This window comes from Pseudoalteromonas sp. Of11M-6 (assembly GCF_022347905.1).
Taxonomy (GTDB): domain Bacteria; phylum Pseudomonadota; class Gammaproteobacteria; order Enterobacterales; family Alteromonadaceae; genus Pseudoalteromonas.
Genome location: NZ_JAKRFW010000037.1, coordinates 1 through 55,542 on the forward strand (window position 1 = coordinate 1; position 55,542 = coordinate 55,542).

Genomic DNA, 55,542 nt, shown 5'->3' on the forward strand with positions numbered 1-55,542 from the left:
CTCAACTTTTGCCTAGATTACTAGGCGGCAAGTCGAGCGTCGCGACCAAAACACACTCAGGAGAACAAAAATCAAACAGCAAAGATCAACAGGCCCTAGTCGATAAAGTATTGAAGAGACTTAGCAGTTTATCTTAGGGCCTAGTTATTTCTTAACAAACTTCGTTAAAATAACGATGTTTTGACCTTCTACACGACCTTCAATATGCTCTGGGTTTGAAGGCGAGAGGCGAATGTTACGTACCGCAGTGCCGCGTTTTGCAACTAGGCTACTACCTTTAACATCCAAGTCTTTAATCAAAGTCACTGTGTCACCAGCGTTCAGTTTCACCCCGTTACTGTCTAGGTGAACAAGGTCGTCATCCTCTGCAAGTGCTTGATCTGCCCATGCTCGAGTCTCATCTTCTAGATACAGCATGTCTAATGCATCTTGAGCCCAACCATTATCTGGCGCGAGGCGTTTAAGCATACGGTAGGCAACAACCTGAACGGCAGGAACTTGGCTCCACATACTATCGTTTAAACAGTGCCAATGGTTGGCTTCTAAATCCTGTTGATCTTCAACCTGTGGTTTGCACTGGCTACAAAGATAAACACATTTGTCAGAATGCGCCTCGGCGACTGGTGGTACTTCGTATACTTCGAGACCATCCGTTGAGGTACATAGCTCACATTGATTGTTACTGCGCTCAGCAAGCGCGGCAGCGATAGTCATAATGATTTCCCAAGCTGTAAAAGCGCCATTATACCAAATGCGTCAATTGATGCTCAATTTATGGGAAGAATTTATGCGTATAACTTGATCTATATCCAGAGCAGTGGTTATCTGCCACCTTTTGCGTGTATAGGCAGTTGTGAAATATACTGCTGTTCTATTTTTTCAATTTCACCAGAGTGTTTAAGTTGTGTGATAGCTTGATTTATCCGCTTAAGTAATCCTTGATGCTTAGCTAACAGGCGTAGCTGCAACATCCCTTCTGAATGTAGCTGGTTGAAGCTAAAAGTAATACCAAGTTGTTCTGACCAATATAATGCGGGTAAATCACCAATGATAATATACTCAATCCGCCGTAAGTTTAAGGCCTGAAGTAGTTCCTTTTCGGATGCGAAATCAACTCGCTCGAATAATTGGTCATCATGGTAGTAGTAGCCTCTCACTGTGCCAACTTCGATACCCGCTAGGGTTAGTACTGGAGGTTGAGACTGACGGGTAACAACGTACTCTTTAATAGGTAGAATGGGGTCTGAATAGATAAATCTATCATCTTGCTTTTGCTGTTCGTTCAACCAATCTGGGCTGATAATATCAAAATCAATTTGCTGCTTTTCTAAATAAAAGTTAGTACGTTTAGCTGGGAGAAGTAAGTTATCGCCTTTGATATTTGCCTTTACCAAAATGGCTTCCACCATTTCGGGTAGGATCCCGGGCGCATCTTCACTGTGAGTAAAATAAGGGTAAAAGCTTCCCGAGCCACTTAAACTGTATTTTAAGTAGGGGACTTGTTCTGCCTTAGTCAAACCGGCAAAGGCGAATAACCAGACGATCAAAACTTGCTTCATGCACTCATCTTAGCTTAACTTTTCTTAGACAGGCAAGCCGCTGGCGTTCTGTGAATTAAAAGCCTACTCTTTATAAGGACTTAGTTTAATAAGTTGGTAACTTTTGGTTATAAGTGTTGTAAAATAGCGAAACTTTTTTATTGCTCGGGGCGTTACCATATTATACGCTCCATGATACGTGGTTTCCTTTTACCTAATAAAGGATACGAATGTTAATGAGTGGTCCGGTGACTGAAGTACGTAAATCAGCAGTGCAGTATATTGCACGACAGGCCATTTTGCGGCCAGATCAAGAAGTCTTTGCCTATGAGTTGCTTTACAGAGACTCAGATAACAATGCTTTCCCTGTAGGGGTGAGCGATGGGCAAGCGACTGGGCGAATGTTTTTTAACTCCTTAATGTTTATCGGCGTAGACCGTTTGGCCGCGGGACAGCTTGCCTTTATAAACCTATCCGACGAATCCTTGCTGCAGGAATTACCTAGCTTATTAGCGCCACAGAAAATTGTGGTGGAAATCGTTGAGCGCTCTAAAAATATTCCTTCACTGGTGAATACGGTGACTAAGTTAACAGAGAAAGGCTACCGCTTTGCGCTAGATGACTACGATGGCACGTCAAAGTGGGATCCGTTGTTACCACTCATGGAATTCGTCAAAATAGAGGTTGAGCAGCCAATTATAAAAACCAATATGACGGTAAAAAAGCTCAAGCGTCAGTATCCAGATATTAAGGTGATTGTTGAGCGTATCGAATCAAAAGAAGAGTTCGAGATCATCAAATCATCTGGAGCAGACTTTTTCCAAGGTTTCTTTTTCGCCAAGCCTGAAATGCTCAACCATGGCAACGTGGAACCGTCGAAAATGGTGGTGTTTCAGCTGCTACAAGCAACAGCAAGAAAGTCTTTATGCTTCAAAGAAATACAAACTAGAGTAAGTAAAGATCTGAGTTTAACCGCACGACTGCTAAAACTGGCGAACGCGAAAGCCGGTGAAGACAGGTTAGAAATTAAGTCTATCTCTCAGGCCGTAGTGTATTTAGGTGAAGACGCAATTAGGCAGTTTGTTAAAGTACTCGCGTTGAGCGAATTGGGTTCAGATAAACCCAGTGAGCTGACAAGAATGGGGTTAACTCGTGCCAAGTTTGTGGAAACATTTTTGATGCCAGGGGGCGAAGAAATGGCTGAAACCGGCTATTTGCTTGGTCTTATGTCCATCCTTGACGTGATACTTGATGTTGATCTTGCTGTGATAGCAGCAGAATTTTCACTCGATGATTCGCTTTCCAGCGCGTTACTGAGTTATCAAGGGTTGCTTGGTGGAGCGCTACGTTTAGCATTCGAAATTGAGCGCAATGACTGGCGAGAAGCTGAGCTTATTTTACAAGCCATTCGACCTGCTACACCGACCAATTATCTCTATGATATGGCGCTTTCTAGTCGAGCTTATGCAGATGAAATCCTCTCTATTGTGGCAGGTGATGAACAGTAGCTCTCACCTGTCAATGTGAGAAGGTAAGTAACTTGAGCTGTGGATAATTAGCGCCTTTCTAGCAACCTGTTTCAGTTCTAACGACGTCGAATTCCCTTCCAATAGCCAGCATACTTATCCAAAGCTCAGGTTAAATTGAATACCTATTGTTTTTAAGTAGTTTTGTTCTTGCTCTAAATCTGCTTGAAACAGTGAATGTGATTCGAGCCACTCAGTTGCTATGTGAAGTATCAAGGCGTTATCAACAGCCGTGATGCTGAGCTCTGGAAGTTGGTCTTGTTGGCGTTTTTGGTTCACTAAAACGCTGAGACGAAACACAGCCAAAATACGGTTGAAGTGGATTAGCTCTTCTTCGATTAACTCTGTTAACTCTGGCATTTTTATCTTTTTTCGATAAAAGCGTACAAGTGCACTTAGCCTTAATTGCTGGGCTTGAGTAAAGCCTGGAAGTTGACTGTGCCTGACAATATAAGCACCGTGTTTATGCATGCCAGAAGAGTTAATGGCAAGCCCAACTTCGTGGAGTTTTGCTGCCCAACATAACATTTCGACATCATAAGAGGATAGTTGCCATTGCTCTTTTAGTTGAGTGGTAAAAAGTTTGATGGTTTCACAAATATTTTCGGCGTGTTGTTTATCAATATTATAGTGATCGCTGAACGTGTTAATTGTGCGAGTTCGAATATCAAACTCGTCGGTTTGATGCATTTCAAACAATAAACCTTCTCGCAATGCATATTCACTAAGGCGCATGCGCTCGAGTCCTAACTGTCTAAACAGTGCTATCAATACAGCAAGGCCGCCAGCAATACTGGTTTTTCGCTCCTCTGGTAGTGCTTTTAAGGAGACGTTGTCTATGTGTCCTGCATCAATAAATAACTGCTTAATTTGCTCCAAAATAGGCAGGGTAATTTCATCGGCTTGAATGAGTTCGTGAACCATGGCCGCAATCGCTTTAATGGTACCAGAAGTACCGATAACGGTATTCCAGCCGAGTCTTAAGTAGCTCGCGGTAATACTTTCAATTTGTTGTTCTGCTTTTATTTCTGCCTTTTTGAATCGTTTTGCAGATAATTTACCGTCAGCAAAGTAGGCTTTTTGCATGGTTACGCAGCCCACATTGCGACTACTTAACAGTTTGTGTGTAAGGTGCTGACCAATGACCAACTCTGTGCTGCCTCCACCGATGTCGATAACCAAACGGTTATGACTATCATGTTCATGGTTGGCGACCCCTTGGTAAATAAGACGAGCTTCTTCTTGGCCTGAAATCACATTGATTGGATATGGAAAAACTTGTTTTGCCTTCGCGAGAAAATAATTAAGGTTTTTGCAGTTTCGCAGCGTATAGGTTGCTACTACTTGCACGGACTCTCTCGGAAAATCATGTAGTGTCGTCGCAAATTGCGAGAGGGTATCTAATGCTCGGGCGATCGCGTCGTCACTTAAATTAAAATCATCATCAAGGCCCGCGGCCAAGTACACACGCTGCTTTTCTTTATGGAGGAGTTGAAGGCGACCATCTACTTCTCTTGCTACAACAAGGTGAAAACTATTCGAACCTAAGTCCACTGCGGCAATAGAAGGGTAGTCGCGCATATATTCTTCCTCAACGGTTATTCTTTCGCTTCATTTAATTGGTGTAACTCCCATTTTTTTAAATGGTCATAAATCGCGATCTGAGAGCGAATTTTTTTACGGTTACCTCGGCGAACGTACAGATTCTTCTGTTCGGCGTCAATAATTCTGGCTTTGGTGCGATCTTTAAACTGCAGTTCAATAATATCGATAATTAGTTTCTTCAAATGCTCGGCATAAATAGGCGTGCCTACTTCAACTCGGTGGTCGAGGTTACGGGTCATCCAGTCTGCTGACGAAATATACACCTTGGGGTCGCCGTTATTATCGAAAATCATCACTCGCGGGTGTTCTAAGAAACGATCGACGATACTAATGATCTTTATATTATCGCTAAACTGTGCAAGGCCTGGTACAAGGGCACACATACCTCGCACAATGAGGCGGATCTTGACGCCTTTACGTGATGCTTCGTAAAGTTTATCAACGAGCTGCTTGTCAACTAAATTATTGATTTTAATTGTTACTTTTCCTGTTCTCCCTTGCTCTGCATGAGTTATCTCTTCATCGATCAACTCTACAATTCTACTGCGTGCATTGATGGGGGAAATCATCAGGTGTTCGAATTTAAACGGTAGATAACTACTCTCAATAAAGCGAAACACGCTATCGCATTCTTCCGTAATATCGGAGTGTTTGGTAAACAGACTGAAATCAGTATAAATCCGAGCCGTTTTTTCGTGGAAGTTACCCGTTCCTATGTGTGCATATTTGACGATTTTGCCTTTTTCTCTGCGGTGAACCACACAAAGCTTACTATGGACCTTAAGCGCTGGTATGCCAATCATGACCTTAATACCGTATTCACTCATGAGTTTTGCCCACTCAATATTATTTTGCTCATCGAAGCGGGCTTTCAATTCAACCATCACGGTGACTTTTTTGCCATTTTTTGCTGCATTGATCAATGAAGCGATCAATCGAGATTGCTTTGCCACACGATAAATGTTGACCTTGATTTGCGTCACTCTGGGGTCAAACGCCGCTTGGCGGATATATTCCAGCATGTGATTGAAGGTATGGTAGGGGTAGTACAGTAAGATATCTTGAACTGAAATTGCGCGAAAGACACTGCTATATTTTGAAAAGGCTGCACTTTTAAGCGGCGGCAGGGGCTTGTTTTCTAGATAGCCGCGACCAACATTTGGAAAAGAAATAAAATCCCGAAAATTGCGATATCTACCGCCTGGGATCATGGCATCTTGACCTGTCACTCCTAAGCGCTTTTTCATCAGCTTGATCATTTCTTCCGGCATAGATTCTTCATATACCAAGCGCACTGGTTCGGCATATAAGCGCTGTTTGAGACCTTTAGACATGGTATCTAACACGCCTTCTTCAAGCTCATCATCTAAGTTGTATTCGGCGTCACGAGTGAGTTTCATCGAATAGGCGTCAATGCGTTCAAATTTGAAGAAGCTCTTAAACACATCGGCTATAAAAAATCGAATAACGTCATCGAGCAACACAATCGTTTTATGCCGACGAGTTTTTTCTGGCGGCAGTTGGACAAAACGATTCAGGCGATCAGTAGGGACTTCCAAAAAAGCGTGATGCTGCTTTTCACCATTTAGCTCCACAAAAAGGTGGGTCATGGTGTCATTGATATTGTCTGAATAGTCCTTACTTTCGTTAATCATCATTGGCAATAGGTGAGGTAGTACTTGGTCTTTAAAATAGTTGGCTAGCCAATTCTTATGGAAATCCGATAGCGCATCCGGTTGCTTAATATGAATGTGATGCTCATTTAAGTCGATGAGGATCTGGTCATAAATAGCATTAAACTTTTTACCTAGTTCCAACACTTTCTTCTGAATGTCGGCGAGCAGTGCTTCGTCTTCGTCGAAATTCGTTTCAGGAAGGTTATTTAATAAGATACGGCGTTTTACATCTGCAACTCGTACTTGGAAAAACTCGTCTAAGTTGTTGGAAAATATACCAAGAAACCGGATCCGTTCAATGATCGGGTTGGTTGGGTCCTTGGCTTCTTGTAAAACACGTTCGTTAAAAGAGAGCCAGCTTAATTCTTTGGCAAAGTACGTGATAGTTTTATGCTCTGGAGATACGGCCTGCATGGTTCTTTCCATAGGTACAGCTTATTTTTACAGCTTAAGCAGGGTGTGTGACATAATTATGACAAACACAACGCGCCTGTCGTGTTTGTCATGTAACTATCATGAGTATAGTGAAGGTTTTAGCTTTCTTCTATGTCCACGATCAAATCACTGGTGATTGACTCGAGTGCTTCAATTACGTTTTCCTTGACCGTGCCTGCAGGTAAAGTCACGGTTGCGAAAGCGCTGAAAATAGGCAGTCCCCAGTTTGGAGCACTACGTTGTTTTGAGGTTAGGTGCGTGATGTTTGCGCCTTTGTGACGAATAACCGTAGCAAGCTCTTGCACAATTCCCGGTCTATCGTTGCCTGTAATGATTAAATTTAATGTGTCTGGCTCATCCTGCACTTGCAAGCTTTCGCCTGATTCAACGCTAACGTCTAAACCAGGCAATTTATGCAATGCATCTTGTATTTCTTGCAAATGTTCTTCTGCAACTTCAACCTGTACGATGCCCGCGAATTGTCCGGCAAGATGGCTTAAGTTACTGGTTAACCAGTTGCCATGGTTAGAAAGAATAGTGGAAGAGATTTCCTCAACGAGACCCGGTCGGTCCTTACCTATAAGTGTTAATATTAACTGCTTCATATCATGTCTCTTTTTTTGTGGCGCCCGTGGGCGAAAAAACGAATTCGGCGCATGATTTAGACTAGTCTAAAAACTTACTTTGTCCAGTGTCTAAAAACACTTAATGTAAAGAAATGCAACGGAATTTTTGTATTTACTCTAGGCTAACAATCAGAGCACTTTTTGAGCCGATTAGTTCCATTATTTTTATAATGAATTTGAAGGCCAAGACCGATTGAAGAAAGTGCAATTGTGTCTCGGGTGTAACACAACTGTCATCTTGATGAAATATAATGCCCCCAATTTTTAAACCAAAGGGTATATTGATGACTTCAAATCCGCAAAAGCCATCCTTTAAAACGGATAGAAGCCGTCTCTTTAAAGACAGGTTTGCACAATTTGGCATTACTTCTGGTGGAGTAATGGTATTAGTCGCACTTTTACTTATCTTCTTCTACTTACTATATGTTGTTCAACCAATCTTTGAATCGGCAAAGGTTGAGAAGCGTATGGATATTCAGCTTACACAAGACAAAACATATTTAGGTGTAGGGGTAGAAGAACAAACGGAAATTGCGTACTTACTCGGCAGCAGAGGTTCGGTAGATTATTACCAGATCAAAGGTGAAAGCGCCGGTAAATTACTAGATACATTGGATGTTGAACTTGACGGTAATATTACAGCATTTGCAGAAAGTGCGCCTTTCTTAGGGCAATATGCATTTGGTCTGGATAACGGTCAGGTACAACTGGTGAAGCCGATGTTCACGGTAAGCTTTCCGGGAAATCAACGTGTCTTAACCCCTCGCTTAAGTTATCCACTTAATGCGAAGCAACTGATTGTTGATGAACAAGGGCAAGCAATTCGTAAATTCGCCTTTAGTCACTTCGAAGACAAAACCGCTGTTGTTGCACAGACTGCGGATAAACGTGTGATTTTTGCCTCCTTTGTTGCAGAAGAAAACATGTTTACTGGAGAGGTTGAATGGGCGGTTGAGCGTACCGAGCTAGATATTGATGGTCGCGTTGATGAGTTACTTATTTCTCCAGACACATCGCGCACATTTGTTCGCTCAGCAAATCAAGTTTACGTCTTTGATTCTCGCTATGCTTCTGAAGTTGAGTTATTCCAGTTGCTTGCTGCAAATGAAGAAAATGCCAACTTGGTTGATATGAACCTACTAGCGGGCGCCAACTCATTAATGCTTGCTAACGACAACGGTGAGGTTTCACAGTGGTTTGAAGTCAATACCGATGATGGACGCCAGTTTGCTAAAATCCGCTCTTTTGAGACGCCAAAGAGCAAACAGGTCAAACTATTTAGTGAATATTATCGTCGTACTTTCTTCACGACTAATGAAAATGGTCAATTAGGTCTATATTACACCACCAGTGAAGCGCACTTATGGCAAGGTAAAATCACAGATAAAGCTGTACAAAAGTTTGCGGTAGCACCACGTGCTAATGCGGCTTTGTTACTCGCCGATGATACGTTAACGGTGGTAGAACTACACAATGAACACCCGGAAGTAACTTGGTCTGCTTTGTGGCAAGAAGTGTGGTACGAAGGGTATCCTGAGCCTGCTTACACTTGGCAATCAACCTCTGCGAGTGATGACTTTGAGTCGAAATTCTCATTAGTGCCTATTTCATTTGGTACCATTAAAGCGGCGCTTTATGCCATGTTGTTTGCTGTTCCTATTGCATTAGCGTCAGCAATCTACACCGCCTATTTCATGTCGAGTGAATTACGCCGTGTGGTGAAACCAACAGTCGAGATAATGGAAGCACTACCAACGGTTATCTTGGGCTTCTTGGCGGGCCTTTGGCTTGCTCCTTTAATTGAAACGCATCTACCTGCCGTGGTTGCTTTATTGGTGCTATTGCCAATCGCGATGATAGCAACGGCATTTGGTTGGACTAAGCTACCTGCAAAAGTGAGACACGTTGTGCCTGAAGGTTGGCATTCAATCTTGCTGATCCCTGTTGTGCTTATCGTAGGCTGGATTTCATTTGCCATGAGCGCTGGTATTGAGTCTTGGTTGTTTGGCGGTAATGTGCGTCAGTATCTAACCAATGAGTTAGGTCTAACATTTGACCAGCGTAACTCGCTAGTCGTGGGTATCGCGATGGGTTTTGCGGTTATTCCTACAATCTTTTCTATTGCAGAAGACGCGGTATTTAGCGTACCTAAGCACCTTTCTAATGGCTCATTAGCACTCGGTGCCACGCAGTGGCAGACTTTGGTTCGTGTTGTATTACTAACAGCAAGTCCAGGTATCTTCTCTGCGGTAATGATGGGTCTTGGCCGCGCCGTAGGGGAAACGATGATTGTATTGATGGCAACCGGTAACACGCCAATTATGGACTGGAGTATCTTCCAAGGTATGCGTACGCTTGCTGCAAACATTGCGGTGGAAATGCCGGAGTCTGAAGTTGGCAGCTCTCACTATCGCATCCTGTTCCTAGCTGCCTTTGTATTGTTTATTTTTACTTTCGTATTTAACACCGTTGCTGAGTTTGTTCGCCAGCAGCTGCGTGAAAAGTACAGCTCAATGTAATTGGAGTGACATGACATGGTAAAACAGTGGTTTAAGTCAGGTTCTCCGTGGATCTGGATGACAGGTGGCGCGGTCAGTATTAGTTTGATTTCAGTAATTGGACTACTTGCGATGATAGCGTGGAAAGGACTGAGCTTCTTTTGGCCATCAGAAGTTGTAGAAATGCATCTCGACGGTTCAGTTGCTAAGCAGACTGTTATTGGTGAAATATACGATCGCGAGATGGTACCAAAGTCTCGCCTTGAAGCGGCTGGATTCGACCTTTCAGGCTACAACAGCGAGCAAATCGAGCGTTTACTCATAAAAACGGGTAACCGTGAATACGTAGAACTTGATTTCCGTTGGGTGTTATCAACAGACATCAAAAGCCAGTCTACGCCAGCGGAATTAGCGGTATTTGAGCGTAGTAAAAATGGTAATTTCTATGGTTATGTTGCTCGCGTTTTAGAAGACGGTAAAGTAATAACTGACCAGCCGATAGAAAGGTTACATGAGCTTGTTGAGCGTGCCGTTGACCTTAATGACGAGGCGCTTGATCTACAAAATAGCGAAATCGGGCACATTAACTATGAGCTTGAACGTCTACGTTTAAAAGAAAAGTCGTATCAACTCGATAATGACCTGACAGAGGAAAAGTTAGCAGAGTTAAATGCACGCCGTGCTGAGCTACGTGAAGATTACAAAGTCTTCGAAAAACGTTTATTTGAGCTAAGGAAGCAAGCAAAGCGTGACCAAGTTGTAGTGCGTGATATGCGTGGTGAAGAAGTGACTTTGCCGCTGTACCAAGTGTTGGACGTTTGGTTTCCAAATGACATGGGCTTTTTTGCCAAAGTGGGTCACTACTTAGTGCAAATCAGCAAGTTTGTGAGCGATGATCCGCGTGAAGCAAATACCGAAGGTGGGGTATTCCCTGCAATCTTTGGTACGGTATTTATGGTTATGCTGATGGCGGTGATCGTGACCCCATTCGGTGTTATTGCCGCAATTTATCTTCATGAATATGCAGCAAAGAACGCTGTGACTAAGATGATCCGCATCGCGGTGATCAACCTTGCAGGTGTTCCATCCATTGTATATGGGGTGTTTGGCTTAGGATTCTTCGTTTATATGCTAGGTGGGTCAATTGACGAACTTTTCTACCCTGAGGCTGCGCCAAGTCCTGTATTTGGTACACCGGGTGTGATTTGGTCTGCACTTACACTTGCTATCCTTACTTTGCCAGTGGTTATTGTATCCACGGAAGAAGGTCTGTCTCGGATCCCAAGCTCAGTGCGTCATGGTTCACTTGCGCTTGGTGCGACTCAAGCTGAAACCCTATGGCGGATCATTGTACCAATGGCAAGTCCGGCAATTATGACTGGTCTTATTCTTGCTGTTGCGCGTGCAGCGGGTGAGGTAGCTCCTCTGATGTTGGTTGGTGTAGTAAAGATGGCACCTACACTACCACTAGACGGAAACTTCCCCTATATTCACTTGGATCGTAAGTTTATGCACTTAGGGTTCCATATTTATGATGTTGGCTTCCAAAGCCCGAATGTTGAAGCTGCTAGACCTTTGGTTTATGCAACCGCGTTCCTACTGGTTACGGTGATTATTGCACTGAATATCACAGCGATTGGTATTCGTAACCACTTACGCGAAAAATTCAGATCGTTAGAGCATTAATAGTAAAGATTTTTAATAGGTAAAAACATGATTACAGTAGCGCCAGAAGTCAATCAAGCAAACGGCAATAACAAGCTTGATTTAGCAAACTTAAGTCCAGAACTCACCGCACTAGAGATCAAAAACCTAGATCTTTACTATGGTGATAAACAAGCCCTTAGCAACGTTAATATGTTGATCCCAAAAGGGCAGGTAACCGCGTTTATCGGTCCATCAGGTTGTGGTAAGTCAACGTTACTGCGTTGTATTAACCGTATGAACGACCTTGTTGATAGCTGTCGTATTGAAGGAGAAATCAACCTTCAAGGACAGAACATTTATGACAAGAGCGTAGATGTTGCGGCACTGCGCCGTAACGTAGGTATGGTATTCCAAAGACCAAACCCTTTTCCTAAGTCTATTTATGAGAATGTGGTTTATGGTCTGCGTCTGCAAGGTATCAAAGATAAGCGCAAGTTAGACGAAGTGGTTGAAAAGTCACTCCGTGGCGCCGCACTTTGGGATGAAGTAAAAGACCGACTTCACGACAGCGCATTTGGTTTATCTGGTGGTCAGCAGCAGCGTTTGGTGATAGCTCGCTCTATCGCGATTGAACCAGAAGTATTGTTACTTGATGAACCAACATCAGCACTCGATCCGATTTCAACATTGGTTATCGAAGAACTCATTAACGACCTAAAAAACAAGTATACTGTAGTTATCGTTACACATAACATGCAACAAGCTGCGCGTGTATCTGATCAAACTGCGTTTATGTACATGGGTGAGTTAATTGAGTATGCAGATACCAATACCTTATTCACCACGCCGTCTAAGAAGAAAACAGAAGACTATATTACAGGTCGTTACGGTTAAGGCGAGCTTGCGAGGAGAATATAATGGAACACAATATTAATAAGCACATTTCTGGCCGCTTTAATGAAGAGCTAGAAAACGTGAGAAACCACGTACTCAGTATGGGTGGATTGGTAGAGCAGCAATTAAACACTGCGCTTGATGCGGTTAATCACAATGATGCTGAAAAAGCGAAAAAAGTCAGTCAGAACGACTACAAAGTCAATGCGATGGAAGTGAATATTGACGAAGAATGTACACGTATCATCGCGAAAAGGCAGCCTGCAGCCAGTGACTTGCGTTTGGTTGTTGCCATCGCAAAAACGATTGCAGATCTTGAACGTATCGGAGACGAAGCGGAGCGTATTGCTAAAGTTGCATTGGATTCGTTTACCAAAGATCAGCAAGATCTATTGGTGAATATTGACAATATGGGTCGCCAAGTGTCACAAATGCTGCATGATGTGCTCGATGCGTTTGCCCGGATGGACGCGCAAAAGGCATTTGAAGTGCATAAAGCTGATGCCAAAGTGGACCGTGAATACGAAGCAGTAACACGCCAAATTATGACCTACATGATGGAAGACCCACGCTCGATTCCAAAAATTATGGATTTAATTTGGTCTGTGCGCTCATTAGAGCGTATCGGCGATCGTTGTCAAAATATTGCGGAATATGTGATTTATTTCGTAAATGGCAAAGATATTCGTCATACATCTCAAGAAGATATCGCAAAAACCTTGTGATGCTTATCAATTAGTTGCGCGCTTTCGGCGCGCAATTTCATAGTAAGTTCATCTAAACTTGCAATAAAACCGTTCACAACAGCGCTCAATGCTGTAAAATTACACTTTGCACATGCATACAAATATGATTTAAGGGTCAGTTATGCCTAGTAACGCGTTTTTAGGAGTATTTGCTAAATCTCCTATTAAGCCAATTGAAGAGCATATAAAAATAGTCCATCAAGCCAGTGCGGCTTTGATCCCATTTTTTAACCATGTCTTCAAAGGGGAGTGGACAGAAGCGGATGCAATTCGCATTGAAATCCGCAACCTAGAGCGTGAAGCAGATGAACTAAAACGTGAAGTACGTTTACATTTGCCTCGTGGTTTATTCATGCCAGTAGAACGGACTGACTTACTGGAACTTATCACCCACCAAGATAAGATAGCCAATAAAGCGAAAGATATCGCAGGTCGCGTTATCGGTCGTGAAATGGTCATCCCTGAATCCATTCAAAAAGACTTTCTTGCTTACGTCACTCGTTGTGTGGACGCAACTAAACAAGCATCAGAAGCGATTAATGAGTTTGATGAACTGCTTGAGACAGGCTTTAGAGGCCGTGAAGTCACTTTAGTTGAAAAAATGCTAGTTGAGCTCGATGCCATCGAGCAAGATACCGACGATATGCAAATTAAAATTCGTCGAGAGTTACGCGCTGTTGAAAGCGAGCTTAACCCAATTGATGCGATGTTTTTATACAAGATCATCGAATGGGTCGGTGGGCTTGCAGATATCGCAGAGCGCGTTGGTTCACGTCTTGAGCTGATGTTAGCTCGTTAATAAAAATCGATCTTTTAAAATAAAGTAAGGTTTCTTATGGATATCATTGCATCCTACGGCACAGTATTGGTTTTAATTGCCGCAGCAGTTGGTTTCTTTATGGCTTATGGTATTGGCGCAAACGATGTTGCGAATGCTATGGGTACTTCGGTAGGTTCAAAAGCACTTACCATCAAACAAGCAATTATCATTGCTATGATCTTTGAATTCGCTGGTGCTTATCTTGCAGGTGGTGAGGTAACATCAACGATCCGAAAAGGGATTATAGATTCAACCCCTTTCATTGATATTCCTGAACTGATGATATTAGGAATGATCTCCGCGCTTTTTGCTGCAGGCGCATGGTTATTAATGGCTTCAATGCTAGGTTGGCCGGTATCTACGACGCACTCAATCATAGGTGCAATCATTGGTTTTGCGCTAGTAGCTGTGGGCAGCGAAGCAATCCAATGGGGCAAAGTTGCTGGCATTGTTGGGAGCTGGATTGTCACCCCTGCCATCTCTGGTTTTATTGCTTATCTCATCTTTATGAGCGCCCAAAAGCTCATATTTGATACCAATAAGCCACTAGAAAATGCCAAACGCTTTGTGCCTATTTACATGGGTCTAGCGGGCTTTGTTATGTCTTTGGTTACGATCAAAAAAGGTCTTAAGCATATTGGTATCAAGCTTGGCACATTCGAAGGTTTTGCGCTTGCTATCGGTATCGCTATTATCATTGCTATTATCGGTAAGATTGCGATTTCTAAGCTGAAAATGGATCCTAATGCAGACAAGCAAATGCAGTTCAACAATGTTGAAAAAGTATTCGCTATCCTTATGGTACTAACAGCATGTTGTATGGCATTCGCGCATGGTTCGAATGACGTTGCTAACGCAATTGGTCCATTAGCTGCAGTGGTAAACATTGTTGAAAACGACGGTGAAATTGCTAAGAAAGCGGCACTCGCTTGGTGGATCTTACCGCTAGGTGGTTTAGGTATTGTTGCGGGTCTTGCGATTCTTGGTAAGAAAGTTATCAAGACCATCGGTGAAGGCATCACGCATCTTACTCCTAGCCGTGGCTTCGCAGCAGAGCTTGCAGCTGCTTCAACAGTCGTAATCGCATCAGGCACAGGCCTACCAATCTCTACAACTCAAACCTTAGTTGGTGCGGTATTGGGTGTGGGTATGGCACGTGGTATTGCGGCATTAAACATGGGTGTTATTCGTAACATCGTAGTTTCTTGGGTAATTACATTGCCAGTTGGTGCTGCCCTTGCTATTGTTATATTCTATATTTTGAGATTAGTGTTCGGCGTATAAAAATAAACCGCACTTTTCAAAAAGACAGACTTTTAGCTTGAAAAGATCTCAACACCTTTGGTGTTGGGGTCTTTTTATTTGTGCTGTTGAAAATTAAGAGTAAAGCTTGTGACGAATTTACCTAGTATCAAACAACTACAATACCTGCTTGCGGTGCATCAGCACCAACATTTTGGTCGTGCAGCGGAAGCATGCTTTATCGGCCAATCGACGCTAAGTAGCGCGATACAAAACCTTGAAGAGACATTGGGATGTCAGCTAATTGAACGCGAAAATCGCAGCCTAATGTTTACCGATATTGGTGAGGAAGTGGTTGAACGAGCGCGGAAAATTATCGACGACACCATGAGCGTTAAAGAGCTGACTAAAAGCTATAAAAATCCATTATCTGGCAAGTTGACGTTAGGGATCATTCCCACCATTGCGAGTTTTATTGCTGCGCCACTTTATCAGGCGTGTAAAAAGGAGTTTGCAGCACTTAATTTGGTACTGGTTGAAGATACCAGTGATAACTTACTGGACAAATTAGAGCATGGCCATATTGATATGGCCATGTTAGCGCTGCCATATAGAACCGATAAGTTTCATACTCAAGTGCTTGCAAAAGATCACTTTAGCTTGGTTCGCCATACCGAGTACAGCGTACCAGAGCCGATTGAGGACTTTAACCTGTTACCTGAGCAAAGTGTATTTTTACTTGAAAAAGAGCACTGTATGACGGGACATGCTCTTAGCGCTTGCCACTTAAACCGTAGCGCGTGCATTAATCCATTTGAGGCGGCAAACCTACATACTTTATTAAGTATGGTGGAATATAAAAATGGCGTAACGTTTTTACCTCAAATGGCGATCAATGCAGGGATTTTGGAAGGGAAACCTTTAGTGGCTATGCCACCACAAGATCATGCATATCGTGAGATTGGCTTAATTTGGCGTCGTACTACGGGGCGGATCAGAGATTTTAGACTGTTTAGCGACTTTGTTGGTGGCTACATCAGCGGCCAATGTCAGCCATAGTAATAGTAATGATAAGAAGCACCCCCTCGGTGCTTTTTTTTTTCAAAAAACTTTCCCGTCTGAACAACTTTTTTTGCAGCCGCTACGATTAATAGTTAGTGAGAAGATTGGATGAGTGAACTGCGTGTTTTTTAATAGCGAAAAACAATTAATAAAAAGAGCACTGCAAGGTAATCAAAGAGCATGGTCAAAGCTTTGCGCCCAGCATCATAGCCGTGTGTATAACCAATGCTTGAGGCTGGTTGGTAACCCGCAAGACGCGCTAGATATAGCTCAAGATGTATTTTTAAGTATGTATCGAAATCTGCATACCTTTAATGGTGATGCTAAGTTCTCGACTTGGGTATTTAAAATCACCCATGCAAGGATAGTGGATCACATGCGAAAATATAAGTTTGAATCGATTGAAGGTAAAGAACCTGAGGCGCCGCAACACGGACCTGACAGCAAAATAGCGCAACAACAAAGTAATGAAGAGATATATATCGCGCTGAAACAACTACCATTTGAGCAGCGCATTGTCGTGGAGCTAAAGTTTTTCCAGCATTACACCTTTGATGAAATTGCGCTGCAGCTTGAGTTATCAAGTAATACGGTGAAGGCTAGGCTATACAGTGCGTTAGGTAAGATGAAAGGGCAACTAGAGGTGCAAAATCATGGCTAAATTAGCACACTTATTTGAGCAGTGGTTAGATGGCAAAGTGCTGTCTGAGGCAGAGTTGGCCGAACTTCAGGCAGATAGTGAATATCGAGAAATGATGAGTGCTGCTATTACTTGGCAACAGCGAGCTGCTAGCTTCGAAGAGCAAGCGCCACCCCCACAGCTCACTTTGCAGCATCAAACTCGCGCTTGGCCAGTGGCTGCCGTCGCAGCTTGGCTGGTCGTTGGGCTTGGTGTGTCAGGACTTTGGCTACAGAACTTAGGCTTACATCAACAGTTGAGTGCTCAACAAACACAACTGGCACAGCAGCAAAGCGCTATGCAGGCCATGCTTGCAAAACTTGATGAGACTAAGCCAATAGATCAAGCTACGCTTGCCAAGTTAGCAACGCAAGTGGTTGAACAAAATCGTAAAGAGCGTAGTTTGGCAATGAATAATCTCGTTGATCTGATCCAAGCACAAAGAGCGCAAGATCAAGCCCTACTTAGACTGCAATTAAATGAATTGGCAGAGCAAGTAGAGCAAACACCGACACAAAATTTAGCACAGTATCGAGGTAAACCATGAAGTTAATTCCACTTTGTTTTGGCGCTGTCGCAGCCATTGCTACAAGCTTTGCTCAGGCCCAAGTTGTTGATGAAGCGCTAAAGCGTGAGGTTACTATTTTTGAGCGGGTATTAATGAGTGCACTACAGCATGATACACAAGATCAAGTTCGTAGTGCTTCTGGCTATTATTTAAAAGATCAGGGAGTTGTGTTTGAACTGGCATTAAAACGCCGGCACCGTTTAGAGTGGATCTCTCATATCGATAATCTCGATGATGTGGCTGCAATAGGGGAGTTTGAACTGCCGGAATTTGATATGGACATCGCGGAGATTGAGATTTCACAGCCGATAGCTGAAGCTTTTTCTCAAGCTTATTCGGATGCAGCTGAGAAAGTGAGAGCAGGAGCCGAGAAGGTCCGCGAAGCCGTAGAGCAAGAAAGAGAGAATAGAATTCAATTGAGGGAACTTGAACGCCAAAAAGCGGAGCTGGAGTTTGCGAAAAGGCACGAAAGTGATGATCAAGTAAAAGAATTTACGGAGTCATTGAGAGAAGTTGAGAAACGCATAGAAAAGCTTTCACTTAAGGATTCGGAATTAAAAGACCTTAAGGATAAGCTGAAAGCAAGTCTTGAAGCTGCTCGGGTCAAACGCGCGAAAGAGAAAGCAGAAAAGCAGCAGGCGCTTGAAAAAATGCTAGTTACCAGCTTAGCCCGAAGTTTATGTGACTATGGTGCAGGTTTAAGAAGTTTACCTAGAGATGAGCATATAAGCTTTATTTACAATGAACTCAGCAACCCAAACAATAAACAGGTGTTTGTTTATCCAAAATCCTTGGTGCAGCAATGTGTAAAAGGTGAGAAAACGGCTAAGCAGCTTGCCGAGATAGTAACTAGCTATCGCTTTTAGCTAGCCTAATTTTGGGATAAAAAGCGCCTTCTTCGAACTTGGGGGCAAGAAAATGACAACACAAAAAACAGCATGGCTGCATGCTGTTTTGTTTTAAAAAGGAGCTATTAAGCCTGCTCGATGTTTTTTGCAGTAGTTAAATTTGGTAAAAAGAGTAAGTAAACCCAAACCACTAGATTAAAGTAGGGTAGCAAACCGAGCCCTGTGAACAATTTTACCGGATATCCTTTTGTGTTGGCATAGCGGTAACATTGATAAGCAATGAGCAAGTTTGCAAGTAGTAAAAACAGTGATAATGACAGCATAATTTACCCCTTGAAGTCCATAGCAAGATGTAACTCAATCCTTTGAATGTCTATAAAATTAAGGTGTTACCTTAAAATTTGGTGACATTTTAAACTGGTATCTTTAATTATAGTGGACTTTGCAAGAAGTAAAAGTAACCTTTAGTATAAAAATGTTACTACGCTGTTTTTAGAGATAAAATAGTTTTTGCACTGCTCGCTAGTTGTTCAATAGGGAGCGGTCTAGAGATAAAGTAACCCTGTCCATAGTCCACACCTATTTCCTTAAGTTGTTGAAATATTTCTTTGTTTTCGACATATTCGGCAACTGAACACTTATCTAACGAGTGACTAATATCGTTTACAGCTTTGACCAGCGCCAGGTCAATTGGGTCGTTGAGCATGTCTCGAACAAAGGAGCCATCTATTTTAACATGCTGTGCGGGTAGCTGTTTTAGGTAGCTAAAAGTGCTGAAGCCTGTCCCGAAATCATCAATAGCGAAATGGCAGCCAAGATCGTTCAGATTTTTAATCATTGTCTGGGTTGCGTTAAGGTTATTGATACTGGCAGATTCTGTGATTTCAAAAATAACGCGATTAGCTGAAACTTGATGCTCTTTTAAACAGGCCTGAATGTGGGGTTGCAGTCGTTCATCTAAAAATGAATGAGCAGATAAATTAATCGCCACTTGGCTCAAAATCTCATGTTCAGCCAGTGCTTTAATGGCTGTTCTGATCACACATTGATCCATCAAAAATGTATCATTAAGTAGCTCTAATGCAGGAATAAACTGATTTGGGTAAACTGTCTCACCGTTAATCTTTAATCTAAGCAGTGCTTCGTAATAGGCTATTTGTTGTTTTTTGAAATCCCAGATCGGTTGATAGTGGAGTTCTATGCTGTCGTTCTGAAGCGCTTGCCTAACACTATGTCCCCACTCTAAACCGGTTTGCAGTGTCTGATTTTGTTCATCTTCTTTGTTATAACAATGAACCAAGTTGCGGCCGAGATTCTTGGCAATATAAAGGGCTATGTCAGCTTGTTTCAAACACTCACTGGGATCCGCATTTTCATTGGTAATTTGCGTTAACCCGATAGAACAACTGAGAGAGTATGCATTATCTTCAAAGTGAAATTTATGTTCTTCGATAGCCATGCAAATGCTTTCAGCGCACATATGAGCATCAAGTAAATTGGTGTGCTTAAGCAGTACAGCAAATTCGTCTCCACCAATACGGAAAGTGAGATGCTCTTCACCTATTTTGTCACCAAACAACTCAGATACTTCTTTGAGTACAATATCTCCTTGCTGATGGCCTTTACTGTCATTGATGATCTTAAAGTGATCTAAGTCGATGTAAATTAGTGCATGTTCTATCTCTTGTGCAGACTTTACTTCATTGCACAGCTGATTCAGTTGTTGGTCAAAGTAGTAGCGGTTGTGTAAGCCGGTAAGCGTATCATGCAATGCTAAGTGTCTGAGTTGCAGTTCAGCTTGCTTGCGTTCGTGAATATTATCGAGTGTTGCAGTTATTGCGACCGAACTTGAGGTATTCTTGATAAGTTGTAGGCGACACTCGACCCACACTAGATGTCCTGCTTTGTGGCAGAGTTGCAGCTCTAATTGCGCATGTTGCCTGACTCCATTTTGAATTTCTTGAATGACTTTGTTGAAGGTCGGCAATTCATCTTTGGCAATATAATCGCGGAGCTGGGTATTGAGGCTTGACTTAATACCAAAGCCTGAGAGGTATTCCCATGCTGGGTTTATAAAGCGGATTGCGCCTTCCAATTCCAATTCAACGACAACTGTTCTCAGGTGGAGTAAAATCCGTTGGTGTGCAGAAAACAAATCTTTATAGCGACTTTCACTGCGACTGAGTTGCTCGACTTTATTAGCAAACTCGGCATAGCTCACCATAAAATCTTCTCGCCGCGCTGCATGGTCGCATACTTTGCTTAAAAAGGGCATATCGTATGGTGCTCGAACAAAGTCGGTAACACCTAACAATAATAGTTGTTCGGCATGGTCGGCATCGCGTTTGTCAATAATGGTTACAATGGCTTGGCTTGGACGATGTTTGAGAATACTTTCGACTAAGCTTTCTGCGGAACCTGATAAATCAGACGTAGTGTCCATTAAAACAATGGCGTAATGATCTTGTAGAAATAGTGATAAAGCGCTGGCCGCCGAGCTTACATGTGTGCAAACGAAATTGTGCGATAGGTGCTCACATATTTTTTGCGCACGTTGTTGGTTGGGCTCTAACAACAGCAAGTTGAGGCGGCTGCTTTTATCTAAATGCGTTGACAACACATTGGCCAAAATTTGCGGCAACATGTCTTGACGTTCAAATGGTAGCACGGCATCAATACTGTAGCTACGAGCGGTGGTTTCGGCTATTCGTTCACAATAAGTCGGTGGAATAAGTACGATGGGTGTATTTTTGGGCGTTGCCAGCAGACCTGAGCGGATCATGCGCGAGAATCGCCAGCCGTCAATTTTGCCAACATCCAAGCCGGTGATCACTAGATCTACAGCTTGCGTCTTTAGTAAGCTTAGGGCATCTTGAGAGTCGGATTTGGCAATGATAGTAAAGACATCTAATGCACTAAGAGTTTTAGTCAAGGTTTGACGCTCGTGAGCACTGGCGTTAACAATGAGCAACGTTAGTTGTCTAGACACAATAAAAAAACCTCACCAGATACTGCGACACAATCATTGGGCTTGTCTTAAAGTTAGCAAATCGTACTTAACCGCTGCTTGATAATAATCAAACAGTGACACGAACTTTGCTCGGTAATCATAGCCGATAGCGATAAGTTATTGTTTAAACGTAAAGAATAAAGAACGTACTAAACAAAGGTGCACACCGTACAAAGTTTTACATGGTGATTACCGTTTTAGACTCGCTAGGTTAAAGGTATTTACGCAAGGTTACAAGCACTTGATTTCGCCAAAACACCGCACTAGACTTGGCGCACTTTTAGAAATGAGGCCTTTCCATGCGCGTAGCAGACTTTAGTTTTGATCTTCCTGATGAGTTGATTGCCAGACACCCAATGAAGGAACGCTCTAGCAGTCGTCTTCTTACCTTAAATGGCAATAGTGGTGAAATAGAACACAAAGTATTTAGAGATATTTTGGCACTCATTAATCCAGAAGACTTAATCATCTTCAATAACACTAAAGTTATTCCTGCGCGTATGTTTGGTCAAAAAGCCAGTGGTGGAAAACTAGAAGTATTGGTTGAGCGCGTTGTAGATGAGCGGACTGTGCTTGCTCATGTAAGAGCGAGCAAGTCGCCAAAACCTGGTACTAAAATTGAGCTTGAAGGCCAAGCAACCGCAGAAATGGTTCAGCGCCACGGTGAATTATTTGAGTTGAGATTCGAGGGCGAAGAAAATGTATTGGCTATTTTAGATAAAATTGGCCATATGCCTTTACCTCCTTATATCGACAGACCGGATGATGAAGAAGATAAAGAGCGTTATCAGACTGTGTATGGTGAGAAACCAGGCGCAGTCGCTGCACCTACCGCCGGACTGCACTTTGATGATGAATTGATGGCCACGCTAAAAGACAAAGGTGTTGAGATGGCCTTTGTTACTTTACACGTGGGCGCAGGTACGTTCCAGCCGGTGCGAGTCGATTCGGTGGAAGAGCATGTTATGCACTCAGAATATATCGAGGTCTCAGCAGAAGTCGTGGAGGCAATCAAAGCGGCAAAAGCCAGAGGAGGACGCGTCATCGCGGTAGGTACTACGTCGGTGCGCTCACTTGAGTCTGCGGCTAAAGCAAACGGCGGTGAAATTGCTCCACTTTACGGCGATACCGATATTTTTATTTATCCGGGCTACCGTTTTAACGTGGTAGATGCAATGGTGACTAACTTTCACTTACCAGAATCAACGCTAATCATGTTAGTGAGTGCGTTTGCAGGGCAACAGCATATTATGAAGGCTTACCAAACCGCCATTGAACAGAAATACCGCTTCTTTAGTTACGGTGATGCGATGTTCTTGCAAAAGCAAGATAAGTAACTCACGCCATACAACTATTAAAATGCCCAGTGTTGCTGGGCATTTTGCGTTTTTTGGCTGTAAAGTTGTTGGCTTGATATAGACTTTGTGTTTTTTATCCCAATATTATACCAATTAGTCTTAACGCTTGCTCAATTTGAAGGAGTAAATCTGACGCTAACTGCGTTAAAAATTTCTTATTTAGAGCAACTAAATATCAAAATTTTTGCCTTGTTATCGACAAGATTTTCTCGCCTCAAAATAGAACACTTAATTAAGATAATTGGTATTAGAATTGCGCTAGTAATCTTGGTAGAATCGAAAGATCACTGCCCTAAGCATTGGCTTAGCACGTTTTTTAGTCAAGGTTGGACTGTTTTTCCGACAACGAGGTAACAATGAAATTTGAATTAGATAGCAAACAGGGTAAGGCTCGCCGAGGTCGCTTGATTTTTGACCGAGGTGTGGTAGAAACGCCTGCATTTATGCCTGTTGGTACTTACGGCACAGTAAAAGGCATGACCCCTGATGAGCTCAAAGAAACGGGCGCACATATCTGTTTAGGAAATACCTTCCATTTGATGCTAAGACCTGGCACTGAGATCATCAAGCAGCACGGCGATCTGCATGATTTTATGAACTGGGATAAACCGATTCTGACCGATTCAGGCGGCTTCCAAGTATTTAGTCTTGGTGCAATGCGTAAAATTTCGGAAGAAGGTGTGTTGTTCAAGTCACCAGTTAATGGTGAGAAAATCATGTTGTCTCCAGAAAAAGCGATGGAAGTACAGCGCGACTTAGGGTCAGATATCGTCATGATTTTTGACGAATGTACGCCGTATCCAGCGACAGAAAAAGAAGCAAAAGACTCGATGGAGCTAAGCTTACGTTGGGCTAAGCGCTCCAAAGATGCACATGCTGATAATCCTTCAGCGCTATTCGGCATTATTCAGGGCGGTATGTACCCAGAGCTTCGTGCCGAGTCGCAAAAGGGCTTAGAAGAAATCGGTTTTGATGGTTATGCACTTGGTGGTTTATCAGTTGGTGAGCCAAAAGAAGACATGATCAATATTCTTGACCAATGTGCCTATAAAATGCCAGAAAACAAGCCACGTTACTTAATGGGCGTTGGTAAACCAGAAGATTTGGTTGAAGCGGTACGTCGCGGTATCGACATGTTTGACTGTGTAATGCCAACGCGTAACGCTCGTAATGGTCACTTATTTGTGACAGGTGGCGTGGTAAAAATCCGCAATGCAGCACACAAAACAGATACTAGCCCACTAGATGCGGAGTGTGATTGCCACACTTGTAAGAATTACTCTCGAGCGTACTTACATCACCTAGATAAGTGTAATGAAATTCTAGGCGCTCGACTCAATACCATCCATAACTTACGTTATTATCAACGTCTGATGGAAGGAATGAGAAACGCCTTATCTGAAGGTACATTTGATGAATTTGTCGAAGACTTTTATGCGCGCCGTGGCATTGCGGTGCCAGAGTTGGCTGACGTTGGTTTGACAGAAAATAATTAATTTATAAACGAGGAAGTGAAATGAGCTTTTTTATCTCAAACGCGCATGCTAGCACCGCAGCAGCTGCACCTGCTGGTGGTGGCATGGAAATGCTAATCATGTTAGGTATTTTTGGTCTGGTATTTTATTTTTTAATTTACCGTCCACAAGCTAAGCGTGTTAAAGAACACAAAGACCTAATGGGTGCATTAGGCAAAGGTGACGAAGTACTAACTCAAGGTGGACTTGTGGGTAAAATCACTAAAGTTGCTGATGATAAAGACTTTGTTGTAATCGCACTAAACGACCAAACTGAAGTAACAGTGCAAAAGTCAGCGGTTTCAGCTGTGTTACCTAAAGGTACAATGAAATCTCTATAAGAATAACAATAAAGGGATAGCCCAGTGTTAAACAAGTTTCCAATGTGGAAGTACTTACTTGTTCTCGCTGTGTTGGCTATCGGTATTCTTTATGCCACACCTAACTTGTATGGTCGTGATCCGGCCATACAAGTTTCTGGCACAAAAGGTGCTGATGCGACGCTCAGTGTATTAGATCAAGTTAACGAAACCCTACAAAAGAACAACCTTGCCGTAAAATCTTCTGTGTTAGAAGACGGTCAAATCCTTGTTCGCTTCAAAAATGTTGAAGATCAGCTTAAAGCACAAGATATTTTGCGTAATAGCTTAAGCGATGATTACATTTCTGCAATCAATATGTCTCCGGCACAGCCTGAGTGGTTAAAAGACTTAGGTGCAAATCCAATGAAGCTTGGTCTAGATTTAAGCGGTGGTGTTCACTTCACTATGGAAGTGGATATGGTCACGGCGATGGACAATGCACTTGAGCAAATGGAGCAAGATTTCAAGAGTGATTTACGTGAAGAAAAATTGCGTTATCGCTCGGTGCGTCGGGTTTCTAATAGTGAACGTGTACAAGTAACGATGCGTTCGGAAGAGGACAAAGACGCGGCAATGAGCTTCTTGAGAAAACGTTACCCGGGTAACGACTTTATCAATGATAGCAGCGATAGCCTTGCTTTCTTCTCAAGCCTTAGCGACCTTAAATATAAAGAGCTGCGTGAATACGCTATCAAGCAAAACGAAACCATTATTCGTAATCGTATTAACCAACTAGGTGTTGCTGAACCAAATGTTCAACGTCAAGGTGGTGAGCGCATAATTGTTCAACTTCCAGGTGTTCAGGACACGGCTCGCGCGAAAGAAATTCTCGGTGCCACGGCGACGCTTGAGTTCCGTGAAGTAGACGAAAATGCCGACGTGCGTGCAGCAGCACAAGGTCGTATTCCTCCTGGCACGGAAGTGATCCCGCATAAAGATGGTTATCCTGTCGTGCTTAAAAAGCGCGTTATTCTTGAAGGTACGCATATCACAGGTGCGCAATCTGGTATGGATGAATATCAGCGCCCTCAGGTGAATATCAAACTTGATAGCAAAGGTGGGGCAAAAATGAATGCCTTTACTAAACGCGCCATCGGCAAGCGTATGGCGACGGTTTTCATCGAATACAAACCATCTGGCAAGAAAGATGAAAATGGCAAAGCGTTACCACCAATCAAAGTGGAAGAAGTGATTAACGTTGCCACGATTCAAGCGCGTTTAAACAGCTCTTTCCGTATTACCGGTATTGATAGCCCAGCAGAAGCGCATAACTTAAGCTTGCTACTACGTGCAGGTGCACTGGTTGCGCCAATTCAAATCGTTGAAGAACGTACTGTAGGTCCAAGCCTTGGTCAGGAAAATATCGAAGCGGGTATGACTGCGGTTGTGCTTGGTTTTGCTTTTGTTCTTGCCTTTATGTTGCTGTACTACAAAGGCTTTGGTCTGGTAGCAAACTTGGCGCTTGCGGCTAACCTCATCATGATTGTGGGTGTGATGTCGATGATCCCAGGCGCGACGCTGACGCTGCCAGGTATTGCCGGTATCGTATTAACCGTTGGTATGGCCGTTGATGCTAACGTACTTATCTTTGAGCGTATTCGGGAAGAAATAGCGGAAGGCCGCAGTCCACAGCAAGCCGTTCACCATGGTTACGATAGTGCATTTAGTACGATTTTTGATGCAAATATCACCACTTTAATTGCAGCTGTGATCCTATTCTCTGTCGGTACAGGCCCAATTGCAGGCTTCGCGGTAACCCTAGCTATCGGTATCATTACCTCGATGTTTACAGCGATTGTTGGTACGCGTGCAGTTATTAATGCCATCATCGGTGGCAGACGTATCACAAAGCTATCAATCTAGGAGACGGACATGCAATTATTAAACTTAAAAGGCACAATCCGTTTTATGTCGGCAAGAAAGCTTTCCATGGCTTTTTCGGCATTGTTGATCTTGGCTTCAATCGGCTCGTTTATGGTGAAAGGACTAAACTTTGGTTTGGACTTTACTGGTGGGACGGCAGTTGAAGTTGGATTCTCGCAGCCAGCAGACTTAGCAAAGGTACGTAGTGTATTAGCCGAGAGCGGTTTTGCCGATGCCTCTGTGCAACTTTTTGGTTCAAGCCAAGAGGTATTAGTACGACTCGCCCCTCGTGGGGACGACGTGAAAGCTGAAGTATTAGGTAACCAACTCATCTCCGCGCTGAAACAAGCGGATGAAAGTGTGGTGATGCGCCGCATTGAATTCGTAGGTCCAAGTGTTGGTGAAGATCTCAAAGAGCAGGGTGGCTTGGCGATGCTAACCGCGCTTATCTGTATCTTGATTTACGTTGCTTTTCGTTTTGAATGGCGCTTTGCAGTAGGTGCGGTATTTGCACTTTTCCACGATGTTGTACTGACAATGGGTCTGTTCTCAATCTTAGGTCTGGAGTTTGACTTAACTATTTTGGCGGCAATATTGGCGGTAATAGGTTACTCACTTAACGATACTATTGTTGTGTCTGACCGTATTCGTGAAAACTTCCGTAAAGTACGTATTGATGACACCTTAGAGATCATCAACATTTCACTGACACAAACGCTTAATCGTACATTAGTGACCTCAATCACAACTATCCTTGTATTGATTGCGCTATTCGTATGGGGTGGTCAAACCATTCATGGTTTTGCGACGGCCTTGCTGTTTGGTGTGTTTATCGGTACGTATTCTTCTGTTTATGTAGCGAGCTCAGTTGCAGTAGCAATGGGCGTTAGCAAAGAAGATTTGATCCCGGTAGAAGTTGAAAAAGAAGGTGCAGACCTAGACGCTATGCCTTAATCATGGAATTTGATGTAATAATCGAAAGCGGCTTTTTGGCCGCTTTTTTGTTGCCTGTAAAACGTCATTTTATTGTTTCTAAAATATTACATTACTATATAATGATAATCGTTATCAATAAAGGAGATACTTATGTACAAATTTGCGATAGCGGTTGGTGTACTGACATTAATGACCGCATGTTCTAAGCAACCTGAGCTTGAGCAACAAACCGGATCTGTAACTACAGAAGCAACCTCATCTTTAGCACAATACAAAGTTCAAGCAGAGGCCTTACTTGCAGATATTCGTATCGAGAAAGATGCTGCAGCACTTGAAACACAATCCGCCGATCTTGTGGCTCTCTCTAGAACTTTGCTAAATGAGTTTGTGGCTAAGTACCCTCAGTGCCAGACTTATCTAGATGCCTTGGATAAGGCTGCGGATATCATTCCTACTTTACCACTTGAAGAGATCGAAACGGGCTATCACGCAGATGGTAAATTACCCAAGTTTGATGACCCGGTTTGCTACCATGCAAAAGACTTATTAGTGCATCCAGCAACTGTTCAAGCGATTGCTATGAAAGGCTTTAGTGGCGCTGAAGACTATAAGAGTGCAGAGATGGAAATTGTGGAAGTGATTGCACACTTTGATCAGGTAGAGCGGGCGCTAAAGTAAGCGGTTGAAAATCATTCAATTGCAAATTGGGTACATTTCACCCGATTGACATATATCTGTCATACTCTGTTGCTACCGTGCGCGATTATACTTTTACAGTGAGTTTAATGCTGTGGATCCTTCGCGCACGTTAGTACTTAATACAATAATAAAAGAAAAAGCTGTATTTACTCTGTTTCAGCCAATCTACGATCTTGCGAAACGCCAAATTTTAGGGTTTGAAGCATTAAGTCGTGGCATGTCCGGTTCATTGTTGGAGTCTCCAGACAAGCTTTTTGCGATTGCGAGTAAGCTGGAGCGTTTGTCAGAGCTGGAGATTATCTGTCGTGAAGCCGCTATTAAGCAGTTTGTCTCACTCAACCTTCCTGGTAAGCTATTTTTAAACGTTAGTCCAAAAGCGTTACTTGATCCGAGCCACCCAAAGGGCGAAACCAAACATCTCACAGAGGTGTATGGGCTCGATCCCAAGCGTGTCGTCATTGAAGTGACTGAGCAAGACAAAGTAGATGACGCGAATCTGTTACTAACTACAATTACCCATTATCGAGAACTTGGATTTCAAATTGCGATTGATGATTTGGGAGCTGGTTATTCTGGTCTCAAAAAGTGGTCGGAGTTATGCCCTGACTACGTCAAAGTCGACAGATACTTCATCGACCATTGTGACCAAAGTGTGGTGAAACGCGAGTTTTTAAAGTCCATTATCGAGCTTGCTAAAGCCACCAGTACTCAAGTAATTGCCGAGGGAATTGAGCGGATGGAGGAGCTAAAGCTGATAGAGCAGCTCGGTATTGTAAACGCTCAAGGCTTTCTGCTCGCGAAGCCAACTCGAAAGCCACCGACAGAGCTGGCGTTGTTAAAATCCCTTCATTCGGAAGTTCGTTCCAGTGTCAATCAATTTGAGCAGTCGATGGCAATCGGTTGGCTTGCCAAAGAGGCCAATGCTATCCATGAATGTACGCAATGTATCGATGCTCATAGGTTGTTTGAACAAGATCGTAAGCTCACCAGCCTTGCTGTGGTGAATGATGCTAGAGAGCCTGTAGGGCTGCTACACAGAGATCAACTGACTGAGGTGTTTGCGGCACCATACGGTCATGCACTCTTCGATAAGAAATCAGTGATTAAGTTGATGGATAAACAGCCGTTAGTGGTGGATGAACAGCAAGAGCTTGATACGGTGAGTAAGCAAATAACCGACCATGAATTTGATATTCGACGCCATATCATTATTACTAGAGATGGTCGTTATCTTGGCTTAGCGCCCTTGAGAGATATACTCAAGCACATCACAGAAGAAAAAATTCGTCATGCTCAACATGCCAATCCATTAACCATGTTGCCGGGCAATGTCGCGATAAATGAGGCAATAGAGCAAAGGTTACGTTCACATCATGACTTTTCTCTTGCATACATCGACCTTAATCATTTTAAACAGTTTAATGATTTATATGGGTATGCCAGTGGCGATAGCGTGATTAAGCTACTTGCCGAGGTGACAGTTGATGTATGTGCACAGAGCTCAAGCTTTGTCGGGCATATCGGGGGCGACGACTTTATGGTGGTGTTCGATAATAATGATGCAGAAGTGTTGTGCCATGAGATTATCACTCAGTTTGAGCTTAAATCAAAAGCCTTTTTTACTCCCGAGCATGTTAGTGCAGGCGGTTACTGGGCAACAAATCGTGAAGGTCAAAAGCAATTTGTACCTTTACTCACTTTATCGATTGGCTTAGTGAGACCAGATTTACAACACTGTATTAATTCGCATCAAGTTGCAGCTTTAGCAACAGATGCTAAGAAAGAAGCAAAGCGCTATCGTAATAGCTATTTATTTGTCTGTAACCGTCGTAAGCCTACGGTATCGACTGTACGACTGGAAAATGCAGGTTGACTATATTTTTAATTACGCAATAGTAATAGCAATCCGTAAAAATACTTTTGATTGTAGTATTATTTCCCCTAAAGAGGGTTGTGCGATGAAGTTAAAGTTGAGTGTAACTATCTCTGCTCTGGTGTTTCAAAGTGCTTGTATTGCAGCGCAATCCCCCGAGTTAATCTATGTCGCGAAAGAAGCGCGAACCTTGTACGATCGCGATCTTTATCTTTATGAATTACTAGAAAAGGCACTGGCTGCTGCTAAGTACTCAGCTCAAATCGAACACATCAAGATCCATCCTCATCAACAGCGTACGTTAATGGCACTAAGCCGAGGTAAGGTTGATTTACACTGGTCTATGACCAGCCCCGCACGCGAGCAAATCGCTATTCCCATTAAAGTCCCACTGTATGATGGACTTATTGGTAAACGCGTGCTGATTGTTCATAAAGATGTTTATCCAGCCATAAAAACGGTTCGTTCGCTTGATGAATTAAAGCGCTTTACCGCGGTACAAGGACACGATTGGCCCGATACTAAAATTCTTAGTTATAACGGTCTGAAGGTCAGGCCTATTTCCGATTATCAAACCATGTTTAATTTAATCGCGGATAAAAAAGCGGATTATTTTCCACGCTCGGTGATTGAGGCAAATTCAGAATTGATCGCACAAAATAACGAAAACCTCATGATCGTACCTGATTTTCACCTTGAGTATTCAACCGCTTTTTACTTCTTTGTGAATAAAGACAAGCCAAAACTTGCTTATGCACTCGAGGAGGGGCTTGCTAAGCTTAAAGAGTCTGGTGAATTAAAACGATTAAAACAAAAATATCGTTTAGTGTTACCGCCTGAAGGTGAAGGCATCAAATTGAATAACCCTTACTTTGCAAAAAACTACTAGCGTTTCTTGCGCAAGCTTGGGAGTGCGTAATCGTACTCTTCTTTGTATGTTAGGGCTGTTAAAGCTATCATAATTCCACATTTTGCTGAGTACAGAATATATCCTGCAATATCGGAAGAGTAGAAAAAGAAAGTCACATCATAGCCTTTACCATTTCTTAGGTAATTTTCGACAATAGTAGCGAATGTGAACAAAGCTCCTAAGATAGCCAACCATGGAAATATATTATCCGCAAAGGTGTATTTAATTTTATATCTTGGGAAAAGTTTTTTGGTTAATTCTGTCCGGTAAGTGAGTGGGGCGAGCACTATTAACTCGATAATTAGGTGAATGCCGAAAATCAAACTATTCTGAAATAATCTATTCTCAGGGGAAGATGATAGGCTAATTAATCCGGTTGAAAACACGAGTGTTTCAAGAACAAAGGGAGTCAGGCATAAGATGGACAGAATACATATGTTCACATCCTTCAGTCGTAACCCCACACCAAAACAGAGAGATATAAGTGCCGTGTACGTCAGAAAAAAGTGAAAATTAACATCGTGTATAATGAAGACTCCTACTACAACTAAGACATATGGTAGTAGTAAGTCTCCGAGTGCGAATTTTCTTTCCATAACTAACAATAATCTTTAATTGGCTTTGCTAGATTTGGTATTTGCATTAGCTTCAGCACTGTTAGCTGCTGGTTCATCTGGCATCCAAATACCACCACCAGAAACTTTTTTACATTCTTTCAAATTTAGTTTTTGCATTATCATAGTCCTTATTAAGTTTGCTTGATCTCTACGCAATCAAGCATTCAAACTTTAGGTTGCATATATTATTGCAATTATAACAAACAAAGAAGTCTCTTGAGACTACTAAAACTGAAACTCTCTGTGGGTACAAACTTAACACCAAATAAACACAAGGTGAATGAAAAATTAAAGAAATTTTTCAATTAACAGTTTATATAAATTTACACTTGGCTAATTGCATGAAAAATAAGAATAAAGTTGACTTATTACACTTTGAATTTGGCCATCTCAATCTCTAGATTTCCAGATAAAGATTTAATTGTATCAGTCGCTTTATGTGCTTTTTCAGACACACTTGCCGTCTGTGAGGCCGTGTCAGAGATAACAACGACACGTTTGGCTGTATCTTCTCCTGCATCCAACTGTTCTTTGGCTGCTTGAGCTATTTGATGACTCATCTGCGATATAGATTTTAAAGAATCGGCGACTTGTACAAGCGCTTGAGATGCCTTAGATGACATACTCACCGTTTTTTCGCTTGTTGCAATGCTCAAGCTTACAGAAGCCTTCGCATCTTGAGTTGCACTTTGCAGTTTAGTGATCATGGTACGGATCTCTTCTGTACTGGTTTGAGTGCGCTGAGCAAGCTGTCTGACCTCGTCCGCTACGACAGCAAAGCCTCGTCCTTGCTCTCCAGCTCGAGCAGCTTCTATTGCTGCATTGAGGGCTAATAAATTGGTTTGCTCGGCGATAGATTGGATAACGGTAAGTACATTAGCGATATTAGATACTTCTTCATCTAGTACTTGAATATTATTACCAGCGCTGTCAATTTGTTGCTCTAATAATGCAATTTCAGTTGCTGCTTGAGCTGTCAGTTTGTCGGCAGCATTACCTTGCTTTTCAGCCTCTTGAACTGAATCCGCAGCTTGCTCCGCATGTTCGACAACGGTTTGTGCTGATGCTGTGAGTTCGGTAATTGCTGAAGCCACCATTTGAGTTTCTGCATTTAAACTACGAGTTAGATTCTCAAGTTCTACTGAGCGTACCTCACTGTCTGATGTTTGGTTTTGTAGCGCCTTAGTTGCTTCTTTAAGCCCTTCAACTACTCCTTTTAATCCGCCTTGCATATAGTCCATGGCTGCGAGAATACTATAATCTTGGCAGTCAGCAGTATTGATAGGTGTAGTTAGGTTTCCTCTTGAAACATGTTTTACGATTTCGAGCACATCATTGATTTCAGCACCAAGTTTGTTATTCAAAGACAGTCCAAACCGCGCAAGTGCGGTGGTCAATGCAACGGCAACCGCTAAAGAAAGTGCGACTAACCAGATTGCGGTGTCCCAATAACGATCGTTTACTTCTTTGTAGCTAATACCTGTGCCGACATACCAGCCAAACCCTGGTGTTTTTTGTACCACTGAAGTCAGGTCGACAACTTCTCCATCTCGCAGTGAAGTCCAATTGTAGGTAATGATCCGATCAAATTGGTTACCGACTAAGCGCTTCACCATGCTGCCTATGCTTTTGCCGTCAGCATCTTCAAAGTCATTAAAGCTGGTGTTATGCAGTTGGGGGTCATGAGGTGTTGCTACGAAGTCCATTTTGTCATTAACAACATACACATACTCAGAGTCATGGTATTTATTTTCTCTTAAAACCTGAACTGCCATCTCTTTTGCTTGTTGCTCAGTCAGTTTCCCTTGCTCTGCAAAGCGCTCAAACTGTTTAACAATATTAACGGTGCTTTTCATTAATTGGTTGATACGCGCAATATTATCGCTTTCACTGGCATGGCGCAGAGCTTGAAGACCTACAAAGGCAACGGCAAGTAATGAAACAAATATTGCGGCGGCAAAGGTAATTATTTTTGCTTTTAATGTGAAACTAGAAAACACAGGATCGCCCCCTAAAAATACTCTCACTACATGATTTAGCATGTTTAGGGGGAAGTTGTAAGTAGGTTAATGCCCTAAGGAGACGATTTTGAGATGATATTTACTCATACTACCTAAAGACGATGACTAACTTGCATTAATTATGCTTATTTCTTCATCAGTTAATGGGCGGTATTCGCCCTCAGCAAGGGTTGGATCAAGTTCGATCCCTGCAATATTTTCTCTATGAAGTTCAACTACTTGGTTGCCAACTGCGGCAAGCATGCGTTTTACTTGATGATATTTTCCTTCGCAAATAGATAAGCGTAGTGCAAATTTATCAATAAGCTCCGCTTTTGCTGGCAGGGTTGCTTGTTTCTCACCATGTAGTTCAACGCCTTGTTCAAGCTGTGTTAGCGCTTCTTCAGTGAGTTCGTCGCGACTTTCTAGTACATAGGTTTTAAACTTTTGTTTCTTCGGCGAGGTGATTTGATGAGACCAATCACCATCGTTAGTGAGCAGTACTAAACCCGTGGTATCGATGTCCAGTCGACCTGCAACATGAAAATCTTTTAAGTTAGGTTCTTCAATTAAATCGAATACTGTTGGGTGTAATTCATCACTATTTGCACATACATAACCTTGTGGTTTGTTTAGCATATAGTAGCGTAAACCCAAATACTCTAGGCGTTCGCCATCAAAAGTAATGTGGTCTGCTGGGGTGACTTGGATGTCGCCTTTTTTGACGATATTGCCATTGACGGTAACGAGACCTTTTTTAATATTAATTTTGACCTTGCTGCGTGGCATCTCTGCAACGTGGCTCAAAAATTTCTCCAATCTACATGGAAATTTCATAGTTAAATAACTCGAATAATAAATTAGTTTTTGCGATAAATATCGGATAATAAATCATAGCAATGGACACTGAGCGCAAAATGCTCCCCGACCTTTGCGAGCAAAAGCTTCAGAGCACCTTCCGTGAGCATTTGTTTTTGCTCTAATGTTCTACCAGCCATCATATGGATCTGCAGGTGAATAAACCCTTGTTTGCCATCACCTAACTGAAAATGCTCAAAAGCAACAGCACGGGTTTTGACGGAAGTTGGATCAAACAAGCCACATGCACAGGCAAATTGCTGCACCTGTGATACTAACGCCTCGGTTTCAATTGGCAAATTAGCTGAGTGTTCAAGAATAAAGTGTGGCATGTGAAACTCCATGTTTTTGCATTAGGCTCAGAGTTTATGCTATTTATCAGGGGTTATTCCAGAAAAGAGTGAATTATTAGCATGCTGTCCTTATTTAAAGTCTCACCTTTGCTTAGCGATGAAGAAACCCAATGGTTAATTGATACCTTTGTCTGGGCATTTGAGCATTTTGATGGCGAGTACTTTTTAAATGAAACGCAGATCATTACTCCGACTCCTAGTTGTTTTCCAGAGCCGGTATCCAGTATTGAAGAGATGGCGGCGGTGGTTTTCTCCCGCGTAAAGTCCTACGCGGGGTTACAACAGTGGCCAATCACTTTGGTTGCGCCTGAACGCATGCTCGCGTCGACCAGCATGACTAAGCTAAACATTGCAGGGCGTTGGCGCGGTGAGCAAGCGGTTATCGCTGAATCGGCTGCGCCTATTTTGATTTCTTATAACCCTAACCAAATAAATCAGCCTCAAGATCTGATTGCCAGTTATGGAGGTGTCATGGCAAAAGTTTTAATTTTACAGCGTGGCGTGTTACCTCCAGGTGGGGAAGCGCAATTAGACGCGGCTTGTGATGTGCTGGCGAGCTTTTTTGGCTTTGGAGTCATGGTGTCTAATACCGTATATCACTTTAGGGGAGGATGTGGTTCTTGCTACAACCAATATGCCAACCGAAAAGCTGCACTGACGGAGCAGCAGAGTGTTTTTGTGCATGCCCTCGTATGTCATTTTAAAGGGGTGAAAGATGGTCATAAGCATCTTAAGTCACATCTTGTGAGCCAGTATAAAAAGGCGAAAAAGCAAATTAATACCTTAATGGATAACTCAGAGCGGGGTGATTTACTGGCCTTACAGGAGCATGCACATGCTCGTTTATCTTGATGAGTTTATTTTAATTGCGCTGGCACATTTTTTTGCTGTCGCAAGTCCAGGTCCCGATTTTGCGATAGTGCTTAAACAAAGTGTACAGCAGGGCAGAGCAAACGCCCTTTGGACAAGTTTTGGGGTTGGTCTTGGTATTTTAGTACATGTCAGTTATTGCTTATTGGGAGTTGCGTTACTGCTATCTCAATCTGAAACCTTGTTCACAGCAGTAAAATATATAGCCGCGCTTTACCTTGCTTACCTTGGTGTGCAAGCGTTGCGATATGCAAAACCCAATTCAGAGCAAGAAAATATCACTGCACATGCTGTTACTGAGTCTAATTGGACTGCGTTAAAACGGGGTTTTTTGGTCAATGCCTTAAATCCTAAAGCAACGCTGTTTTTCTTATCGCTTTTTACCCTAGTGATTGAGCCAACCACACCAAGCAGTGTGCAGTTGTTTTACGGTGTTTATATGGCATTGGCTACGTGGGCTTGGTTTTCGTTTTTATCTTTAGTTTTATCAAAAACAACGGTAAGACAATTTTTTCGTCGTGCAGGACATTGGTTTGATCGCGGGATCGGTGTGATCATGTTACTGCTTGCAGTAAGATTGGTGATCTAATGTGTGACAAAAACATTATTAACTTTAGCTTTGGTTCAAATATGTCGACTGCACGTTTGCTTGCTCGCTTACCACAAGCGAAGTTACTTGGAGTGGGGAAATTGCATGGCTATCGGCTGACTTTTGATATGTTGAGCACCGATGGTTCAGCCAAGTGTAGTATTACGCCGAGTACTGAAGCAAATAGCCATGTTTATGGCGTTTTGTATGCCTTGGATGAGCGAGAAAAAGCGCGTTTGGATGACATTGAAGGGGAGCGTTACAGCTGTCATTACTTGCCAGTTGAAAGGCTAGATGGCGGTATGGTGGACGCCTGGTGCTATATTGCTAACACCTTTGTGGAACATCAATTACCTTTCGATTGGTACGTACATCATGTGTTGGTCGGGGCAAAGGAGCATCAGTTTCCGACCAGCTATTTACAGGCAATTTCGGCGCAATCACACGTTACAGATAATAATAGTGACAGACAACAACAAGAATTAGCCATCTATCAATGTGATATTACGAAGTTAAATCTCAAAGCTTGACTGGTAACATCATGATTGGTTGTGGTAAAAAACCAAGGAAAAATAATGAAAATAAAACAATGGCTATTAACCTCAGGCCTAGTTGCTGCAAGTTTTCTTAGTGCACAGGCAAGCGCGGCAGTAAACCAACAGGATGTTGAAACTGCGGTAAAAAGCGCAATGACAAAGTTTAATATTCCAGGTTTGGCAATTGGTATTGTAGAAGGTGGTAAGGTTGTGATGACCAAGGGCTTCGGGGTGACGCATTTAAATAAGCCAACTAAGGTCAATGCGGATACCTTGTTTGGTATTGCATCCAACACCAAAGCTTTCACGGCAGCAGCGCTGGCGATGTTAATTGATCAAGGCAAACTGAGTTGGGATGACAAAGTCATTAAACATATTCCAGAATTTAAGCTTTACGATAGTTATGTTACTCAAGAGATGACTATCCGAGATTTATTAAGTCATCGAAGTGGATTGGGCCTTGGGGCAGGCGATCTTATGATCTGGCCTGATACTGATAAAACCATGCCAGAATTGCTAGCTGGTATTTCACATCTCAAACCTGATTCAAGTTTCCGTAGCCATTACGCTTATAACAATTTGATGTTTGTTGTTGCAGGAGAAGTCGTAAGCCGAGTCAGTGGCAAAGATTGGCGCGATTTTGTTGAGCAGGAAATGTTTACTAAGCTGGATATGGATGACTCAAAGGCTGGATTCTCTCGGATCCCGGCTAACAATAGTAATTGGGCGACTGGCCATATTCCGATGGATGGCAAACTTACGCCGTTCTTTGTTAATTACCTAGAAGATTTCCGTGGTGCTGGTGCCATTGCGTCTAACGTGGATGACATGACCAAGTGGTTACAAACTCAGCTTGAAGGTGGTCGCTTACCTTCTGGCGAGCAGCTATTTAGCCAAGAGCAACAAGTGCAAATGTGGCATCCACACATTACGCGTATTCCCGCAGCAAAAGCCGCAGAAGTATACCACCAACAGTTTAGAGGGTACGGCCTTGGCTGGGCGGTAGAAGACTACTTTGGTTATAAAAAGGTAGGTCACGGCGGTGGGATTTTAGGTATGGTGTCGCAAGTTGCGATGATCCCAGAGAAAAAATTGGGTGTGGTGGTCTTATCAAACCAACAAAAATACCCCGCACTTTCCGCGATTATCAATGAAGTGTTTGAAGATGCGCTTGGCCTAGAAGATAAAGACTGGGTGCAGATCATCGCCGATGATTACTTTAAGGCGCAACAAGATAAATACGCCAAAGCTGGGATAATCGAAGTTGCAAAACCACAGCCTGCTTTACCATTAAACAACTACACGGGAACACTAACTAGCGCTTGGTATGGCGATGTGGTAGTGGAAAAGCTCGGTAAGGAACTGCGCATTGATTTTACGCATACTAAGCGCTTAAAAGGGAAACTTGAGCACCTAACCGGTAACACCTTTGTGGTACGTTGGGATGAGCCATTACTTGAAGCAGATTCTTACATCAATTTTGTGATGGATAAATCTCAACGGGTTGAGTCTGCTGCGATGGAATTTGTTAATCCGGAAATAACCGACTTTAGTTTCGATTTCCATAACTTGGATTTAAAGGCGAAAGAAATCCAGCATTAGGATATACCAAAGTATCAAAGCCACAATTATGTGGCTTTGATATAGTGAAAGGATAGCTATTTAAATCAACCACGTCGCAAACTAACATAGGATGTATATTCGTTATGCGTACTGCAATTATTACTCATCCGTATTGCCGCAAGCATAAAATGACCGAGGAACATCCTGAGTGTCCTGCGAGGTTAGATGCGATATCAGACCGGTTGCTAGCGTCTGGACTTGATATCGCCATTGAGCACAAAACGGCGCTGAAAGCCGATACGTCACACTATGCATTGGTTCATGATCAAGCTATGATCAAAGAAGTAATGGATAAAATCCCTAATGAAGGGTTAACCGAGTTAGACGGCGACACTTGGCTTTGTCCTGATTCTATGAAAGCGATTGAACGCGCTGTTGGCGCAGGAATACTCGCGGTGGACGAAATAGTCGCAGGTAAACTTGATGCTGCATTTTGTTCTGTTAGACCTCCTGGGCACCACGCCAACCAAAGTACTTCATCGGGATTTTGTGTCTTTAATAATGTTGCCATTGCTGCCGCTTATGCCAAGACAAAGGGTGTAGATCGAGTGGCTATATTGGACATCGATGTACATCATGGTAATGGCACGCAAGATATTTTCAAAGACGATCATAGCGTATTACTTTGCTCTTTATTCCAACACCCTTTTTATCCAAATACCGCGATTGAGAATCATCAAACGCTAATCAATTCCCCGTTGAGTGCAGGAGCGGATGGCACAGACTTAAAAGCCTTGGTGGAGCAGCAATGGTTGCCTAAGCTGCGATCATTTAAACCTCAGCTCATTTTTATCAGTGCAGGGTTTGATGGTCATTTAGAAGATGATATGGGCGGACTCAAGTTTGTTGAACAAGATTATCAATGGTTTACTGAGCAAGTAGTCGAGTTTGCAAACTCATCGGACTGTTTGGGGATTATTTCCTACTTAGAAGGGGGCTATGATCTTTCTTCTTTAGGCCGCAGCGCCGTGACACATATCAAAGCGCTGGTTGAAGCCGGTTAGCTTAGACTTAATAAATCAAAAGCCTGCTGAGTATTGCTCAGTTGGATTTTGCTGACGCAACACTGGCCTTCGTCAACGAGATATTGTTGCACTAATTCGGTTAAATATTTCAAATCAATACCTTGTACGGGCGCACCTTGTGCGTTGCTGCAGCAATCGTTTGGGTATACTAGAATTAACCGTTTGAGTGACGCATCATCGAGCAGATGCGTTGCATCTCTAAGTGCTTTTTCATCTTCGATAAACTCTATACTTTGGTCTAATACCAGCAATAAAGGGTAGGTTTTTATCGCCATAATTTGTTCTTGGTCAAGTTATCAAAAGTGTCGCCCAGTATACTTCAAATTGGAATAATATTGCGAGAGTGTGCTTATGGTTGGTGATTCACGTCAGTTACAGATCAAAGAAGTATTTACCAATAGCTTGTTATGTTGCGATGAGCAAACCAGTCTATATGATGCGGTTGCGCAAATGCGAGCGAGCAGAGTGAGCTCGATCTTTATTACCCGTGCCGATGACATTATTGGTATCTGGACTGAGTCGGATTGCGTTAAGCTCAACTTTAACGACCCTGATTTTGCTCAGGTGCCGATCCGGGAAGTGATGACTACACCGGTGCAAAAAATTCAAATTGATAAAACCTTGAGCGAGGCGACGGTCAAATTCCACCAACTAGGGATCCGTCACTTACTCGTGGTGGACTCGGATAATCTGCCTTGTGGTGTGGTCTCTTTATCCGATATTGTGCGCAGCCAAGGGCTCGACCATTATTTACATTTTAGACCAATTGAGCAGCACTTTGACTCGAGCATTGTGATTTTAGACAGTGAAGACTGCGTCTCTGATGTTATCAATAATATGCGTGAGCTTAAGCTTACCGCTGTGCTGGTGTATAACCGTGAATTAAATGAGTATGGCATTATTACTCAGCGTGATATTGCGTATATTATTCTCAACCCAGATTGGCGTCAGCCTTGCTGGCAATTAGCCAGTTATCCGATGCTCTCCATGACGCCAAAAGACAGCCTATTCGATGCTTATCGGTTGATGACGGTAAACTCCATTCGTCATTTGGTGGTGACGTCACCAGATTCGCAACAAGTGATAGGGCTATTAGCGCTCAAAAATGTCCTGACTGAAATTGAAACTGCGTATTGTAGCGAGCTGGAAAAAGTCCTAGTACAACGTGATATTGCACTGCAAAAATCGGAGAAGAATCTTTATCTAGCTAACCGCATCATTGATGCTTCTCTCGATGGCATTATGATCACCAAAAGTTCAGGTGAAATAATCCAGATCAACCCAGCGTTTAGTGCGCTTACCGGCTACAAAGATTACGAAGTACTAGGGAAAAACCCAAGCATATTGAGCTCTGGGCTACATGATGAATGCTATTATCAGAGCATGTGGCAAACGCTCAGAGAAACTGGTGTGTGGCAGGGCGAGATCTGCAATCGTAAAAAGAGCGGTGAGATTTATGTTGAATGGCTCACGATTATTGAGATCAGAGAGCCGTACAGTGACGACATGCTTTACGCAGCCATTTTTAGTGACATTACGGAGCGTAAAAATGCTGAAGAAAAAATTGCTCGCTTAGCCTATTTTGATGAATTGACTGGGCTGCCTAATCGCCGCTTATTTTACGACAGACTCTCTATGGCATTGGCATCAGCGCACCGCTACAAGCAAAAACTCAGTGTGATGTTTATAGATTTAGACCGCTTTAAGGAAGTGAATGACTCTCTTGGCCACAGCGCCGGAGATGAGTTATTGGTACAGGTTAGCGAGCGGATAAAGTCTATTCTAAACGAAGGTGACACCTTAGCGCGACTTGGTGGCGACGAATTTGTTGTGCTACTGAGCGAAGTGAATGGCATGTCGGAGGTCATTGAGTTTGCTGACCAAATGTTGATGGCACTATCGAGCCCCTTTCAACTTGGTGATATGCAGGTGGCTGCAACAGCTTCGATGGGGGCTGCTATTTATCCCGAAGATGGTCATGATACGGAAACATTGCTTAAACACGCCGATGTTGCTATGTATCGCTCCAAAGAAGTAGGGCGCAACTCCTTTCAGTTATTCGAAGCTTCGATGAATGCACGCTCATTTGAGCGTTTATCCATGCTAAGCCGTTTTCAGAATGCCTTAGAAAATGATGAGTTTGAACTGCATTTTCAACCCTTGCAGTGCTTAACCAGTAGTCGTATTTCCAGTGTTGAGTGTTTGCTGCGCTGGCGTGACCCAAACCTTGGGATGATCTCACCGGCTCAATTTATTCCACTCGCAGAGGAGCTTGGGCTTATTATTCGCTTAGATCAGTGGGTAATAGATAAAGCCTGCCAGCACTTGGCTAAATGGCAACGCGCAGGTGTTGAGATTAGGCGCTTGGCGATTAATATCTCGGCGTCACATGTCACTCAAGGCGACCTGTATCAATGTGTTGCGCAGGCATTAAAGAAGCACAACGTCGACGGCAAGTATCTTGAGCTTGAGCTTACCGAAAATAGCTTTATCGGTAATCTGCTTGAGGCTAAGTACACCTTGAAAAAACTCAAGGAGCTGGGTGTAAAACTGGCGATTGATGACTTTGGTACAGGGTATTCTGCGCTGAGTTACTTGGCTAAACTGCCCATCGATATCCTAAAAATAGATGCTAGTTTTATTGCTAAAGTGCCCGATGAATATGGCAACAGCGAAATTGTTTCGGCAATTGTGGCGATGGCTAAGGCGCTAAACCTGCAAGTTGTAGCTGAGGGCGTAGAAAAGCCTGTACAGAAACGTTACCTGCGCAAGCTAGGTTGTCATACAATCCAAGGTTACGTCTTCTGTAAGCCACTTACAGAAGACGATTGGCATGCATTTTATTCGTCAGAGAAGGTGATTTCGTAAGAAGTAAACTTACGGATATTGATCACACCATTATCAAAAATAAGGTATTGGCCTTTGATCCCTTCAAGCACGCCTGATACTACAGGGTCTTTATCAAAGTTAAACGAGCTGATTTTACTCGGGTGCTGCTCTACAGGGAAAGTGAGATCAACCACTTCCTCGTCCAGCACTTCAATGGCGGTTGCACCAAAGAGTTCAGCAAGTTCGTCGAGCTTTGCTTGGATCTCGGGAATAAGCTTAGCAGCTTCTGCTTTGAGGTCTATTTCAGGATTGATGCCTTTGAGCATATTGCGCCAGTTAGTCTTATCGGCAATAAACTGAGCCAGTGCCACTTCCACTAATCCTGACTGGTGACGGGTCTGCACCTTAAAAATCGGCAGAGCTTGCGTTGCGCCTTGGTCTACCCAACGCGTTGGGATCTGCGTATGACGAGTGATCCCAACTTTAAGACCTGAGGTATTGGCCAAATACACATAGTGCGGGATCATACAGTTCTCTTCGCCCCATTGGGGTTCACGACAGGTGCCTTGATCATAGTGGCAGCTCTCTGGCTTCATAATGCACATGTCGCAGCTAGCGAGTTTTCTCATGCACACGAAACAGTGGCCTTGCGAATAGCTCTTTTTGGTTTTTTTACCACAGCTACTGCAAAATATATTGCCGGTGAAGGTAAGGGTAACTGGTTTACCAAAGTATTCGTTGAGCGATACTAAGTTATCACCCACGGGTAATTGATATTGGATAGGTTCAACAAGCGCTGACTTTAACTTGCTGAGTGTACCTTGTACTTGCATCTTTGCCCCTAAAAATGCTCATAAAAGGGTAGGATACCATTACAAACTTAGAAACGCAGTGTGTAAAAATGAAAAAGGCCAGCGTCGGGCTGGCCTTGCAAAGCTTAATGTGAATTAGCTTTCGCGTGCGATTGCACGATATGCGATATCTGTGCGGTACTCTACACCATCCCAGTGAATGTCTTTCACTAGAGAGTAGGCGCGTTTTTGCGCTTCGGTTACCGTGTGGCCAAGGGCCGTTGCACATAATACTCGACCACCTGCGGTGACTACATGCTCGCCATCTTGTTTAGTACCGGCATGGAACACTTTTTCGCCTTCAGGGTAGTTCACTTGAAGACCTGAAATAGCGTCACCCTTAGGGTAGTTCCCTGGGTAGCCACTAGCAGCAAGCACAATACCAACGGCAGCTCGCGGATCGAATTCAATCGATGTTTGATCAAGCTCTTCACGGTTTGCCGCTTCAATCAGCTCAACTAAATCAGATTGTAGGCGTAACATGATAGGTTGTGTTTCTGGGTCGCCAAAGCGGCAGTTATACTCGATAACTTTTGGTGTGCCATCCGCTGTGATCATCAAACCAGCGTATAGAAAACCTGTATAAGGGTGACCTTCTTTCGCCATACCTTCAACCGTTGGATTGATCACTTCAGCCATGATGCGGTCATGAATATCTGGCGTGACTACAGGAGCTGGAGAGTATGCACCCATACCACCTGTGTTTGGGCCTTTATCACCATCGTATGCACGTTTGTGATCTTGGCTGGTGGCAAAAGGAAGTACATTTTTGCCGTCAACCATGACGATGAAAGAGGCTTCTTCACCTTCTAAAAACTCTTCAATAACCACACGACTGCCCGCTTCGCCAAAAGCGTTACCCGCAAGCATATCGCGGATTGCTTCTTCCGCTTCCGCTTCGGTCATTGCCACAATGACCCCTTTACCAGCAGCAAGCCCATCAGCCTTAACGACGATAGGTGCCCCTTGTGCTTTCAAGTAGGCAAGCGCAGGCTCAATCTCTTCAAACGTTTGATAAGCCGCTGTTGGAATATCATGACGTGCTAAAAAGTCTTTAGTAAACGACTTCGAACCTTCCAACTGCGCTGCCGCTTGAGTAGGTCCAAAAATAGCTAAGCCTTCTTCACGGAAACGGTCAACTACACCGATAACCAGTGGCGCTTCAGGGCCAACAATGGTTAATTGCACATTGTTTTCTTTAGCAAAGACGACCAAGGCATCGATATCTTCAACGCCGATAGCTACGTTTTCGAGTTTAGGCTCAAGCGCAGTACCTGCGTTACCTGGTGCTACAAAAACCGTTTTTACAGATGGGTTTTGTGCGGCTTTGAACGCAAGCGCATGCTCACGTCCACCGCTGCCAATGACTAGTACATTCATGGCGAAATTTTCCTATTAAAGCTTTTTGAATTTTAAGGTCATGCGGTCGCTTTCCCCAATCGCTTTATATTGCGCTGCTTTTTCATCACCTAGCGCTAAGCGAGGTGGCAGAGTCCAGACGCCTTTTGGGTGATTGGCGCTGTCTAGTGGGTTGGCGTTAATGTCGCTGCTTGCAACTAATTCAAACCCAGCTTGCTTGGCGATATCAACAACATAACTTTGCTTCATATAACCTGACGACTTTTGATCATCAAGTTGACGGTGCTCAGGTAGGCGGTGTTCAACCACACCTAAAATGCCACCAGGTTTCAGTGCCTTATTAAACGCGTTGAACGCGCTAAGTACACCTTCATCCCCTTTACCCATGTACCAGTTATGTACGTTACGGAAGGTTAGTACCACGTCTGCACTGCCTTGTGGCGCAATATTACTGTGCGTCACTGGTGCAAATTCCGTGATCTTTACTTCACTATAGTCTGGGTTGGTTGCTACTTTTTCTTTGTAGCCTTTTAATGAGCGTTGATAGTAGCCAACATCTGAATCAGCAGGGAAGTGCGCTGCGTAATAGGTGCCTTGACCTTTAACCAGCGGCGCTAAAATCTCACTATACCAACCACCACCAGGTGCAATTTCTACCACGGTCATTGATGGCTCAATGCCAAAAAAAGCAAGCGTTTCACTTGGGTGGCGATATTGGTCTCGGGCTCTATTGCTCTCAGCTCGATTGTCGCTAGCAACGGCTTTTGCAATCGCGCTTGGTACTGCTTGGCTGGAGTTAGATTCTGTCGCGTTACAGCCCACTAAAGTGGTAAATACTGCAGCAGCGATAAGAGATTTCATACCTAGATTCATCGTTAGCTTCCTTCATTCTGTTATGATTATGCTGTAGCCAGAATACTGGAAATTAGCTGAAACAAAAAGCGCGAAACTCATAAGTTTCGCGCTTTATTGATTAATGGCGGAAGTGGCGCATGCCGGTAAACACCATTGCCATTCCCGCTTCATCAGCGGCGGCAATCACCTCTTCATCACGCATTGAACCACCCGGCTGAATTACCGCAGTGATACCCGCAGCCGCAGCGGCGTCAATGCCATCACGGAATGGGAAGAACGCATCAGAAGCCATCACAGAACCTGGAACTTCTAGGTTCTCGTCTGCGGCTTTAATCCCTGCGATTTTTGCAGAGTATACGCGGCTCATTTGGCCTGCGCCCACACCAATAGTCATCCCATCACGAGCGTAAACAATCGCGTTGGACTTAACAAATTTAGCGACTTTCCAGCAGAACAGTAGATCTTTTAGTTCTTGCTCTGTAGGTTGACGTTTCGAAACCACCTTAAGGTCGTCCAAACCAACCATACCTTGGTCACGATCTTGTACTAAGATACCGCCATTAACACGCTTAATATCAGTACCTGTGGTTTTGTTTGACCACTGACCACATTCTAGTAAACGTACATTTTGCTTTGCAGCAACGATTTGTGCGGCTTCTTCTGATACGCTCGGCGCGATGATAACTTCAACAAACTGACGCGCTACGATGGCTTCCGCCGTGTCGCCGTCTAGCTCTCGGTTAAAGGCGATGATACCACCGAAGGCAGAAGTTGGGTCGGTCTTAAACGCGCGGTCATAGGCAGCAAGAATGTTTTCATCTACCGCAACACCACAAGGGTTTGCGTGTTTTACGATAACACAAGCCGGCTTATCAAACTCTTTAACACACTCAAGTGCTGCATCGGTATCAGCGATATTGTTATAAGACAGCGCTTTACCTTGAAGTTGTTTAGCCGTTGCGACGGATGCTTCTTCAATGTCGTTTTCAACATAGAAAGCAGCATCTTGATGCGAGTTTTCACCGTAGCGCATATCTTGCTTCTTGGTGAATTGCATATTGATAGTGCGAGGGAATTTGGTTTCCTCAGCTGCTTCTTCCGTATAATCCGCAACCATTTTACCGAAGTAGTTGGCAATCATGCCGTCATACTGTGCGGTATGCTCGTAGGCCGCAATAGCAAGGTCGAAACGTGTCTTGTATGTTGTAGAGCCAGAGTTTGCCTTCATTTCTTCAATGACACGGCTGTAGTCACTCGCATTTACAACAATGGTCACGTCTTTGTGGTTCTTAGCCGCAGCACGAACCATAGTTGGACCACCAATATCGATATTTTCGATTGCATCTTCTAGGCTACAGTCAGCTTTCGCAACAGTTTGTGCGAAGGGGTATAAGTTGACTACTACCATATCGATTGCTGAAATATTGTTTTCAGTCATGACGTCTTCGTCTTGACCGCGACGTCCTAAGATACCGCCGTGCACTTTTGGGTGAAGCGTTTTAACGCGACCATCCATGATTTCTGGGTGGCCAGTGTAATCAGATACTTCTGTTACTTTAATGCCGTTGTCTGCAAGTAGTTTGCAAGTACCGCCAGTTGATAAAATTTCTACGCCTTGAGCTGCAAGTGCTGTGGCGAATTCAACGATACCGGTTTTATCTGACACGCTTAGTAGGGCGCGACGAATTGGACGATGTATATCCATGATGGTTCAGGTTTCCTCAATGATTAGTTAAGGGCTAGCTTAGAAAGCCGGTATTTTAGCGCATTATTGTTAAGATGACGATGTTAAAAGGCGAGATAAACATGAGAAAAGTGCGATATGAAAAGGATAAATGTCCGCTAGATGCTGAATTTTAAACAATAAAAAAGCACCTGAAGGTGCTTTTTTATCAACTAAATTTTACTAGCAGTGCTTAGTTCATGCCGTATTTTTTTAGCTTCTTACGAAGTGTGCCACGGTTAATGCCTAAAAGGATCGCTGCACGAGTCTGGTTACCACGAGTATAAGTCATAACCTCTTCAAGTAGAGGTGCTTCAAGCTCAGAAAGAACTAACTCATAAACGTCTTGTACGTCTTGACCATTAAGCTGCTTTAGGTAGTGATGTACAGCTTTTTTAACTGCATCGCGCAAAGGTTGCGGTTTCTCTTGTGACTGAACATGAGCGTTAGTAATAAATGGAGAAGTCACATTTTGTTCGAACATCGTTATGTCTCTTTCTTAGTTAGCCTGAAGGATGAATAAATTCATTCACCCTAATGTTTCAAAATAGTCTTCTAATGCCTCGATTTGCGCTTCTGGCGTCTCCAAGGCATTGAATACTCGCCTAAATTGACCTTCTTGGTCATGGGCCTGCAAATACCAAGATACATGCTTGCGTGCGATGCGCGCTCCCATTGGCTCACCATAGAATTGATGAAGATTTACTAAGTGCTCCATCAATATTGCTCGAACCTCTGCTATTTCAGGTTCTGGCAAATGTTCACCGGTTTGCAAATAGTGGTCTATTTCTCGGAAAATCCAAGGACGACCTTGGGCGGCTCGACCAATCATAATGGCATCTGCGCCCGTGTATTCCAGCACCTGTTTCGCTTTTTCAGGAGACGTAATGTCACCGTTTGCTACCACAGGAATAGATACTGAACGTTTAATTTCTCTGATCGTGGCGTATTCAGCTTCGCCCTTATACATACATGCTCTTGTACGGCCATGCACGGCTAGCGAAGCAATGCCTCGACGTTCAGCTATGCGAGCAATCTCAACACCGTTACGATTGTCTGTGTCCCATCCTGTACGGATTTTTAACGACACAGGTACGTCAACGGCAGCAACCACAGCGGTGACGATTTCGTCAACCAACTCTGGATATTGCAACAATGCTGAGCCTGCAAGCTTCTTGTTCACTTTCTTAGCGGGGCAGCCCATATTGATATCTATGATCTGCGCACCGTTTGCGACATTAAATTGTGCTGCTTGCGCCATCAACTCAGGATCTGCTCCTGCGATTTGTACTGAGCGAATGCCCGATTCACCGCTGTGATCCATGCGATTTTGCGACTTATCGGTTTTCCACACTTTTGGATTTGAAGACAACATTTCTGATACCGCAAGCCCAGCACCTAGACGTCGACACAGTTGTCGAAACGGTCTGTCGGTGATCCCAGCCATTGGTGCTACGATAAGATTGTTTTCAAGTTGGTATGGACCAATACGCACTACAGTTTAATCCGCCTTACCTCAAGGGGCGCTAAGTTTACGGTTTTTTTCGCAAAAATCAAAGGTTATAAATTGAACATAATTGCTTTTTTTTGAACTTTATGGGTTGACATTTGATAACAACCTGAGAGCCCAGATAATTTGCACGAAATTTATGCAAAAACAATTTTAAAGGTACAATTTGAGCCGAAAATTTAAGCTGTGAAAAATGCGTAAAGCCTGTTAATTACAGGCTTTACCAGTTAAAACTTACTAACTTTCATTGACTCGCTGGTACTTTTGTCAGCGTTACGTTAGCAGCCTTATTTTTTCACACCGCTGACGCGCGTCCATTCACCCTGTTGAGCAATGTTGTCTAGCTTTAAAAATGGTGCATAAACATCCGCAACAGATTGCGCTTGCTCTTCTAAAATACCAGACATGGCGATGGCACCTTTGTCGCCCAAGAAGCCGAGAATGATTTCGTGTAGCTCTCTCAGCGGCTGTGCAAGAATATTAGCAACAACGATATCAGCACTGAATTGCGGCTGATTTTCAGGTAAATACACTTCTAGTTTATCTGCAACGCCATTGCGCTCGGCATTATCGCGGCTTGCGATAAGCGCTTGTGGATCGATATCAATACCAATTACACGCTCAGCGCCCAATTTGATTGCTGCAATGCCTAAAATCCCAGAGCCACAGCCAAAATCAACGACCGTTTTACCGCTGAGGTCTTGTTGTTCTAACCATTGCAGGCAAAGTGCGGTTGTAGCATGGGTACCAGTACCAAATGCAAGACCAGGATCCAGCAGCACATTGACGGCATTGGGATCTGGCACATCACGCCAGCTTGGGCAAATCCATAATCTCTCGCCAAACTTAATTGGGTGGAAATTATCCATCCACTCGCGTTCCCAGTCTTTGTCTTCTAGCTGTTCAAGCTTGTAGTTTAACGGCTTGTCATATTGTGACTGGACAAAGTCAACGACTGCTTGCATATCATGATTCGCTTCAAATAAACCGATCACCGTTGTCTCAGGCCATAAGATGACTTCGCCAGGTTTTGGTTCGTAAACGGGATTGTTTTTACTATCCATGAATGTGACAGACGGACAACCGACATCCATAAGCATATCGCTTAACGCATCGGCATCGGCTTTATCTGAATAAATTCGGATTTGGATCCAAGCCATGTGTGTATACCTATTTAATCCAATTACTATAAAAAAGGCCGCTGAATAGCGGCCTTAATCTTATTTGCTACTTTTTAGCCCTTAACGTCTAAAAAGCTCTTTAATAGATCTGAGCGAGAAGGGTGGCGCAGCTTACGTAGTGCTTTAGCTTCAATCTGACGAATACGCTCACGTGTTACATCAAACTGTTTACCCACTTCTTCTAACGTGTGGTCTGTATTCATATCGATACCAAAACGCATACGTAGTACTTTAGCTTCACGAGCTGTAAGACCTGCCAGTACTTCGTTGGTCGCGCCACGAAGACTTTCCATCGTTGCTGAATCAATCGGCGACTCGATAGTTGTGTCTTCGATAAAGTCACCAAGATGTGAATCTTCATCATCACCAATTGGCGTCTCCATTGAGATTGGCTCTTTGGCGATCTTTAACACTTTGCGGATCTTGTCTTCAGGCATCATCATACGTTCTGCCAATTCTTCAGGACTTGGCTCTCGGCCCATTTCCTGTAGCATTTGACGAGAGATACGATTCAGTTTGTTGATTGTTTCAATCATATGCACTGGAATACGGATAGTTCTTGCCTGGTCCGCAATTGAGCGAGTAATCGCCTGACGGATCCACCACGTTGCGTATGTTGAAAACTTGTAACCACGACGGTATTCAAATTTATCAACCGCTTTCATCAGACCGATGTTACCTTCTTGGATTAGATCCAAGAACTGCAGACCACGGTTGGTATACTTTTTAGCGATTGAAATTACAAGACGTAAGTTCGCTTCAACCATTTCTTTCTTCGCACGGCGAGCTTTTGCTTCACCAATACTCATGCGACGGTTGATGTCTTTAATACGCTCAATGCTAAGACCAGTGCTATCTTCAAACGCTTTAAGCTTGTTAACACAACGCTCGATTTCAGGTTTTACTTCAGCAAGTTTTGCTGAGTGTTTTTCACCTGATGCAATTTCAGCATCGATCCATGCGGTATCGGTTTCGTTATTAGCAAAGTGCTTAACGAAAACCTTTTTTGGTACCTTGGCAATTTGAACTGCTTGTTTCATGATGATGCGTTCTTGAACACGCACTTTATCCATCATGTCGCGCATGTTATTTACCATGCGGTCAAATTGCTTAGGAACTAACTTGAAAGTACGGAAGTGATCGCCGATTTCCTGAATTGCAGCTTTCGCATCTGGGTGCGAGCGACCTTTACTTTCAAAAATTTCTCGCGCGGCATTGTACAGCGTACGAAGATGTTCAAAATGCTCGCGAGCTTCTTCAGGATCTGGGCCAGAATCGCCTTCTTCTGAGTCGTCATCGTCATCATCTTCATCATCATCTTCGTCATCCAAGTCTTCATCACTTAGCTCAGAACCGATGTGTGTTGCTGAAATTGGCGCTTCGTTTTCCTCGACAGCATTAGGATCAAAGAAACCAGAAACAATGTCGCTTAGGCGCATTTCTTCCGCTTCGTACTTGTCCCATTGTTCTAGAAGATAAGTAATGGCTTCAGGGTATTCTGCAACAGAAATCTGTACTTGGTTGATCCCTTCTTCAATACGCTTAGCGATTTGGATTTCGCCTTCACGAGTTAGAAGTTCAACCGTACCCATTTCACGCATGTACATACGAACAGGGTCAGTTGTGCGGCCAATTTCTTTTTCTACTGTTGCTAAAGCCGCAGCTGCCGCTTCCGCAGCATCCTCATCTGTTGTTGTTTCTTGCATCATCAACTCGTCAGCATCAGGCGCATTTTCAGAGACCTGAATACCCATATCGTTGATCATGCTGATGATATCTTCTACCTGATCTGAGTCTATGATGTCTTGTGGAAGATGATCGTTAACTTCTGCAAAAGTTAAATAACCTTGCTCTTTACCTTTCTGAATCAGAAGTTTGAGTTGTGACTGAGGAGATTGATCCATAGAGAAATTTGCTTCCACTCTGAAAAGTTGATACAACAGGCGCCAGCTATTTAACAGCTAAATTTTGATGACGCAGTGAATAGAACATTATAGCACCGAAAATTGCTATTGACTAGAACTTCTACTGTTTAAGCGCTTGGGTAAGGAGTGCGCATTCTAGCCGCTCATCATTTGTTAGGCCTTCGGTTTTCTCCTTTATTAATAGGGTCTCTAGGCGATAATTTAAACACTGATCTTCAATAAATTGAAAAGTATTTTTAAATTCGTCTTCTAGCCTATCTTCAGCAACGCCATGTTGCCACACCGCAAGCTTTTTCAAGGCATCGAATTCAGCTTGGTCGCGATAATGTTCAAGTAACTGCGCTGTGTTTATTTGCGGGTTATCGTGACATAACATTTGTAAGCTCAGTAGCAGCTGAATACCTGGGATCGCCATTTCACCGAGTTCAGGCATATACTCAACCGTTTGCGCAAGCTGTGGATGTTGGAGCAGTAAGCCAATCGCTCGACGCATTGGCGTGACTTTAAATTGGCGCTCAATTTTATTCTGCTGTTTGTTACTTGCCAATTTAGCACTAAGTTGCTCACGAGTACGACCAATTAATCTAGCTAAGGTAGTTAACAAACTCTCTTGGTAGTAGTCACTGGGTATTTTGCTGATCAGTGGAATGGCATCGGTAAGCAGCTTGGATTTGCCTGCATCATTTGTAAGGTCGCATTGCTCGCGTAATTTGGTAAACAATACTTGCGTATAATCGGTTGCCGTGTCCAGCCGCGCTTCAAAGGCGTCTTTGCCTTCTTGCTGTACTAATGAGTCTGGATCTTCACCATCAGGTAAAAAGACAAACTGTAGAGACTTACCGTCTTTTAAGTTAGGTAAAGCATGGTCAAGTGCACGCCAAGCCGCATCGCGGCCAGCTCTGTCACCGTCATAGCAGCATATCACTCTGTTGGTATTTCGAAACAAAGTTTGCATATGTTCAGCTGTGGTTGCAGTGCCTAACGCGGCAACGGCGTAATCAATGCCTTTTTCTGCAAGGGCAACGACGTCCATATAGCCTTCCACAATCAACACTTTATCTAATTGCTTATGGGCTTGTTTAGCTTCATAAAAACCATAAAGTTCGAAACTTTTATGGAAAATGCGTGTTTCAGGCGAGTTTAGATATTTAGGGCCTTGATCTGCACCCATTATCCTTCCGCCAAATGCGATGACACGACCACGTTTATCACGAATAGGGAACATCAAGCGATCGCGGAAGAAGTCAAATTGGCGGCCAGCTGACTTTTCTGATGCTAATTTCAAATCAAGTAGCTGCTGTTTGTGCTCAGGCTTGCGGGCTATTTGATTACACAATGACTCCCATTCAGGTGGTGCATAACCAATCATAAACTTTTGTACAGTTTCGCCACTCAGGCCGCGGCCTTTTACGTAGTCAATTACTTGAGTGGCATTGCTATGGTGTTTTAACTGATGCTGGTAAAACTTAGCGGCTTGGAGCATTAAGTCATAGTCAGACTTTTTTTCTTCCATTGAACGCTGCGGCCCTTGCGGGGCGTTTTCGCGTGGTACTTCTAAGTTTAATAGGGCGGCTAATTCTTCAATAGCATCGACAAACTCAAGCTTGTCGTATTCCATTAAAAAGGAAATTGCGTTGCCATTAGCACCACAGCCGAAGCAATGATAAAACTGTTTATCACGTGACACGGTAAATGAAGGCGTTTTTTCATTGTGAAATGGACAGCAGGCTTGATAGTCTTTTCCTGCTTTTTTTAATCCCACACGACCGTCTATGAGCTCGACAATGTCCGCTCTTGCGAGCAAGTCATCAATAAACTGTCTAGGGATTTTGCCTTTCATTTAAGTTCCGAAGTTGTATTAGTGAGTGAGCGCATTATATCAAGGAGCAACGAGAAAAAATCAACTTAATTCAATTAAGGTATCTTATTAGCGCTGCATTGATACGCATGACGCCTAAAACGAAGAAACCGAGCACTAGGCTCGGTTCACTTATCAATCATACAATTGTATGTGGGCTTAAGCGGTAAGTCTTTGCTTAATTAAACCTGAGACTTTACCCATATCAGCACGACCTTCAGCTTCTGCTTTAATCGCACCCATTACTTTGCCCATGTCTTGCATGCCTGACGCACCAGTTTGTGCAATCACGGCATCAATTAGCTCGACAAGTTCATCTTCGCTAAGTGGCTTAGGAAGGAATGTCTCAAGTACGCTAATTTCGTTAGCTTCGATATCAGCTAAGTCTTCACGCCCTGCATCTTTATACTGGGTATAAGAATCGCGACGCTGCTTGACCAACTTAACTAAAACCGCAGTAATGCCTGCGTCGTCTAGTGTAGTTTGGTTGTCGATTTCTCGCTGTTTAATTTCAGCAAGTACCGCACGAATCGCGCCAAGACGAAGTTTCTCTTTGGCTTTCATCGCTTCTTTTTGCGCGTCTTTTAGCGTAACTAATAAGCTCATTGATACAAGACCAATACTGATTAGTATAATTTAACGCGACGTGCGTTTTCGCGAGAAAGCTTCTTCATGTGACGCTTAACCGCTGCAGCTTTTTTGCGCTTACGCTCAGCAGTTGGCTTCTCGTAGTGCTCGCGACGACGAACTTCAGAAAGGATACCTGCTTTTTCACATGAACGTTTGAAACGACGTAGTGCAACGTCAAACGGCTCGTTTTCTCTTACTTTAATTACTGGCATTAAAAATTCACCTACCTAATTAATGAGCTTAGCTCTATCTGGCTAAAAACTAGCCAATTGGTTCAAAAATGGTGCGGTATTGTAATCTGAAGCAAGACCGCATGTAAAGCCTAAATTATAGCTAAAAACACCAGCCCTGTCATGTCATACGCTAGCGGCTGTTTTTTCATTCTTTATGAGGGAATTTCAGCGCTGATACAGGCGGCAGATCACTTGTCCTGCATGCTTTTCTTTAATCACTTGCCAATTTTCTGGTGTTTCAGGTTGTGCCTCTTGTTCAAATTCAACATAGATGAGTGCTTCTTCGCTGAGCCAAGATTGTGACTCAAGTAAGGCACAACAAGGAGTCACAAGCTCTTTGCGAAAGGGTGGGTCAATAAAAACCAAGTCATATTGCTGTTGCTTAAGGTTATTTGCCAGCATGGTTAACGCGTCGGTATTAATGATTTCAACGTTATCCAGTTTGAGTAAAGTTGCATTATTGCTAAGCTGCGTCGCCGCGGTTTTATCCAGTTCGATAAAAGTTCCGCTTGCTGCGAAGCGTGAAATAGCCTCAAATCCTAGACTGCCAGCACCAGCAAAGCAATCGAGTACTTTTGCGTCTCTTACGTCCTGCATGAGCCAATTAAAAACGGTTTCTTTCATTCTATCTGTTGTTGGTCTTAATCCCGCAACATCATGAACTGGTAATTTGCGACCTTTATGCTTACCACTGATCAGGCGGATGAAACCAGACTGTTTGGTATTTGACTTAGGCTTAGATTTTCTCATAGCGACGTAATTTGCTTCTTTATTAAAGGTTCTTGGTGTCAGGATTTTTCATCCTTACGGAACATGGTACACTTGCACGCAATTTTGTCTAAGCACTAAGGTTGCCATCCTCGGCTTGCCTTTCGAGCCCAAAATTAAGTGTGATATCAATCCAAGTAAAAGCAATAAGCTGATGCGGATTGGCGTTTTCGAGTATGGTAGCAAGATCATCAACATTTTGCTTTGGGTTTATGCAATTTATCTAACACGGTCATAAGTGAATATGGGAAAGAAAAACAAATTTTTATCTTGGTTGGGCTTTGGTAAATCCGATAAAGAGCAACAAGAAGCTGAACGCCAAGAACAGTTAGCAAAAGAACAAGCTGAGCGTGAGGAAGCAGAACTTCAGGCACAACTTGCGAAAGAACAAGCTGAGCGTGAGGAAGCAGCACG

Annotated in this window: 50 protein-coding genes; 25 read left to right on the plus strand and 25 right to left on the minus strand. The window is 43.2% G+C overall.

Features of this window, described 5'->3' with window-relative positions; translation table 11 throughout:
• Positions 1–144: 144 nt before the first annotated feature.
• Complete coding sequence (locus MHN32_RS16580) at positions 145–714, minus strand: alkylphosphonate utilization protein (protein WP_239422345.1); 570 nt, start codon at positions 712–714, stop codon at positions 145–147.
• Positions 715–821: 107 nt separating this feature from the next.
• A complete protein-coding gene (locus tag MHN32_RS16585; protein WP_239422346.1) occupies positions 822–1,559 on the minus strand; it encodes a transporter substrate-binding domain-containing protein in 738 nt (245 codons plus the stop codon).
• Between the two features lie 209 nt (positions 1,560–1,768).
• On the opposite strand from MHN32_RS16585, the gene MHN32_RS16590 reads away from it, so the two are divergent.
• Positions 1,769–3,046, plus strand: a complete 1,278-nt coding sequence (locus tag MHN32_RS16590) for an HDOD domain-containing protein (RefSeq protein ID WP_029215901.1) — start codon at positions 1,769–1,771, stop codon at positions 3,044–3,046.
• 114 nt (positions 3,047–3,160) lie between these two features.
• Here MHN32_RS16590 and MHN32_RS16595 read toward each other — a convergent pair whose 3' ends face one another.
• From MHN32_RS16595 to MHN32_RS16605, 3 genes are all read right to left on the minus strand, one after another.
• Entirely contained in the window at positions 3,161–4,645 is a 1,485-nt protein-coding gene (locus tag MHN32_RS16595) for an exopolyphosphatase (protein ID WP_010607152.1), read from the minus strand.
• 17 nt (positions 4,646–4,662) lie between these two features.
• Positions 4,663–6,759: a polyphosphate kinase 1 gene (ppk1, locus tag MHN32_RS16600; RefSeq protein ID WP_239422347.1), complete on the minus strand. Its 2,097-nt coding sequence runs from the start codon at positions 6,757–6,759 to the stop codon at positions 4,663–4,665.
• A gap of 119 nt (positions 6,760–6,878) precedes the next feature.
• Positions 6,879–7,385, minus strand: coding sequence for an ACT domain-containing protein (locus MHN32_RS16605; RefSeq protein ID WP_010607154.1), 507 nt, complete (start codon positions 7,383–7,385; stop codon positions 6,879–6,881).
• 305 nt (positions 7,386–7,690) lie between these two features.
• Here MHN32_RS16605 and MHN32_RS16610 point away from each other — a divergent pair, with 305 nt between their 5' ends.
• The 10 genes from MHN32_RS16610 (at position 7,691) to MHN32_RS16655 (ending at position 18,428) form a co-directional block, all read left to right on the plus strand.
• Positions 7,691–9,925 carry an ABC transporter permease subunit gene (locus MHN32_RS16610; RefSeq protein ID WP_102057570.1) on the plus strand — a complete coding sequence of 745 codons (2,235 nt, stop codon included), beginning with the start codon at positions 7,691–7,693 and terminating at the stop codon, positions 9,923–9,925.
• A 15-nt stretch (positions 9,926–9,940) separates the two neighbouring features.
• The gene (pstA, locus tag MHN32_RS16615; protein ID WP_239422348.1) at positions 9,941–11,590 is read left to right on the plus strand and encodes a phosphate ABC transporter permease PstA; all 1,650 of its coding nucleotides are present in this window, start codon (positions 9,941–9,943) and stop codon (positions 11,588–11,590) included.
• A gap of 27 nt (positions 11,591–11,617) precedes the next feature.
• Positions 11,618–12,445, plus strand: a complete 828-nt coding sequence (gene pstB, locus MHN32_RS16620; RefSeq protein ID WP_010607157.1) for a phosphate ABC transporter ATP-binding protein PstB — start codon at positions 11,618–11,620, stop codon at positions 12,443–12,445.
• Positions 12,446–12,468: 23 nt separating this feature from the next.
• Positions 12,469–13,170, plus strand: a complete 702-nt coding sequence (phoU, locus tag MHN32_RS16625; protein WP_010607158.1) for a phosphate signaling complex protein PhoU — start codon at positions 12,469–12,471, stop codon at positions 13,168–13,170.
• Between the two features lie 142 nt (positions 13,171–13,312).
• On the plus strand, positions 13,313–13,990 hold the full coding sequence (locus MHN32_RS16630) for a TIGR00153 family protein (RefSeq protein WP_010607159.1): 678 nt from the start codon (positions 13,313–13,315) through the stop codon (positions 13,988–13,990).
• A gap of 36 nt (positions 13,991–14,026) precedes the next feature.
• Positions 14,027–15,295: an inorganic phosphate transporter gene (locus MHN32_RS16635; protein ID WP_010607160.1), complete on the plus strand. Its 1,269-nt coding sequence runs from the start codon at positions 14,027–14,029 to the stop codon at positions 15,293–15,295.
• 108 nt (positions 15,296–15,403) lie between these two features.
• Positions 15,404–16,312: a hydrogen peroxide-inducible genes activator gene (locus tag MHN32_RS16640; protein ID WP_010607161.1), complete on the plus strand. Its 909-nt coding sequence runs from the start codon at positions 15,404–15,406 to the stop codon at positions 16,310–16,312.
• 124 nt (positions 16,313–16,436) lie between these two features.
• A complete protein-coding gene (locus tag MHN32_RS16645; protein ID WP_239422349.1) occupies positions 16,437–16,976 on the plus strand; it encodes an RNA polymerase sigma factor in 540 nt (179 codons plus the stop codon).
• Positions 16,969–17,541 carry a hypothetical protein gene (locus MHN32_RS16650; protein ID WP_045962626.1) on the plus strand — a complete coding sequence of 191 codons (573 nt, stop codon included), beginning with the start codon at positions 16,969–16,971 and terminating at the stop codon, positions 17,539–17,541. The genes MHN32_RS16645 and MHN32_RS16650 overlap by 8 nt, the downstream gene beginning before the upstream one ends.
• Positions 17,538–18,428, plus strand: coding sequence for a hypothetical protein (locus MHN32_RS16655; RefSeq protein WP_239422350.1), 891 nt, complete (start codon positions 17,538–17,540; stop codon positions 18,426–18,428). Before MHN32_RS16650 ends, MHN32_RS16655 begins: the two co-directional genes overlap by 4 nt.
• Positions 18,429–18,535: 107 nt before the next feature.
• Here the strand turns inward: MHN32_RS16655 and MHN32_RS16660 are convergent, their stop codons facing one another.
• The gene (locus MHN32_RS16660) at positions 18,536–18,733 is read right to left on the minus strand and encodes a hypothetical protein (RefSeq protein WP_010607165.1); all 198 of its coding nucleotides are present in this window, start codon (positions 18,731–18,733) and stop codon (positions 18,536–18,538) included.
• A gap of 158 nt (positions 18,734–18,891) precedes the next feature.
• Positions 18,892–21,399, minus strand: coding sequence for an EAL domain-containing protein (locus MHN32_RS16665; protein ID WP_010607166.1), 2,508 nt, complete (start codon positions 21,397–21,399; stop codon positions 18,892–18,894).
• 320 nt (positions 21,400–21,719) lie between these two features.
• Here MHN32_RS16665 and queA point away from each other — a divergent pair, with 320 nt between their 5' ends.
• The 8 genes from queA (at position 21,720) to MHN32_RS16705 (ending at position 30,914) form a co-directional block, all read left to right on the plus strand.
• A complete protein-coding gene (queA, locus tag MHN32_RS16670; RefSeq protein WP_102057567.1) occupies positions 21,720–22,757 on the plus strand; it encodes a tRNA preQ1(34) S-adenosylmethionine ribosyltransferase-isomerase QueA in 1,038 nt (345 codons plus the stop codon).
• A 377-nt stretch (positions 22,758–23,134) separates the two neighbouring features.
• Complete coding sequence (gene tgt, locus MHN32_RS16675; RefSeq protein WP_010374167.1) at positions 23,135–24,274, plus strand: tRNA guanosine(34) transglycosylase Tgt; 1,140 nt, start codon at positions 23,135–23,137, stop codon at positions 24,272–24,274.
• Between the two features lie 20 nt (positions 24,275–24,294).
• Positions 24,295–24,633 carry a preprotein translocase subunit YajC gene (gene yajC, locus MHN32_RS16680; RefSeq protein WP_010374166.1) on the plus strand — a complete coding sequence of 113 codons (339 nt, stop codon included), beginning with the start codon at positions 24,295–24,297 and terminating at the stop codon, positions 24,631–24,633.
• A 24-nt stretch (positions 24,634–24,657) separates the two neighbouring features.
• Positions 24,658–26,517, plus strand: a complete 1,860-nt coding sequence (secD, locus tag MHN32_RS16685; protein ID WP_010607168.1) for a protein translocase subunit SecD — start codon at positions 24,658–24,660, stop codon at positions 26,515–26,517.
• Between the two features lie 9 nt (positions 26,518–26,526).
• Positions 26,527–27,471 carry a protein translocase subunit SecF gene (secF, locus tag MHN32_RS16690; RefSeq protein ID WP_010607169.1) on the plus strand — a complete coding sequence of 315 codons (945 nt, stop codon included), beginning with the start codon at positions 26,527–26,529 and terminating at the stop codon, positions 27,469–27,471.
• Positions 27,472–27,603: 132 nt separating this feature from the next.
• Positions 27,604–28,131, plus strand: coding sequence for a hypothetical protein (locus tag MHN32_RS16695; protein WP_239422351.1), 528 nt, complete (start codon positions 27,604–27,606; stop codon positions 28,129–28,131).
• Positions 28,132–28,243: 112 nt separating this feature from the next.
• The gene (locus MHN32_RS16700) at positions 28,244–30,025 is read left to right on the plus strand and encodes a bifunctional diguanylate cyclase/phosphodiesterase (RefSeq protein WP_239422352.1); all 1,782 of its coding nucleotides are present in this window, start codon (positions 28,244–28,246) and stop codon (positions 30,023–30,025) included.
• Positions 30,026–30,110: 85 nt separating this feature from the next.
• Complete coding sequence (locus MHN32_RS16705; RefSeq protein ID WP_239422353.1) at positions 30,111–30,914, plus strand: transporter substrate-binding domain-containing protein; 804 nt, start codon at positions 30,111–30,113, stop codon at positions 30,912–30,914.
• Here MHN32_RS16705 and MHN32_RS16710 read toward each other — a convergent pair.
• The 5 genes from MHN32_RS16710 to MHN32_RS16725 all read right to left on the minus strand — a co-directional run bounded on the left by MHN32_RS16710 (position 30,911) and on the right by MHN32_RS16725 (position 34,742).
• On the minus strand, positions 30,911–31,222 hold the full coding sequence (locus tag MHN32_RS16710; RefSeq protein WP_227386835.1) for a hypothetical protein: 312 nt from the start codon (positions 31,220–31,222) through the stop codon (positions 30,911–30,913). The two genes, MHN32_RS16705 and MHN32_RS16710, sit on opposite strands and share 4 nt — an antisense overlap.
• A 324-nt stretch (positions 31,223–31,546) precedes the next feature.
• The gene (locus MHN32_RS23785) at positions 31,547–31,669 is read right to left on the minus strand and encodes a hypothetical protein (protein WP_264484056.1); all 123 of its coding nucleotides are present in this window, start codon (positions 31,667–31,669) and stop codon (positions 31,547–31,549) included.
• Between the two features lie 251 nt (positions 31,670–31,920).
• Entirely contained in the window at positions 31,921–33,552 is a 1,632-nt protein-coding gene (locus MHN32_RS16715) for a methyl-accepting chemotaxis protein (RefSeq protein ID WP_239422354.1), read from the minus strand.
• A 126-nt stretch (positions 33,553–33,678) separates the two neighbouring features.
• The gene (rsuA, locus tag MHN32_RS16720; protein ID WP_174170605.1) at positions 33,679–34,389 is read right to left on the minus strand and encodes a 16S rRNA pseudouridine(516) synthase RsuA; all 711 of its coding nucleotides are present in this window, start codon (positions 34,387–34,389) and stop codon (positions 33,679–33,681) included.
• Positions 34,390–34,412: 23 nt separating this feature from the next.
• On the minus strand, positions 34,413–34,742 hold the full coding sequence (locus MHN32_RS16725) for a 5-carboxymethyl-2-hydroxymuconate Delta-isomerase (protein WP_102057560.1): 330 nt from the start codon (positions 34,740–34,742) through the stop codon (positions 34,413–34,415).
• Between the two features lie 81 nt (positions 34,743–34,823).
• Here MHN32_RS16725 and MHN32_RS16730 point away from each other — a divergent pair, with 81 nt between their 5' ends.
• The 5 genes from MHN32_RS16730 to MHN32_RS16750 all read left to right on the plus strand — a co-directional run bounded on the left by MHN32_RS16730 (position 34,824) and on the right by MHN32_RS16750 (position 39,385).
• Positions 34,824–35,615, plus strand: coding sequence for a hypothetical protein (locus MHN32_RS16730; protein WP_239422355.1), 792 nt, complete (start codon positions 34,824–34,826; stop codon positions 35,613–35,615).
• Positions 35,599–36,222, plus strand: a complete 624-nt coding sequence (locus MHN32_RS16735) for a LysE family transporter (RefSeq protein ID WP_010607178.1) — start codon at positions 35,599–35,601, stop codon at positions 36,220–36,222. Before MHN32_RS16730 ends, MHN32_RS16735 begins: the two co-directional genes overlap by 17 nt.
• Entirely contained in the window at positions 36,222–36,752 is a 531-nt protein-coding gene (locus MHN32_RS16740; protein ID WP_239422356.1) for a gamma-glutamylcyclotransferase family protein, read from the plus strand. The genes MHN32_RS16735 and MHN32_RS16740 overlap by 1 nt, the downstream gene beginning before the upstream one ends.
• A gap of 45 nt (positions 36,753–36,797) precedes the next feature.
• The gene (locus tag MHN32_RS16745; protein ID WP_239422357.1) at positions 36,798–38,360 is read left to right on the plus strand and encodes a serine hydrolase; all 1,563 of its coding nucleotides are present in this window, start codon (positions 36,798–36,800) and stop codon (positions 38,358–38,360) included.
• A gap of 104 nt (positions 38,361–38,464) precedes the next feature.
• The gene (locus MHN32_RS16750) at positions 38,465–39,385 is read left to right on the plus strand and encodes a histone deacetylase family protein (RefSeq protein WP_211867070.1); all 921 of its coding nucleotides are present in this window, start codon (positions 38,465–38,467) and stop codon (positions 39,383–39,385) included.
• Here MHN32_RS16750 and MHN32_RS16755 read toward each other — a convergent pair.
• Positions 39,382–39,681 carry a DUF4144 family protein gene (locus MHN32_RS16755; RefSeq protein WP_211867068.1) on the minus strand — a complete coding sequence of 100 codons (300 nt, stop codon included), beginning with the start codon at positions 39,679–39,681 and terminating at the stop codon, positions 39,382–39,384. The two genes, MHN32_RS16750 and MHN32_RS16755, sit on opposite strands and share 4 nt — an antisense overlap.
• Before the next feature lie 76 nt (positions 39,682–39,757).
• On the opposite strand from MHN32_RS16755, the gene MHN32_RS16760 reads away from it, so the two are divergent.
• The gene (locus MHN32_RS16760) at positions 39,758–42,274 is read left to right on the plus strand and encodes an EAL domain-containing protein (protein ID WP_039492712.1); all 2,517 of its coding nucleotides are present in this window, start codon (positions 39,758–39,760) and stop codon (positions 42,272–42,274) included.
• Here the strand turns inward: MHN32_RS16760 and MHN32_RS16765 are convergent.
• The 12 genes from MHN32_RS16765 to rsmD form a co-directional block, all read right to left on the minus strand.
• Positions 42,247–43,068 (minus strand): DUF2797 domain-containing protein, encoded by an 822-nt coding sequence (locus MHN32_RS16765; RefSeq protein ID WP_239422358.1) that lies wholly within the window; start codon positions 43,066–43,068, stop codon positions 42,247–42,249. The genes MHN32_RS16760 and MHN32_RS16765 overlap by 28 nt on opposite strands.
• A gap of 114 nt (positions 43,069–43,182) precedes the next feature.
• Complete coding sequence (gene purD, locus MHN32_RS16770) at positions 43,183–44,466, minus strand: phosphoribosylamine--glycine ligase (protein WP_239422359.1); 1,284 nt, start codon at positions 44,464–44,466, stop codon at positions 43,183–43,185.
• A gap of 15 nt (positions 44,467–44,481) precedes the next feature.
• Positions 44,482–45,318: a class I SAM-dependent methyltransferase gene (locus tag MHN32_RS16775; protein ID WP_102057551.1), complete on the minus strand. Its 837-nt coding sequence runs from the start codon at positions 45,316–45,318 to the stop codon at positions 44,482–44,484.
• 100 nt (positions 45,319–45,418) lie between these two features.
• The gene (gene purH / locus MHN32_RS16780; RefSeq protein ID WP_239422360.1) at positions 45,419–47,005 is read right to left on the minus strand and encodes a bifunctional phosphoribosylaminoimidazolecarboxamide formyltransferase/IMP cyclohydrolase; all 1,587 of its coding nucleotides are present in this window, start codon (positions 47,003–47,005) and stop codon (positions 45,419–45,421) included.
• A 211-nt stretch (positions 47,006–47,216) separates the two neighbouring features.
• Positions 47,217–47,507: a DNA-binding transcriptional regulator Fis gene (gene fis / locus MHN32_RS16785; protein ID WP_010374122.1), complete on the minus strand. Its 291-nt coding sequence runs from the start codon at positions 47,505–47,507 to the stop codon at positions 47,217–47,219.
• Between the two features lie 45 nt (positions 47,508–47,552).
• On the minus strand, positions 47,553–48,518 hold the full coding sequence (gene dusB / locus MHN32_RS16790; protein ID WP_010374120.1) for a tRNA dihydrouridine synthase DusB: 966 nt from the start codon (positions 48,516–48,518) through the stop codon (positions 47,553–47,555).
• Between the two features lie 302 nt (positions 48,519–48,820).
• Entirely contained in the window at positions 48,821–49,693 is an 873-nt protein-coding gene (prmA, locus tag MHN32_RS16795) for a 50S ribosomal protein L11 methyltransferase (protein ID WP_010607189.1), read from the minus strand.
• Positions 49,694–49,767: 74 nt separating this feature from the next.
• Positions 49,768–51,618, minus strand: a complete 1,851-nt coding sequence (gene rpoD, locus MHN32_RS16800; RefSeq protein WP_010607190.1) for an RNA polymerase sigma factor RpoD — start codon at positions 51,616–51,618, stop codon at positions 49,768–49,770.
• A 121-nt stretch (positions 51,619–51,739) separates the two neighbouring features.
• Positions 51,740–53,479: a DNA primase gene (gene dnaG / locus MHN32_RS16805; protein ID WP_010607191.1), complete on the minus strand. Its 1,740-nt coding sequence runs from the start codon at positions 53,477–53,479 to the stop codon at positions 51,740–51,742.
• A 177-nt stretch (positions 53,480–53,656) separates the two neighbouring features.
• Positions 53,657–54,103 (minus strand): GatB/YqeY domain-containing protein, encoded by a 447-nt coding sequence (locus MHN32_RS16810; protein WP_010607192.1) that lies wholly within the window; start codon positions 54,101–54,103, stop codon positions 53,657–53,659.
• A 20-nt stretch (positions 54,104–54,123) separates the two neighbouring features.
• On the minus strand, positions 54,124–54,339 hold the full coding sequence (rpsU, locus tag MHN32_RS16815) for a 30S ribosomal protein S21 (RefSeq protein ID WP_010362466.1): 216 nt from the start codon (positions 54,337–54,339) through the stop codon (positions 54,124–54,126).
• 186 nt (positions 54,340–54,525) lie between these two features.
• Positions 54,526–55,110 carry a 16S rRNA (guanine(966)-N(2))-methyltransferase RsmD gene (gene rsmD, locus MHN32_RS16820; RefSeq protein WP_174170612.1) on the minus strand — a complete coding sequence of 195 codons (585 nt, stop codon included), beginning with the start codon at positions 55,108–55,110 and terminating at the stop codon, positions 54,526–54,528.
• Positions 55,111–55,542 lie beyond the last annotated feature (432 nt).

Bases quoted from the DNA above. Each gene is read 5' to 3' on its own strand.
- purD (WP_239422359.1), bottom strand. From the start codon at position 44,466: ATGAATGTACTAGTCATTGGCAGCGGTGGACGTGAGCATGCGCTTGCG.
- dnaG (WP_010607191.1), bottom strand. From the start codon at position 53,479: ATGAAAGGCAAAATCCCTAGACAGTTTATTGATGACTTGCTCGCAAGA.
- MHN32_RS16590 (WP_029215901.1), top strand. From the start codon at position 1,769: ATGTTAATGAGTGGTCCGGTGACTGAAGTACGTAAATCAGCAGTGCAG.
- tgt (WP_010374167.1), top strand. From the start codon at position 23,135: ATGAAATTTGAATTAGATAGCAAACAGGGTAAGGCTCGCCGAGGTCGC.
- MHN32_RS16705 (WP_239422353.1), top strand. From the start codon at position 30,111: ATGAAGTTAAAGTTGAGTGTAACTATCTCTGCTCTGGTGTTTCAAAGT.
- queA (WP_102057567.1), top strand. From the start codon at position 21,720: ATGCGCGTAGCAGACTTTAGTTTTGATCTTCCTGATGAGTTGATTGCC.
- MHN32_RS16735 (WP_010607178.1), top strand. From the start codon at position 35,599: ATGCTCGTTTATCTTGATGAGTTTATTTTAATTGCGCTGGCACATTTT.
- MHN32_RS16610 (WP_102057570.1), top strand. From the start codon at position 7,691: ATGACTTCAAATCCGCAAAAGCCATCCTTTAAAACGGATAGAAGCCGT.
- MHN32_RS16630 (WP_010607159.1), top strand. From the start codon at position 13,313: ATGCCTAGTAACGCGTTTTTAGGAGTATTTGCTAAATCTCCTATTAAG.
- MHN32_RS16730 (WP_239422355.1), top strand. From the start codon at position 34,824: ATGCTGTCCTTATTTAAAGTCTCACCTTTGCTTAGCGATGAAGAAACC.
- MHN32_RS16605 (WP_010607154.1), bottom strand. From the start codon at position 7,385: ATGAAGCAGTTAATATTAACACTTATAGGTAAGGACCGACCGGGTCTC.
- prmA (WP_010607189.1), bottom strand. From the start codon at position 49,693: ATGGCTTGGATCCAAATCCGAATTTATTCAGATAAAGCCGATGCCGAT.
- MHN32_RS16755 (WP_211867068.1), bottom strand. From the start codon at position 39,681: ATGGCGATAAAAACCTACCCTTTATTGCTGGTATTAGACCAAAGTATA.
- pstB (WP_010607157.1), top strand. From the start codon at position 11,618: ATGATTACAGTAGCGCCAGAAGTCAATCAAGCAAACGGCAATAACAAG.
- MHN32_RS16695 (WP_239422351.1), top strand. From the start codon at position 27,604: ATGTACAAATTTGCGATAGCGGTTGGTGTACTGACATTAATGACCGCA.
- pstA (WP_239422348.1), top strand. From the start codon at position 9,941: ATGGTAAAACAGTGGTTTAAGTCAGGTTCTCCGTGGATCTGGATGACA.
- MHN32_RS16750 (WP_211867070.1), top strand. From the start codon at position 38,465: ATGCGTACTGCAATTATTACTCATCCGTATTGCCGCAAGCATAAAATG.
- MHN32_RS16595 (WP_010607152.1), bottom strand. From the start codon at position 4,645: ATGCGCGACTACCCTTCTATTGCCGCAGTGGACTTAGGTTCGAATAGT.
- MHN32_RS16580 (WP_239422345.1), bottom strand. From the start codon at position 714: ATGACTATCGCTGCCGCGCTTGCTGAGCGCAGTAACAATCAATGTGAG.
- MHN32_RS16585 (WP_239422346.1), bottom strand. From the start codon at position 1,559: ATGAAGCAAGTTTTGATCGTCTGGTTATTCGCCTTTGCCGGTTTGACT.
- MHN32_RS16655 (WP_239422350.1), top strand. From the start codon at position 17,538: ATGAAGTTAATTCCACTTTGTTTTGGCGCTGTCGCAGCCATTGCTACA.
- ppk1 (WP_239422347.1), bottom strand. From the start codon at position 6,759: ATGCAGGCCGTATCTCCAGAGCATAAAACTATCACGTACTTTGCCAAA.
- MHN32_RS16740 (WP_239422356.1), top strand. From the start codon at position 36,222: ATGTGTGACAAAAACATTATTAACTTTAGCTTTGGTTCAAATATGTCG.
- rsuA (WP_174170605.1), bottom strand. From the start codon at position 34,389: ATGAAATTTCCATGTAGATTGGAGAAATTTTTGAGCCACGTTGCAGAG.
- purH (WP_239422360.1), bottom strand. From the start codon at position 47,005: ATGGATATACATCGTCCAATTCGTCGCGCCCTACTAAGCGTGTCAGAT.
- MHN32_RS16635 (WP_010607160.1), top strand. From the start codon at position 14,027: ATGGATATCATTGCATCCTACGGCACAGTATTGGTTTTAATTGCCGCA.
- secF (WP_010607169.1), top strand. From the start codon at position 26,527: ATGCAATTATTAAACTTAAAAGGCACAATCCGTTTTATGTCGGCAAGA.
- MHN32_RS16775 (WP_102057551.1), bottom strand. From the start codon at position 45,318: ATGAATCTAGGTATGAAATCTCTTATCGCTGCTGCAGTATTTACCACT.
- MHN32_RS16765 (WP_239422358.1), bottom strand. From the start codon at position 43,068: ATGCAAGTACAAGGTACACTCAGCAAGTTAAAGTCAGCGCTTGTTGAA.
- rsmD (WP_174170612.1), bottom strand. From the start codon at position 55,110: ATGAGAAAATCTAAGCCTAAGTCAAATACCAAACAGTCTGGTTTCATC.
- fis (WP_010374122.1), bottom strand. From the start codon at position 47,507: ATGTTCGAACAAAATGTGACTTCTCCATTTATTACTAACGCTCATGTT.
- MHN32_RS16650 (WP_045962626.1), top strand. From the start codon at position 16,969: ATGGCTAAATTAGCACACTTATTTGAGCAGTGGTTAGATGGCAAAGTG.
- MHN32_RS16810 (WP_010607192.1), bottom strand. From the start codon at position 54,103: ATGAGCTTATTAGTTACGCTAAAAGACGCGCAAAAAGAAGCGATGAAA.
- MHN32_RS16725 (WP_102057560.1), bottom strand. From the start codon at position 34,742: ATGCCACACTTTATTCTTGAACACTCAGCTAATTTGCCAATTGAAACC.
- MHN32_RS16745 (WP_239422357.1), top strand. From the start codon at position 36,798: ATGAAAATAAAACAATGGCTATTAACCTCAGGCCTAGTTGCTGCAAGT.
- phoU (WP_010607158.1), top strand. From the start codon at position 12,469: ATGGAACACAATATTAATAAGCACATTTCTGGCCGCTTTAATGAAGAG.
- yajC (WP_010374166.1), top strand. From the start codon at position 24,295: ATGAGCTTTTTTATCTCAAACGCGCATGCTAGCACCGCAGCAGCTGCA.
- rpsU (WP_010362466.1), bottom strand. From the start codon at position 54,339: ATGCCAGTAATTAAAGTAAGAGAAAACGAGCCGTTTGACGTTGCACTA.
- MHN32_RS23785 (WP_264484056.1), bottom strand. From the start codon at position 31,669: ATGCAAAAACTAAATTTGAAAGAATGTAAAAAAGTTTCTGGTGGTGGT.
- rpoD (WP_010607190.1), bottom strand. From the start codon at position 51,618: ATGGATCAATCTCCTCAGTCACAACTCAAACTTCTGATTCAGAAAGGT.
- MHN32_RS16660 (WP_010607165.1), bottom strand. From the start codon at position 18,733: ATGCTGTCATTATCACTGTTTTTACTACTTGCAAACTTGCTCATTGCT.
- MHN32_RS16760 (WP_039492712.1), top strand. From the start codon at position 39,758: ATGGTTGGTGATTCACGTCAGTTACAGATCAAAGAAGTATTTACCAAT.